The sequence below is a fragment of the Streptomyces sp. NPDC001381 genome (genome assembly GCF_042895685.1).
In the GTDB taxonomy this organism is placed as follows: Bacteria; Actinomycetota; Actinomycetes; order Streptomycetales; family Streptomycetaceae; genus Streptomyces.
The window spans coordinates 368022-425692 of the sequence record NZ_JBIAWO010000001.1 but is presented as its reverse complement, the minus strand read 5'-3'; the positions used below and the strand labels follow the sequence as shown (position 1 = coordinate 425692).

Below are 57671 nucleotides of genomic sequence, written 5' to 3'. Positions count from 1 at the left end.
AAGGGAGAGGCGTTCCTCCTCCAGGGCGGCGACTGCGCCGAGGCCTTCGACGCGGTGTCCGCCGACCACATCCGCAACAAGCTCAAGACGCTGCTCCAGATGGGCGCCGTGCTGACGTACGCCGCCTCGGTGCCGGTCGTGAAGGTCGGCCGGATCGCCGGCCAGTACTCCAAGCCGCGTTCCAAGCCGACCGAGACCCGCGACGGCGTCACCCTGCCGACCTACCGCGGCGACTCCGTCAACGGTTTCGACTTCACCGAGGCCGCCCGCGTCCCGGACCCCGAGCGCCTGAAGCGCATGTACCACGCCTCGGCGTCCACGCTGAACCTGGTGCGTGCCTTCACCACCGGCGGCTACGCCGACCTGCGCCAGGTCCACGCCTGGAACCAGGACTTCGTGAAGTCGTCCCCCTCCGGCCAGCGCTACGAGCAGCTCGCCCGGGAGATCGACAACGCGCTGAACTTCATGCGGGCCTGCGGGACCGACCCGGAGGAGTTCAAGACCGTCGAGTTCTACTCCTCGCACGAGGCGCTGCTGCTGGACTACGAGTCGGCGCTCACCCGCGTCGACTCCCGCACCGGGCAGCTGTACGACGTCTCCGCGCACATGGTGTGGATCGGCGAGCGCACCCGCCAGCTGGACCACGCGCACATCGAGTTCGCCTCGAAGATCCGCAACCCGATCGGGATCAAGCTCGGCCCGACCACCACGGCCGAGGACGCGCTGCAGTACATCGAGCGCCTCGACCCCGACCGCGAGCCCGGCCGGCTGACCTTCATCGTCCGCATGGGCGCCGACAAGGTCCGCGACAAGCTGCCCGAGCTGGTCGAGAAGGTCACCGCCTCCGGCGCGGTGGTGGCCTGGGTGACCGACCCGATGCACGGCAACACCTTCGAGGCGGCCTCGGGTCACAAGACCCGCCGCTTCGACGACGTGCTCGACGAGGTCAAGGGCTTCTTCGAGGTCCACAAGGCCCTCGGCACCCACCCGGGCGGCATCCACGTCGAGCTCACCGGTGACGACGTCACCGAGTGCGTCGGCGGCGGCGACGAGATCTTCGTCGACGATCTCCACCAGCGCTACGAGACGGCCTGCGACCCGCGTCTGAACCGCAGCCAGTCCCTCGACCTGGCGTTCCTCGTCGCGGAGATGTACAGGGACCAGTGACGGTCGCGTCCGTCACCGGGACATGAAGTGGGGCGCGGATCACATACGATCCGCGCCCCACTCCACTTTTGCACTTCCGGCAGCCCGGGTAAGGTTAGGTTTGCCTCACCGGTCAACGGGACGGCATGAGTCATCGATCCCGGCGGGAGGTGGATCCGCGTGTACGTCTGCAGCTGCTTCGGTGTGACCGAGGCGCAGGTCCAGCAGCACGCGGAGGACGGCGCCTGTACGCCCCGCCAGATCGCCTCCGCCTGCAAGGCCGGCACCGACTGCGGCTCGTGCGTACGCCGGATCCAGGCGATCCTCGGCCGGGGCGCGTGCCCCCGCCGCGAGCAGGCCGACCAGGGCCGGCCGCTCCTCTCCGGGCTCGAACGGCTCGACGAGGCGGCCTAGGGCCTGTTGCGCCCTAGCCCTCAGGCTGCTCGATCAGCTGTGCGATGTAGAGGGCCTCGCCGAGCTTCTCCAGCAGCTCCAGCTGGGTGTCGAGGTAGTCGATGTGGTGCTCCTCGTCCGCGAGGATCGACTCGAAGATGTTCGCCGACGTGATGTCGCCCTTCTCCCGCATCACCTTGATGCCCCGCCGCAGCCGGTCGATCGCCTCGACCTCGATCTGCCGGTCGGCCTCGAACATCTCCTTGACGGTCTGGCCCACGCGCACGTGGAACAGGCGCTGGTAGTTGGGCAGCCCCTCCAGGAACAGGATCCGGTCGGTGAGCACCTCCGCGTGCTTCATCTCGTCGAAGGACTCGTGCCGCGTGTACTTCGCGAGCTTCGTCCAGCCGAAGTTCTCCTGCATCTTGGCGTGGAGGAAGTACTGGTTGATCGCGGTGAGCTCGGCGGTGAGCTGCTCGTTGAGGAACTCGATGACCTCGGGGTCGCCCTGCATCGCAGAGGCTCCTTCCACGTGGGGGTCGGGAGGTTGCCGCCGCATGATTTCACCGGCGTAGAAGATCGTCCAGTAAGTGTGTACTTAGTAAGTTGGTGCATGCTTAGCCGGTGTTGCCCGATTCGGGACCTGGCCGGTCATGGGCACTGTGTCGGGTCTGTCAGGATGGAGACATGGGTCAGCCGGTGGAGCGCGAATCTGGGGAAGCAGCACCGTCCGAGCTTCCGCCGGGGCAGCGACTGCAGCGGGGCTGGCCGGTCACCCACTACGGTCCGGTCCCCAAGTTCCGCGCCGAGCGCTGGGAGTTCCGGGTCTTCGGCGCCACCGCCGACGGTGAGAAGCGCTGCTGGAACCACGAGGAGTTCACGGCCCTGCCGTACACCACCGTGGTGGCCGATCTGCACTGCGTCACGAAGTTCAGCATGCTCGGCGCCGAGTGGGGCGGCATCCCGGCCCGGACCGTCCTGGAGATCGCCCCGCCCGCCGCCGACGTCACCCATGTGATGGTGTGGGCGGAGTACGGCTTCAGCTCCAACCTGCGCCTCGCGGACTTCGCCTCCGAGCGCACGATCTTCGCCACCCACAAGGACGGCGAGCTCCTCACCGCCGAGCACGGCTTCCCGGTCCGCCTGGTCGTCCCCCACCTCTACGCCTGGAAGGGGCCCAAGTGGGTCCGCGGTGTGGAGTACATGACCGCCGACCGCCGGGGCTTCTGGGAGGAGCGCGGCTACCACAACATCGGCGACCCCTGGCAGGAGCAGCGGTACTCCTACCAGGAGGAGCCCGGGGACGGCCCCGAGCTCTGACTCCCGGTGCCCACGCCCGTCAGTGGTGGTACCGGTGCACCACCGCGTGCCCCTTGCCGCGCCCGATCATCCACTTGTTGACCGGCACGGTGACCACGAAGGCGATGACCAGCGAGATCGCGAGCGAGGCCCAGAACAGGACGTCGGCGAGCTCGGCGTCCATCGCGTCCGGCCACAGCGCGATCACGCCGTTGTCGATCAGCTCCATCACCGCGATCGACAGCGTGTCCGCGGCCAGCGCCACCCGGAGGGCGGCACGGAAGCCGAGGCCGGCCTTCAGGACCCCGCGCAGGGTGAGCGAGTAGCCGAAGAAGAAGGCCAGGACGATCGCCAGGACCGTGGTCGGCACATTCCCCCAGCCGAGCGCCGTGCCGATGACCATGCCCAGCACCTCGCCGATGGCGCAGCCGGTGAGGCAGTGGAGGGTGGCCTGCGCGGCCGTGGCCCAGGTGCTGCCGTCGGCCGGCGCGTGCCGGTGGTGAGCGTGTGCCGTGTGCGCCTCGTGCTGCATGATGCCCCCAATGTCGGACTACGGTTCCTGCACCGGTCGGAACCGTATACCCCCCAGGGGTATTCCCGAACGGGTCACATCTCGCGGAGTTTCTTCAGCCGCTCCACGTCCGCCGCATGCCCCTCCTTGCCGCCGGGGGTCTCGATGACCAGTGGGACGCCCTCCGTGGCCGGGTGGGTCATCAGGGCACGGAACGGGTCCTCGCCTATGTGACCGGCGCCGATGTTGGCATGCCGGTCCTTGTGAGCGCCCACCACGTCCTTGGAGTCGTTGGCGTGGATCAGCTTCAGCCGGCCCTCCCCGACGGTGTCCACCAGCAGGTCGAGGGTGCGGTGCATGCCGGACGGGCCGGTCAGGTCGTGCCCGGCGGCGAACACATGACAGGTGTCGAGGCAGACGCCGAGCTTCGGATGGGCGTCCAGCGCCTCGAAGTACGGCCCGAAGTCCCAGGTCCGGGAACACAGGGAAGCGCCCTGCCCGGCGGTCGACTCCAGGAGCAGGAACGGGTCGTCGTCATGGGTCAGCTCGTCCAGCAGCGGCAGCAGACGCTCCCGCACCTGCCGCAGCGCCACCGACCGCTCCCGGCCGCCCGTCGCGCTCCCCGTGTGCACGACCACTCCCAGGGCGCCGATCGCGCGCCCCCGGCGCAGCGAGTGCCGCAGCGACTCCACGGACCGCTCCACCGTCGCCTCGGTGTGCGAGCCGAAGTTGATCAGGTACGGCGCGTGGACGTACGCCGGGATCGACTCCGCCGCGCAGACCTCCCGGAACGCCTCGTCCTGCGCCGGGTTCCCGGCCGGGGTGGCCCAGCCGCGCGGGTTGGCGACGAACACCTGGACCGTCTCGGCCTTCAGGTCATGGGCGTACGACAACCCCACGGAGTGCAGTCCGCCGGCCACGGGGACATGGCCGCCGACGGGATTGCGGGAGGGGAAGGGGCGTTTCTGACTCACCCGTTCAGGGTGTCATGCCCCTGGACCCGCCCCGGCACCGCCCGATCACCGGATGGTGATCGTGATCGTCGACCCCTTGGGCGCGGTCCCGCCGCCCTCCACCGACTGGCTCTTCACCGTGTCGCCGAACAGCCCGAGCAGCCCGCGGTCCTCCTCCACCTCGAACCCGGCGGCCTCCAGCGCGTCCTTCGCGTCGCCGACGCTGTCGCCGACCACGTCCGGGACCTCGACCATCTCCGGCCCCTTGGACAGGGTCAGCGTCACCGTGTCGCCCTCGGCGACCTGCTTGTCCGCGTCCGGCGACTGGGCGGCGACCTGGCCCTTGTCGAACTCGGAGGTGATCTCCTCCGAGGAGACCTCCACCTTCAGGCCGGCCTCCTCCAGCTCGGCCCGGGCGTCCTCCAGGTCCTCGCCGGTGACGTCCGGGACGTCGACCGGGCTGCCCTTGCTGACGACGATCGCCACCGCCGAGCCCGCGCGCCGCTCTACGCCCGCCTCGGGGCTGGTGCTGACCACGAACCCCTTGATGACGTCACTGCTGAACTCCTCGGTGACCAGCCCCGGCTCCAGGCCGTCCGACTTCAGCAGCTCCTTGGCCTTGTCCAGCCGGGAGCCCGTCAGGTCCGGCACCTTCACGGTCTGCGGGCCGTTCGAGACGGTCAGCGTGACCGAGTCGTGCTTGCGGATCCTGGCGCCCGGCTCCGGGTCCGTGCTGATGACGCTGCCGCGCTTGATCGTGTCGCTGTAGGCGTGCTCGACCTTGCCCACTTCGAGGCCGGCCGCCTCCAGCCGCTTCTCCGCCTTCGCCTGGGACTGCGTCAGCACCGCGGGGACCTTGGTGAACTGACCGGAGTTGATGTACCAGACGCCCGCGCCCACCCCCAGCACCAGCAGCACGACGGCGAGGACCGCGAGCATTCCGCCCCGGGGCCGCCCGGTCCGGCGCCGGGGCGGCAGGGGCGGAGGGCTCTGCAACCGGGACGTGCGGTGGACGGAGCCGTCGTCGCCGGGGAGGTCGTCCTCGTTGACCGGCAGCGGTCTGGGCACGGTCAGCGAGCGGGGGATGACGCTGGTGCGGTCCTCGGCGTTGTCGTGCGCCGCGGACACGGCCTGCGGGGGCAGCGCGTCCAGCTGTTCCTCGCTCAGCGCGCCCCGCGCGTCCCGCACCTGTCCGAGGAACGCGGCGGCGTCGTACGGCCGGACGGCCGGGGTGCGGGCGGTGGCCGAGGCCACGAGCTCGTCCAGGACGAGGGGCAGCCCCGGCACGGCGGCGGAGGGCGGCGGGACATCCTCGTGGAGATGCTTGTAGAGCACGATCGCGGGGGAGTCGCCCTCGTGCGGCTTCTCACCGGTGAGCATCTCGTAGAGCACGACACCGCACGCGTACACGTCGACGCGGGCGTCGGCGGCACCGGACTGCTCGATCTGCTCGGGCGCGAGATACGAGACGGTCCCGAGCACGGCCCCGGTGGTACTGGTCACGGTGTCCACGGACCGCACCAGCCCGAAGTCCGCGACCTTGACCCGCCCGTCGTCCCCTATCAGCACGTTCTCGGGCTTCATGTCCCGGTGCACGAACCCGGCCCGGTGCGCGGCGCCGAGCGCGGCGAGCACGGGCTCCAGGATGTCGAGCGCGGCCCTCGGCTGGAGCGCCCCGCGCTCGCGCAGCACGTCACGCAGGGTGCACCCGGCGATGTACTCCATCGCCAGATACACGTACGACCCGTCCGCGCCCTGGTCGAACACCTGGACCACGTTGGGATGCGCGAGCCGAGCCACGGACTTGGCCTCACGGATGAACCGCTCGACGAACGACCCGTCGGCCGCGAGCGCCGGGTGCATCACCTTGAGCGCGAGCACACGGTCGAGGCGGGTGTCCACGGCGCGATAGACCGTGGCCATCCCGCCCACCGCGATGCGCGCGTCGACGCGATACCGACCGTCGAGCACCTGCCCGACCAGAGGGTCCTGAAGGGTCGTGTCCACGCAGCGAGTCTACGAGCCACCACCGACACCTCTACGGCTTCCACCCCTTCGGAGCAGGACTGCAGCCGACCTGTGACGCGAACCCCACCCCGGATCCGCGGACACCCCCGCGAAAGCCACCCCCACCCCCCCACCAAGGAAAGCCCCCCGCCCGCCCGCCCGAAAGCCGCCGACACACCGGGCGCGCCCGCGACGGGCCGGCGAACGGCGGTCGGGGGCACTGGGGGGCGGCGTCGGTGGTCGGGGGCCGGGCGGGCTCGCGGTATCCGGGAGACGGCCGTCGGTAACCGGGCGGGCCTGCGGCGGGCCGGGGGGCCGTCGAGGGTCCCGGCGGGCTGGTGCCGGTGGTGGGAGGGCCGGGTGGGCCCTGCGGTTTCCGGTGACGGTCGGCGGTGGGCCGGGCGGGCTCGCGGCGGGCCGGGCGACGGCCGTCGGCGCACCGGTCGCGCCTGCGACGGGGCAGCGAACGGCGGTCGGGGGCACTGGCGGGCCGGTGTCGGTGGTCGGGGGGCCGGGCGGGCCGCGCGGCCGGGGGACGGTGGGCCGGGCGGCCTGCGGCGGGCCGGGCGACGGCCGTCGGGGGTCCCGGCGGGCCGGTGCCGGCGGTCGGAGGGCCGGGCGGGGCCCCGCGGCGGGCCGGGGGACGACTGGCGGTGGGCCGGGCGGGCCCGCGGTGGGCCGGGGGACGGTCGGCGGGGGTACTGGCGGGCTGGGGTAGGGGGGGCGGAGGGGGCGTGGTGGGGTGGGCGCCGGTGGTGGGTGGCCCCCGCGGGCGAGGGGCACCTCTTGTCCGACTGGAAACGGGTGGTGGGTGGGAGAGGGACGACGGGAGCGGTCCGGCGGTCAGAACGCGGGACGCTCGGGATCCAGCACGGCCAGGCCCTCCGCAGGAGACGACGCCTCGGCGAAGTAGCGCCGGGGGATCCGGCCCGCCAGCCGGGCCAGCCGTCCCGCCTCGACACCGGCCCGCATGGCGCACGCCATCCGCTCGGGATCCGCCGCCCGCGTCACCGCCGACGCCAGCATCACCCCCGCACACCCCAGCTCCATCGCCAACGCCACGTCCGACGCCGTACCGGCCCCCGCGTCCAGGATCACCGGCACCCCCGCCTGCTCCACGATCAGCTGGAAGTTGTGCGGATTGCGGATCCCGAGCCCCGATCCGATCGGCGACCCCAGCGGCATCACCGCCGCGCACCCCACGTCCTCCAGCTTCCGCGCCAGCACGGGATCGTCGTTCGTGTACGGCAACACCGTGAACCCGTCGTCCACCAGCGTCTCCGCCGCCTCCAGCAGCTCCACCGGATCCGGCAGCAGGGTCCGCTCGTCGGCGATGACCTCCAGCTTGATCAGATCGGTCCCCAGCGCCTCCCGCGCGAGCCGCGCCGTCAGCACGGCCTCCCCGGCCGTGAAGCACCCCGCGGTGTTCGGCAGCACCCGGATGCCCAGCCGCTCCAGCACCGACAGCACCGAACCCCGGACAGCGGGGTTCACCCGCCGCATCGCGACCGTCGTCAGCTCGGTCCCGGACGCGACCAGCGCCCGCTCCAGCACCTCCAGGCTGGGCGCACCCCCCGTACCCATGATCAGCCGGGACGAGAAGGACGTACCACCGAGGAAGAAGGGATCGTCGGCCACGGCGCTCATCCTCCCTGCACGGCGGTGAGGACTTCCACGCGATCACCCTCGGCGAGTGCCGTGGCGGACCACCGCGCGCGCGGGACGACCGTTTCGTTCAGCGCGGCGGCCACCCCGGAGGGCGCCCGCGTCAGGGACCGTACGACGCTGTCGAGGGCCGTACCGGGAGCGACCACCTGCCGCTCGCCGTTCACCGAGATGTTCATGCGGGCAGCTCCGTGAGGACGGCGGCACCGAAGCGCCGGGGGGTGAAGGGAAGGGCCTCGTCGGGGAGTTCACCGGTGGTCAGGACGTGCGCCATCACGTCACCGGTCACCGGAGTCAGCAGCACCCCGTTGCGGTAGTGCCCGGTGGCCAGCAGCAGTCCGTCCAGCCCGGTCGGCCCGAGCAGCGGCGCGTTGTCGGGGGAGCCGGGGCGCAGTCCCGCGCGTGTCTCCACCAACGGCAGTTCCGTGATGCCGGGGACCAGTTCGTGCGCGTCGCGCAGCAGTTCGTAGACGCCCCCCGCCGTCACCGTCGTGTCCCAGCCCAGCTCCTCGCTCGTCGCCCCCACGACCAGCTCGCCGTTCTCCCGGGGCACCAGGTACACCTGACTCCCGCGCACCACGGCCCGCACGGTACGGCTCAGGAACGGCGCGTACCCGGCCGGCACGGTCAGCCGCAGCACCTGCCCCTTCACCGGCCGCACCGGCGGGAGCACGTCCTCCGGGACGCCCGCCAGCCGCCCGCTGAGGCTGCCCGCCGCGAGCACCACCTGCCCCGCCCCCAGGGCCGTACCGTCCCCCGTCACGACCCCCACGGCCCGCTCGCCCCCGACCGACAGCCGCTCCGCCCACGCCCGGTGGAAGACCACGCCCGCCCGCTCGCACGCGGCGACGAGCGCGTCGGCCAGCCGCCGCGGATCGATCTGGTGGTCGCCGTCCACCCGCAGCCCGCCGCGCACCCCCGGTGCGAGCATCGGCTCCAGGCGCCGGCACTCCCGCCCCGTGAGCCACTCCGAGTCCAGCCCCGACCCGGCCTGCAGCGCGTGCAGTTCCCGCAGATGGGCGCGGTCGTCGGCGTCCAGCGCGACCGCGAGCGTGCCGCACCGGCGGTAGCCGAGGTCCAGCCCGGTGACCTCCGTCAGCTCGGCGGCGAAGTCCGGGTAACGGCGGGCCGAGGCCAGGTTCAGGCCGAGCAGGGTCTGCTCGCCGTGGTGCAGTTCGGTGACGGCGGCCAGCATGCCGGCGGCCACCCGCGCGGCCCCGCCGCCCGGCTCCGGGTCCACCACGGCGGTGGCGAACCCGCGCTGCGCGGCCCGCCACGCCGTGACGAGCCCGATGATCCCGCCCCCCACGACCAGGACGTCGGATGTACGTGTACGCGACATGGGCGTCCAGCCCCTCCCTTCGCCGGCATGACCCGGATCAGGTTCGTACGGTCGGAGGCCGCCAGCCTCCCTCTCAGCCCGGTGCGTCCGGGCTCCCGCGAGTGCTCTACGTTGGCCACACCCTAGCCCGTGGTTCCGCGCACCTGTAAAGGGAGCCTTTCGTCATGCACCGCTCGCTCGACGGTCTCGTCCTCGCCCCCGTCGCCGACCAGGCCCCGGGCCAGGTCGGCACCCGCACCCGCTTCGCCTACCGCGAGCGGGACGGTGTGATCTGGGCGGACTACGCGGGCGGCGACGTCGTGCGCGGCCATCTCGTGGGTACCCGTCAGGGGGACCGTCTCGACTTCCGGTACGTCCAGCTCAAGCACGACGGCACGACGTCCTCGGGGCACTGCGTCTCGACGGTCGTGGAACTGCCCGACGGGCGCGTGCGCCTGGAGGAGACCTGGTCCTGGGAGTCGCAGCAGGGCAGCGGCACCAGCGTTGTGGAGCAGGTCACGGAGCAGGACGGCTGACTGACGGATCGTCACATGTCTAGGGTGATCGGGTGAGTGAGCAGAGGCGGGAAGAAGACAGGCCGGCGGGGCGGCACGTGGTCGTCGTCGGCGCGGGCATGGCCGGGGTGCAGACCGCGGTCGCCCTGCGGGAACAGGGCTTCGGCGGCACCGTGTCGCTGATCGGCGCGGAGCCCCACCAGCCCTACGACCGGCCCCCGCTGTCCAAGGCCGTGCTGCTCGGCAAGGCCGAGGGTTCCGCGTTCGAGGTCGACTTCGAGAGCCTCGGCATCGAGCTGCTGCTCGGCCGCGAGGTCCTCGGCCTGCGTTCCGCCGACCATGAGGTGGACACCGAGGCCGGGCCCGTCCCGTACGACGTCCTCGTCCTCGCCACCGGTGCCGAGCCGGTCCGGCTGCCGGGCGCCGAGGGCGTGCCCGGCGTCCATCTGCTGCGCACCCTCGACGACGCCGAACGGCTGCGGCCGGTGCTCGCCCGCCAGCACGACATCGTGGTCGTCGGCGCCGGCTGGATCGGCGCGGAGTTCGCCACCGCCGCACGCGAGGCCGGCTGCGCGGTCACCGTCGTGGAGGCCGCCGACCGGCCCCTCGCCGGCGCCCTGCCGGCCGAGGTCGCCGCCCCGATGACCTCCTGGTACGCCGACAGCGGCGTCACCCTGCGCACCCACGCGCGCGTGGAGCGCGTCGAACCCGGTGCGGTCGTCCTCGACGACGGCTCCCGGCTGCCCGCCGGCGCCGTGGTCGTCGGCATCGGCGCCCGCCCCGCCACCGCCTGGCTGACCGGCTCCGGCGTCGAACTGGGCGCGCACCACGAGGTCGTCGCCGACGACCGGCTGCGCACCTCGGTGCCGGACGTGTACGCGGTCGGCGACTGCGCCTCCTTCCCCTCGGGGCGGTACGGCGAACGCCTCCTCGTCCACCACTGGGACAACGCCCTCCAGGGCCCGCGCACGGTCGCCGCCAACATCCTCGGAACGGCCACGGACGAGCCCCCGGTGATCTACGACCCGGTGCCGTACTTCTGGTCCGAGCAGTTCGGCCGCTTCGTCCAGTACGCGGGGCACCACGCGGTGGCCGACCGCATGGTGTGGCGCGGCGATCCGGCCGGACCGGCCTGGAGCGTCTGCTGGCTGCGCGAGGACCGCCTGGTGGCTCTGCTGGCGGTGGGGCGCCCACGCGATCTCGCCCAGGGCAGGAAGCTGATCGAGGCAGCCCGCCGCATGGACCCGGAGGCCCTGTCGGACCCGGCCCGCCCCCTGAAGAACGCGACCGCGGTTCCCTAGGGGCGCGGGGCTGTGGCACAGGCGGCTCCGCCGCGTGGGCGCGACCGGTCCCCGCGGCGCCGCCCCCGGAGAACGGCCATCGCGGCCCGCCCGGACATGCGCCTACCCTTGACCCCGTGACCGAGATTGACGCAAAAACCGATGCTCTCGTCCCCGCCTGGCTCACCGTGCCCGACATCGCGGAGATGCTCGATGTCGACGTGATCCGCGTGCGGCAGCTGATCAAGGAAGGCCAGCTCATCGCCGTACGCCGTGGTGAGAACCGCGCGCTGCACGTCCCCGCCGCCTTCATCGACGGGGACAAGGTCGTCAAGGGCCTGTCCGGCACCCTGACGCTCCTGCGGGACGACGGCTTCACCGACGAAGAGATGCTGGAGTGGCTCTTCACGCCCGACGACAGCCTGCCCGGCACCCCCGCACAGGCCCTCAGCGAGAATCGCGGTACGGAGGTGAAGCGCCGCGCCCAGGCGCTCGCCGTCTGAGGCAACCGGTAACGACACGACGGAACAACGGGGGACACCGATGACCGACACCGCCCGCGCCCGCCTCGCGGACGCCCGTCTCTACCTCTGCACGGACGCCCGCACCCGCCAGGGCGACCTGCCGGAGTTCCTGGACGCGGTGCTCGCGGGCGGCGTCGACATCGTGCAGCTGCGGGACAAGGGCATGGAGGCCGCCGAGGAGCTGGAGCACCTCGCGGTGTTCGCCGAGGCCTGCGCCCGGCACGGGAAGCTGCTCGCGGTCAACGACCGCGCGGACGTCGCCCACGCCGCCGCGGCCGACGTCCTCCATCTCGGCCAGGGCGACCTGCCGGTCCCCGCAGCCCGCGCCGTCCTGGGCGACGGCGTCCTCATAGGCCGCTCCACGCACGCCGAGGCGGAGGCCGGGGCCGCCGCCGTCCAGGAGGGCGTGGACTACTTCTGCACCGGCCCCTGCTGGCCCACCCCCACCAAGCCGGGCCGGCACGCCCCCGGCCTCGGCCTGGTCCGCCACACGGCCGCCCTGGGCACGGACCGGCCCTGGTTCGCGATCGGCGGCATCGACCTCGGCAACCTCGACGAGGTGCTGGAGGCGGGCGCCCGCCGGGTCGTCGTCGTCCGGGCGATCACCGAGGCGGACGACCCGGGTGCCGCGGCGGCGGAGTTCGCGAAGCGACTGCGCGACGTCTGACGGCCCCCGGCCCGTCCGGTCGGGGTCCGTCCGCCCCGGGTCCGTCCGTCCCGGTCCGGCGGTCCCTGCGGCCGCTTCGGCCGGACGCCTGTCCGAAGGGTGGACAACAAGCCGACAATCCGGGCAAATATCCGTCATCCGGTTGGGTGACCGTCGGCCCCTGGTTAACCTGCGGGTATGGCCCTTGGAACCGCATCCACCAGGACGGACCGCGCACGCACCGTGCGCGACATCCTGGCCACCGGCAAGACGACGTACTCGTTCGAGTTCTACGCGCCGAAGACGCCCAAGGGCGAGCGGAGCCTGTGGGAGGCGCTCCGCAGGGTCGAGGCGGTCGCTCCGGACTTCGTCTCGGTGACGTACGGTGCCGGCGGCTCCACCCGGGCGACCACGGTCAGGGAGACCCAGCAGATCGTCGTCGACACCACCCTCACCCCGGTGGCGCATCTCACCGCCGTGGACCACTCCGTCGCCGAGCTGCGCAACATCATCGGCCAGTACGCCGACGCCGGGATCCGCAACATGCTGGCCGTGCGCGGCGACCCGCCCGGCGACCCGATGGGCGACTGGGTCCCGCACCCGCGGGGCCTCACCTACGCCGCCGAGCTCGTCCGGCTCATCAAGGAGTCCGGCGACTTCTGCGTGGGCGTCGCCGCCTTCCCCGAGATGCACCCGCGTTCCAGCGACTGGGACACGGACGTCTCGCACTTCGTCGACAAGTGCCGGGCGGGCGCCGACTACGCCATCACGCAGATGTTCTTCGAGCCCGAGTCGTACCTGCGCCTGCGTGACCGGGTGGCGGCGGCCGGCTGTGACACCCCGGTCATCCCGGAGGTCCTTCCGGTGACGAGCGTGAAGATGCTGGAGAGGCTGCCGAAGCTCAGCAACGCCTACTTCCCGGACGTCCTGAAAGAGCGGATGCTCACAGCCAAAGACGATCCGGCCGCTGTACGCTCGATGGGCATCGACTTCGCCACGGAGTTCTGCGCACGGCTGCTGGCCGAGGGAGTGCCCGGACTGCACTTCATCACGCTCAACAACTCCACGGCGACGCTGGAAATCTACGAGAACCTGGGTCTGCACCACCCGCCGCAGGCCTAGACCGGTCGCACCCACATACGACACACTGCGTAGCGGCCACTGGGAGAGGGGCGTACATGGGCTGGACGGTCCTCTACATCGCGTTCGGCATCGTCGCGCTGTGGCTGCTGGGCGAGGTGCTGCTGCAGTACAAGGCGCGCCTGCGCTGGCGGCTGCTGGCGTTCGTCGGCTTCCTCGGCGTGGTGCTCGGTGTCCTGATTCCATCGGTGATCGTCATCGGACTGGGCGCGGCCGCCTTCGCGGTCGGCCAGACCTATGTCACCCTCTCGTTCCGCCGCGGCTTCGCCGAGGGCTGGGCCGTGCGGCGCGGCGACGCCGAGGGGGCGCTCCCCAAGGGCCTGTCCCGAAGCCGCCGCGGCAAGGCCGAGCGCCAGGATCCGACCCTGGAGGTCACCGACCTGGACGGCGGCGAGGCCACCGCTCGTCTCGACGGCGCCGAGGGCTCCTTCACCGGCGACAGCCTCGGATACGGCCAGGACAAGGGCGCCTTCCGCGACGACGACTACGACCACGACGACGTGTTCACCCCGGCCGCACGCGCCGCGCAGGCCTCCGCGGCCGAGACCACCGTCTACTCTCCGCAGCCCCTGCCCGACGACACCAACGCCTACGGCATATACAGCGACTCCGCGTACGCGGCCGCCACCGGACAGCCCCAGGACCAGTACGCGACGGCCGCCCAGGGCGCCGACCAGACCTTCGGCTACGACGGCTACTCCGGGTACAACCAGCAGCAGTACGGCTACGACACCACCGGCCAGCAGCAGTACGCCGCCTACTCCGACCCGTACATCGGCACCCAGACCTACGGCGGCGGCACCTACGACGCCGGCTACGACCAGCAGCAGTACGGGCAACAGGGCTACGCCCAGGAGCAGTACGGCACCGGCGGCTACGGCGAGACGCCGGCCGGCGGCGTCTGGGTCCCGCAACAGCGCAGCACCGACGACCCGTTCGGCGGCGAGCTCCCGCCCGAGCAGCAGTACCCGTACCAGGGTGACGAGCAGCAGGGGCAGGGCAACGGGTACGACGACCAGTACCGGTTCTGACGCTCCGGCACGCCGTACCGATTCTCACCGGCCCTGCGCCGCTCCCGGGCCGGTCCCGGGGCCCCGCTGACCGATGAGTCGCCGGGGGACCCGCCGCCGGACGCTCACTGCGAGCCCCGGAACTCCGGCCCCTCCACCACCAGTCCGGCCACCAGCGCGCCCGACATGCCCGCGTGAGGGAGCCCGCCTCCCGGGTGCGACCAGCCTCCGGCGGTGAACAGCCCCGCCACGCCGGTCGAGTTCGCCGGGTGCAGCAGCCGGCCGCCGGCCGCCGCCAGCGCCGGCGCCGGGACGGCACCGCCCGCGGCGCCGCTCTCCTCCGCGATGTCGGCGGGGGTGCGCACCTCGCGCCACAGCACACGCTCGCGCAGATCCGGCACGGCCCGCTCGGCGGCCGTGAGCAGCGCCTCCACGTGCTCCTCGCCCGGCTGCGACCCGGCGGGGACGACGGCACTCAGCGTGACCGCCTCGTGGTCGCCGTCCGGCACCAGCGCCGGGTCGCCCGGCCGCAGCACGGTGACCGTCGGCCGAGCGGGCACCCCCGGCGCCGCACCGAAGAGGCTCTCCAGTTCGCCCGAGCGGTCCTCGGTGTGCACCACGGTCCGGTGCGCGGTGCCCTCCGGCCGGGCGCCGCGCAGCGCCAGCAGCACGGTCAGCCGGCTGGGCAGACCCTGCTGGGGCGCGACCTCGCCCTCGCCCCGGACGGGAAGCCCCGCGGCACCGCCGGGCGCGACCACGAAGTCGGCGTCCACCACCTCGCCTCCCCCGGAGCCGGCACCCCCGGCCAGCTCCACGCCCGTCGCCCGGCCGTCCTTCTCCAGAACCCGGGTGACCTCGGCGCCGAAGACGAACTCGACCCTGCGCGCCAGACACCGCTCGTACACCGCGCGGGCCAGCTCCCGCAGACCTCCGCGCACGTACCACGTGCCGAAGGCGTGCTCCATGTAGGGCAGGACGGCCGCGCTCGCCGGAGCGGTCCGCGGATCGAGGCCGTAGGCCAGCGCGTGCCCTTCCAGCAGCGCGGCCAGCCGGGGTTCGCGCAGTTCCCAGGCGCCGACCTCGGCCAGCGTGCCGGCCCGGCGGGTGCGCAGCAGACGCTTGTGCGGCACCGCGGGATAGGGCTCACGGTCGGCCAGCACCCGCCAGTTCGGCCACAGGGGCTCCTCCAGGAGCGGGCGGCGGGTGCGGTCCCAGGTCTCGCGGGCCCGCACCAGGAAGTCGCCCCAGCGCTGCCCGGCGCCCGAGCCGAGCGCCTCGTCCAGGGCCGAGACGACGCCCGCGCGCGAGGCGTTCGGCAGGGACACCTCGGTGCCGTCCGCGAACACGTGCCGCGCCGACGGGTCGACCTGGACCAGCTCGACGCGGTCCTCCAGCGGCTCCTTGCCGGTCTTGACGAACAGGTCCCGGTAGACCGCGGGGAGGGTGAGCAGCCCCGGTCCGGTGTCGAAGCCGAAGCCGTCCCGCTCGAAGCGGCGCACCGCTCCGCCGTACGTGTCCGTGCGCTCGTACACCGCCACCCGGTGGCCCGCGACGGCCAGCCTGGCGGCGGTCGCCAGCGCGCCCATCCCTGCGCCGATCACCGCAATCCGTGCCATGCCCGCGACTTTATCGGCCGCCGCCGGACGGTACGCCGCCAGCCCGGCCGCCGCTCCCCGCGCCCCGGCGGCCCGAGGGGAGTACGGGCACGGACGCGATCGTGACCAGAGGACCGCGCCGTGTTCTGAGCCTGAGCACGCGGTTCTGAGTACGCGTACCTAGAGGGTGAGTTGAGTACGCGCGCGGATGGGAGCCGGCCCGCGCGGACGGGAGAGTGGAGGCACGGAAAGGGGCGCGGCTCCGGCACCGGCGACACGGGGCGCCGGAACGGAGCGGCCCTCGATCCGCTCCTTCCGCCGGCCGGTTCGGCGGGAGCGAGGCACGGGGGGACCGCGGGGGAACGACCGCACGGGGGAACGACGGGGGAGGGGAACGGGGGAGCAGGAGGAAGCGCCGGTTCGTGGTGGCCCGCGGGGGACGCGGCCACCAGGGACCGGCGCTTCCGTGCGCCCGGCTCCACCCGTCCGGGGCCGGCCTCAGCGGCCGCCGCTCACCCGGCCCTGCAGCAGCCGTGACAGCGCCGCGTGGACGTCGTCCAGGGAGCGTTCCGGCTGGAAGGCCCGCCAGTCCAGGGCGGCCACCAGCACCATGCCGACCAGTGCCGCCGCGGTCAGCTGGACGTCGATCTCGTCACTGAACTCGCCTGCCTCGACGCCCTCGCGCAGCACGCCCTCCACGACGGCCACCGCCTCCTGCCGCACCACCATGAGCGTGGACTGCCAGGCCCGGTTGGTGCGCCACAGCTCCGCCACGTACAGCTGGGTGAAGGACGGGTAGCGCTCGATGAAGACGAGCCCCGCGCGGATCATCGCGTCCAGGGCGTCGACCTTGCTGCCGCCCTCCCGCGCGGTGCGCTCGGCGGCCTCGCGCAGGGAGGCCGTGAGGAGGCCCACGCCGTGCCTCAGCAGCTCCTCGAAGAGGACCGACTTGCTCGCGAAGTTGTAGTAGACGGTGCCCTTCGCGACGCCCGCCCGCTCGGCGATCTCGTCCACCGTGGTGGCGGAGAAGCCCTGTTCGGCGATGAGTGTGACGGCCGCCTCGTAGAGCTTCTGCCGGGTGGCCTCGCGGCGGGTGCGGCCGCCCGACGTGGTGCTGCTTTCCATGGTCCCGATTGTCACAGGAAGCCGACCTCCCGTATGCCGGATCTTCACAGGCTGAGTTCCGGGTGCAGCCGGTCCAGGGTCCACACCTGGCGGCGGCGCGCCGACAGCGCGGTCAGGGCGAGGGCTCCCGCGGTGAAGAGGACGAGCACCCCGCACGCGTGCCACACCGGTCCGAGACCGCCGCCCGTGATGAGCCTGCGCAGCGCCTCGACGACGTAACTCATCGGCAGGTAGGGGTGGATGGCGTTGAAGAAGCCGGGGCTGGTCTGCACCGGGTAGGTGCCGCCCGCCGACGTCAGCTGCAGCATCAGCAGGGCCAGCACGAGGATGCGGCCCGCCGCGCCGAAGCGGGCGTTGAGCCACTGCACGAGGGCCGCGAAACACGCCGTCACCAGGAACAGGAAGCCCACCGTCCCGGCCGCGTGGGCCATCTTCAGGCCGATCGCCCAGTGCAGCACCGCCATCAGCGCCGTCGTCTGCAGCACTCCGATCGCGACGACGGGCAGCCAGCCCGCCAGCGCGATCCGCCAGGCCGAGGCGCCCGCGGCGAGCGCGCGCCGGTTCATCGGCGGGATCAGCATGTACGCGACCATCGCGCCCACCCACAGCGACAGCGGGATGAAGTACGGCGCGAAGCCGGTGCCGTAGTTCGCCGCCTTGTGCAGGTCCTTGGAGGCCAGCTGCACGGGGTCGGCCATGACGGCGGTGCGCGCGTCGCGCTGCCGCTCGTCGTAGTCGGGGATCTGCGCGGCGCCGTCGTGCAGTCCGTCGGCGAGCCTTCCCGAGCCGTCGGAGAGCTTGAACATCCCGCCGTTGAGGTCCTCGGCGCCCGTCCTGAGCCTGCCGACGCCCTGGTTGAGGTCGCCGGCGCCGGTCTGGGCGGTGCCGAGGCCGGTGTGCAGCTCCGCGGCTCCCGCGGCGACCTTCTTCGCGCCCGTGTTCAGGGCGTTGATCCGGGTCACGGCGTCGTCGAGGTCCTCGGAGAGGTGCGGGGCGCGGTCGGCGAGGGCCTGCGCCTGCTGCTGGAGCGTGCCGAGGTGCGAGCGCATCGTCCTCAGGTCGCCGTCCTGGTCCGCGATCAGCGTGTTGAGGTCGTCCGCGATCGTGGCGACGTCGGCCGCCGTGTCCCTGGCCTTCTTCAGGTCCGCGCAGGCCGGGTCGGGCAGGACCGGGTTCTCGCAGCGCGCCCGGTAGACGGCGGACAGGGTGTCCGAGGCCGCGTGCGCGCCCTCGGCGGCGGTCGGCGCGGCCTTCACCAGGGTGTCGAGGTTGGCGCGGACCGCCGCGGCGGAGTCGGCGACCAGTTGCGCGGTGTCGCCGATGGTTTTCTCGTTGCCCTCCAGGAAGGGCCCCACCTGGCCCGCGACCCCGTTGACCCGGTCGGCGAGCGTCTGGGTGCCGTCCGCGACCTTCCGCGAGCCGTCCTGGAGGTCGCCGGCGCCCGAGGTGAGCTTCTGCAGGCCCGTGGCCAGCGTGCCGCTGCCCTTCTGGGCCTCCGTCAGACCGTCGGCGAGCTCCTTGGAGCCCTTCTCGGCCTTGCCGATGCCGCCCTTGAGGTCGTCGGCGCCGTCGGCGGCCTTCGCGGTCGCGCCGTGGATGTCGGAGAACGACACGAAGATCTTGTCCAGGAAGGACCGCGAGGCCTTCGTGGAGGCGGCCGTGCGCACCTCGCTGAAGACCGTCCGCGAGATCTGCCCGACGATGTAGTTGTTCGCGTCGTTCGTGCGCACCTGGAGGGCGCCGGTCTCCGGCGTGTCGCCCGCGCTGGAGGCGATCCGCGCGCTGAAGTCGGCCGGCACGGTCAGCGACAGGTAGTACGTCCCGTCCTCCACGCCCGCGCGTGCCTGCTCGGCGCTCACCTCGCGCCAGTCGAAGACCTCGCTGTCGAGCAGTCCCCCGGCGATGTCGTCGCCGGCGGTGATCCGCTTGCCGTCGGCCTTCGCCCCCCGGTCCTGGTTCACCAGGGCCACGGGAATGCGGTCGAGCCGGCCGTACGGGTCCCAGAACGACCACAGGTACAGCGCGCCGTACAGCAGGGGCAGCAGCAGAAGCGCGACCAGCGCGGCCCGCGGCAGCTTCCCCCTGCCGAAGCGGCGCAGCTCAAGCGCTGCCAGTTTCGGCGCGTGCATCGGTCTCCTCCTCCGTCTTCTCCTGCGTCTTCTCCTGCGTACGGGTGGACACCGTGGCGGCGCCCTCGGGCGCCTGCGCGCACACCGCCACGACGGTGGTGCCGGCCTCGGCGACGGACCGCAACTGGCTCCAGATCTCCGTGCGTTCGGTCTCGGAGAGCTTCAGGTCGGTGTCGTCCACGCCGAGCAGCCGCGGCCGCCCGACGAGCGCGAGGGCCACCGACAGCCGCAGCGCCTCCAGCCGCTCCAGATCGCGTACGGCGGTCCGCGCGCCCTTGGGCAGGGACGCGCGGTCGAGCCCGGCCGCGGTCAGCGCGGCGTCGATCCTCAGTTCCGTCTCCGCCGCCCGCTCCGCACGCGGGCGCAGCAGGTCCCGTACGGACCCGGCGAACCGCCGCTGCAGCAGCGCCCGTTCGCGCAGGTGCTCGCCGACGGTCAGTGCCGGGTCGAGGTCGGTGACACCGGTGACGTGCGCGAGCGCGCTGACATGGCGCACGGCCGCCAGCTGCTTCGGCAGCCGTGCCGTGCCGACCATCGCGGTCCCCTCGGTGGCCTTCATCCGCCCGGTGAGCGCGAGCAGCAGACTCGTCCGGCCGGTGCCGGACGGTCCCTCGATCGCGAGCAGCGAGCCGGGTTCGGCGTCGACGCCGATGTCCCGGAAGGCCCAACCGCGGGGACCCTTGAGGCCGAAGCCCTCGGCTGTGATGCGGACGCCGCTCACAGTCCCCCCTTGCGTTTCTGCTTGATTCTCTGCTGGACTTTTTGAACTGACTGGTCAGTGCAAAAACTATCCCGAACCTTCGATCGAAGCAAAAGCCCAGGTCAGAACGGATTGTCAGTGGCATACCTCACGATGGGCACATACGGCACCACCTGACAGGGCGTGCCGTCACACAGACGACAGGAGGTTCGTCATGGCCAGCTACCACGCAGCCGCCGCCCACCGGCGCCGCGCCACCGGCCCTGCCCCCTCACTGACCGGCCCGGCGAGCGACGTGCACCCCGTGCTGCGCCGGACGACGGCCCCGCCCGCCGCCCTCGACCTGCTCGCCCAGGCCCGCGCCGGGCTGGAGGAGGCGGCCGTCCTCGAAACGTCCAACGAGCGCTACGCCACGGCCCACCTCGCCGCCCTGCGCACCGCCGCCGCCGTGCTCGCCGCGCGCGGCCGCCCCGAACCCTCGCCCCGAAAGCGGGCCCGCATCCGGAGCGCCTGGGAAGTGCTCCCCGAGATCGCGCCCGAACTCACCGAGTGGAGCGCGCTGTTCGCCTCCGGGGCCCGGCGCCGCGCCCGGGCCGAGGCGGGCATCCAGGGCGCGGCCAGCCGCCGGGACGCCGACGATCTGATACGCGACGTGGCGATGTTCATCCGCCTCGTCGAGCGCATGCTCGTCCTCCAGCCGGTCCTGCCCCAGCCCCGGCGGGACGGGGACGACCCGGACGGCAGGGGAGCGGGGCGCACCATGCCGGACGCGGGCTGATCCACGGCCGCGCCGCCTGCCCGGACCCGAGAGGGGTGCGGCGTCGAGGGCGGGCGGACCTCGGCGGCCGCAGTGCCCGGGCGAGGTACCGGAGGCAATAGGGTGGAAGGCGCCTGAAGCCTTCTCTCCGCCCGCCCGAGCGTCGGGCGGGAGCCGGGGAGGCAGCCCGTTCGCCCCGCCGCGCAAGAGGCGGTGCCCCGCCGAGGAGTCAACTGCCGTGTCGGACCCGATGCGACCCCGCGCCTCCCTCCGTACCGCCGTGGTGTGGGAGGTCCTCCAGGACGCCCTCGAACGCCGGGTCAAGGCCACCGGCCGCGAGACGCTGGACGTGCTCGACACCGGCGGCGGCAGCGGCAAGTTCGCGGTGCCCGTGGCCCGCCTCGGCCACCGCGTCACCGTCGTCGACCCGAGCCCCAACGCGCTGTTCGCCCTGGAGCGCCGCGCCGCCGAGGCCGGCGTCGCCGACCGTGTGACGGGCGTCCAGGGCGACGCCCACGGCCTCTTCGACGTGGTCGAGCGCGGCCGCTACGACGCCGTCCTGTGCCACGGCGTCCTGGAGTACGTCGACGACCCCGCCGAAGGCGTCCGCAACGCCGTGGCCGCCCTGCGCTCCGAGGGCGTCCTCAGCCTTCTCGCCGCCGGCCTCGGCGGAGCCGTCCTCGCGCGCGCCCTCGCCGGGCACTTCAAGGAGGCCCGGCAGGCCCTCACCGACCCGGACGGCCGCTGGGGCAGCGGCGACCCCGTACCGCGCCGCTTCACCGCCGAGCAGCTCACCGGGCTCGTCGAGGGCGCGGGCCTGCGGGTCGGCGCGGTGCACGGCGTGCGGGTCTTCGCCGACCTCGTCCCGGGCGTCCTCGTGGACACCGAACCCGGCGCCCTGGACGCCCTGCTGAAACTGGAGGAGGCGGCCGCCGAACTCCCCGCCTTCCACTCCGTGGCCACCCAGCTCCATGTGCTCGGTGAGACGCGGGGGGCCGACGAGGCCTGAGCCCGCTCCCGGGGCGCGCCGCTGATCAGCGGCTGGGCCGCACATGGAGTACGCCACAGGCCCCCCGTTCGGGCGCTGTGCGCCGTATGATCGAGGGAGACCGCCCGGCATGACGGGTCGGCCGCCGGGGAATGGAAGCCTCAGCGGACCGGGACGCCCATGGCGGGCTCCGGTTGGCCAATTGGCGTAGAGGGGCGGGTTTCACGGGGGCGATTCCCTGCCTATCCTGAAGGGACCCCCGGGTCGCCCCGGCGACTGCACGATGAGGAGGACTCCGTGCCGCTCTCGGAGCACGAGCAGCGCATGCTCGAGCAGATGGAGCGAGCGCTGTACGCAGAAGATCCCAAGTTCGCGTCGGCGCTTGAGGGAAGCGGGCTGCGTACGTACACCCGGCGGCGGGTCTACCAGGCGGTCGCGGGCTTCCTCGTGGGTATCGCGCTCCTCATGGCCGGAATGGTCGCCAAGCAGGTCTGGCTCAGCGTGGTGGGCTTCCTCGTCATGCTGGGCTGCGCGGTTCTCGCCGTGACCGGCTGGCGCAAGGCCCCCAAGCCGGGCGAACAGCCCGCGGGTGCCCCGCACGCACGCGGTCAGGGACGGCCCAAGCGCTCGATGATGGACCGGATCGAGCAGCGCTGGCAGCGCCGCCGTGACGAGCAGGGCGGCCACTGACCCGGCGCCCCGCCCCGTACCGACGCTGAGGGGGTGACCACCCACCGGGTGGTCACCCCCTCACGCATGCTCCCACGGTCGCCCGCCACCGCCCCGTTGCTCCGCCCCCCGCATGGGCCGCAGGCGCGGCCCGCCCGTTCCGTCGCCCCGACCTCCCGCGCGGCAAGGCCCCTCCGCTGAGCCGGACGGGTGCCGCTCGGACGGGTGCCGCTCTGACGGGCGGCATCGGGGCGAGCCTCTTCAGGGCTGGCCGGGTCGCGGTGGCCGGGTCGGCTGTGGGGCGGGGGCCCGGAACGGCAGGCACCTTCTTCTGAGGCGGCAGCTGCCGATCGGGATCGGGCGGCGGTCGCTGCCGGCGAGCCGCCTGTCCCGGAGCCGCCGGTCGGCAGCCGCTCCCGCCGGTCACCGGCGGGAGCGGCCGTCGACAGGGCCGCCGGTCGCGCTCAGCCGCTCTGCTGGCCGGACGGGCGGCGTAGCAGGGCTGCCAGATGGGCCGCCCGGGATGTCCAGGACGCCTTGACGGCCGCCCAGCGGTCCGAGAGGTCCCAGAGCGCGCGGACGGCCGACCGAGGCGCGAGGACCGCCCGCACCCGTGTGGACCAGCTGACCCTCGCCCGCAGGGCCGCCCGTACCTGGCGGACGTCGTCCGACAGCCCGGCCTCGGCCCGCGGGCGCGGTGCGAACAGGACCTGCTCGACGGCACCCGCCACCCGGTGCACCGACCGGCCCACCGTCTCGTCCAGCTCCCCGATCCGGACGATCCGCGCCGCCGCCCGCCGGGGGGTCAGCGCCTCGTCCGGCTCGATGCCGTAGTCCCAGGCGGTGTCGATCAGCTCGCGCCAGACCGCCAGGACATGCGCCACGGCAGCCTCGGCCGCCTCCTGGGACGGCGTGTCCAGCCGGATCGCCGAACCGGCGTCCCGCGCCTCCGGCCCGTCCGTGTCACCGCTCCCGGGCCGGCCGGAGGCGTCCCCGGCCCCGGTGCCGGCCCCCGCGTGCTGGGCCGACGCCAGCCGCACCGACCGCCGTCTCAGCCGCCACAGCATCGGCAGCAGCGGCAACGTCAGTGCCGCGGCCCCCAGCAGGATCCAGCCGGCGATCTCGTACCACGGGGTGCCCTGGTCGCTCTGCTCCGCCTGGTCCAGCGGCAGCGCGGCCCCGCAGCCCTCCAGCTTCTTGTCCTGCGCCGAGCAGCTCGTGCTCGCCGACGGCGCGGCCGACGGCGCCGCGTCCGCCGACCGGGAGGACTGCGGCAGGTCGGGAGTGGTCTCGCCCGGCGTGTCCTGCACCGTGTACGTGGGCGTCGTACCGCGTGTCGGCGTCGGCTCGAAGCGGGTCCAGCCCACGCCCTCGAAGTACAGCTCGGGCCAGGCGTGCGCGTCCTTCAGGCTCACCGCCACCGAACCGTCCGCCTGCGGGGAACCGGGCGCGAAGCCCACCGCGACCCGCGCCGGTATGCCCAGCGTGCGGGCCATCGCCGCCATAGCGAAGGAGAAGTGGACGCAGAAGCCCTGCTTGTCCCGCAGGAAGCGGGCGATCGCGTCACGGCCGGTGCCGACCTCCACGTCGGTGTCGTACTCGAAGCCGCCCGTGACCGCGAAGTAGTCCTGGAGCGCGACCGCCTTGTCGTAGGCGCTCGTCGCGCCCGCCGTGATCTCGCGGGCCTGCCGCGCCACCACCTTCGGCAGCGAGTCCGGCACCTTGGTGTAGTCGTTCCTGATCGAGCCGGGCGCCTGGGGCGCCGCGGCCAGCTGCGCCGCCGTCGGCTGCAGGTCGAGGCTCTTCACCTGGTACGTCTTGCCGCTGGTGTTCTGCCCGTGGTCGCCGACGAGGGTCATCCCGACGGGTTCGTACCGCCAGTTGCCCTTGATCTCCACGCTGCTCGGCGGGTACGGCATCGGCAGCCAGTCCTGGGCGTAGCCGTCGGCGGCCGAGATCCGGGTGGTGATCTCCGCGCGCTTGATGTCCGGGCCCAGCCCCGTGGGCGTGGGGAACCGGTCCGGCACGGTCACGATGTGGCGCTTGGACGGCTTCCACGTGGTGCCGTCGAAGTCGTCCAGGGACACGATCCGCAGGTACATGTCCGAGAGGTCGGTGGCGTTGGTGCTCAGCGTCAGGACCTTACGGTCCTCGTCCACGTTCAGACTGTCCCGCAGCGACACCAGCGGGTTGACCGCGGAGATCGTGCCCCCGCCGCCGGTGCCCGCCCCCACGCCCGCCCCGGCGCCGGCCAGCAGCCCGCCCTGGATCGCCGGCAGAGGCAGCAGCGGCACCACGAGGGCCACGCCCAGGGCGGCCATGCCGATGCGCCGGCCGGTGCGCACCGGGGCCACCGGCCCCGGCTGCCCGCCCGGGGTGCGCGGCGCGCCCGCGAAGACCCGGCCCCACTGGGAGAGCCGCTCCCGGCCCTCGGCCAGCAGCAGCATCAGATAGCCGGCGGCGGCCACCAGGAACCACACCCAGTCGCTCGCCCCGTCGGACAGTCCCGCGGCCACCGAGTACAGCGCGAGCAGCGGCAGACCGGCCGGGGCGGCGTTGCGGAAGGTCACCGCGAGGGTGTCCACCGCCAGCCCGATCACCAGCACACCGCCGACCATCATCAGCCGGATGCCGTCGGACAGCGGGGCCGGGATCGCGTACCGCCCGACGTCGTCGGCGCCCGCCTGGAACAGGTCCCCGAAGTGCCGGAATGCCTCCGGGCCGGGGATCAGCCCCAGCAGGGCGTGCTCCCGGGCGAAGAGCAGGGTCAGCAGCATCAGTGTGACCAGCGCCTGGGCGGCCACCGTCAGCGGCCGGGCCAGTGGCACCCGGCGCGCGGCCGCGCCCACCCCGGACTGGACGGCCAGCAGGAACGCCGCCTGGAGGATCCAGGTCGCCGGGTCGACCAGGGGCAGCAGGGCGCACGACGCCGTCAGCGTGGCCGCCGCCGAGCACAGCGTCAGCCGAGCCCGTCCGCTCATGATCCCGCCTCCCCCGCACTCGTCCCGCCCGCCGTCACGACACCCGCCCGCTCCCGGTCGGCCTGCCGCCACAGCTCTTCCAGCGCGGCGCCCCGCGGCACGCTCACGGCGGTCCAGCCCGCCTCCCGCAGCATCCGCAGCCGCTCCTCCTGCCTGTTCATCGGACGGGCCATGCCGTTCGGTTCACGCCCCCACGTGTCGCTGTCCAGCAGGAAGGCCACCGCGCCCCCGCTGCGCTGGCGCATCTTCGCCGCGATCGCCGCCTGCTCCTCGTCGATGTCGCCGAAGAAGGCCACCAGCAGCCCCTCGTTGCCGCCGCGCAGCACGTCGTACGCCCGCGACAGGCCCGCGCCGTCGGAGTGGTCGACCACGGCGAGGGTGTCCATCATCAGCCCGGCCGCGTCCGCCGACTCCTGGCTGGCCCCGGCGAACCCGTCGGCGCCCTCGCCGGGCACCGAGTTGCCGGTGTCCGTCAGCAGCCGTACCGAGAAGCCCCGCTCCAGCATGTGCACCAGCGCGGACGCCGCGCCCGAGACCGCCCACTCGAAGGCCGAGTCGGGGCCGGCCCCCGCGTAGGCCACGCCCCGGGTGTCCAAGAGCACCGTGCAGCGCGCCCGCTGGGGCTGTTCCTCGCGGCGCACCATCAGCTCGCCGTAGCGCGCGGTCGAACGCCAGTGCACCCGGCGCAGATCGTCGCCGTAGCGGTAGCCGCGCGGGATCACGTCGTCCTCGCCCGCCAGCGCCAGCGAGCGCTGCCGTCCGTCGCCGTACCCCTTGGCCTCGCCGCTCAGCCGCACCGGCGGCAGCGCCTCCACCCGCGGGATCACCGTCAGCGTGTCGTACGTCGAGAAGGCCCGGGTCAGTTCGCACATGCCGAACGGATCGCTCAGCCGCAGCTGCAGCGGGCCCAGCGGGTAGCGGCCCCGCAGGTCGGAGCGGACCCGGTAGGACACCTCGCGCCGGCCGCCCGCCTCCACCCGGTCCAGGACGAAGCGGGGACGCGGGCCGAGGACGTAGGGCACCTTGTCCTGGAGCATCAGCAGGCCGGTCGGCAGCCGCGAGACGTTGTCCATCCGCAGATGGACGCGGGCCTCGCTGCCGGCCGGCACGCGCGCGGGGGTCAGCCGGCGGCTGCCGGCGACCCGGTAACGGGTGCGGTAGACGACGGCCGCGCAGATCAGCGGCAGCGCCGCCAGCAGCAGGCCGACCCGCAGCAGATCCGGCTGCCCGAGCACGTACGCGCAGACGGCGGCGGCCATGCCGGCGGCCAGGAAGGAGCGCCCCCGGGTGGTCAGCCCCGCCAGGGCGGTCCGGGCGCCGCCCTTCTCGGCGCGGCCGGCGCCCGGCTGCGCGGTCTGCCCGGTCCCCCCGGTGGCCATCAGAGCCTCCGCGGCGGCTGCTGGGGGTACGCGGGCGTGCTCTGGCCGAGCCCGCCGTAGGCGTGGTGCTGGGGGCCCGTGGGCACCGAGGTGCGCTGCAGGATCTCCTCGACGACCTGCTCCGCCGTGCGGCGGTTGAGCTGCGCCTGCGCGGTGGGCAGCAGCCGGTGGGCCAGGACGGCCACGGCGAGGTTCTGCACGTCGTCCGGCAGCGCGTAGTCCCGGCCGCCGAGGGCTGCGGACGCCTTCGCCGCGCGCAGCAGATGCAGCGTCGCGCGCGGCGAGGCGCCGAGTCTGAGGTCGGGGTGGGTGCGCGTGGCGGCCACCAGGTCGACCGCGTACCGGCGAACCGATTCGGCGACGTGGACCCCGCGGACGGCGTCGATCAGCTTCACGATCTCGTGCGCGTGGGCCACCGGCTGGAGGTCGTCCAGCGGGCTGACCCCGCCGTGCACGTCCAGCATCTGCAGCTCGGCCTCGGGGCTCGGGTAACCGATGGAGACCCGGGCCATGAAGCGGTCGCGCTGCGCCTCCGGCAGCGGATAGGTGCCCTCCATCTCCACCGGGTTCTGCGTGGCCACCACCATGAAGGGGCTGGGCAGTTCGTACGTCTGCCCGTCGATGGTGACCTGCCGCTCCTCCAGCGACTCCAGCAGCGCCGACTGGGTCTTGGGCGAGGCGCGGTTGATCTCGTCGCCGATCACGATCTGCGAGAAGATCGCGCCCGGCTTGAACTCGAAGTCACGCCGCTGCTGGTCCCAGATGGACACACCGGTGATGTCCGAGGGCAGCAGGTCCGGCGTGAACTGGATACGGCGCACCGAACAGTCGATGGACTTGGCCAGCGCCTTGGCCAGCATCGTCTTGCCGACGCCGGGAACATCCTCGATCAGAAGATGCCCCTCGGCGAGCAGCACGGTCAGCGAAAGCCGTACGACCTCGGGCTTGCCCTCGATCACTCCCTCCACCGAACTGCGGACACGCTCCGCAGTGGCGGTCAGATCCGTGAGGCTCGCTCGCTCGTCATAGGTCGTCACCCGGCCCTCCTCGGCCCGTACATTTTCCGGGCCGACGCTCTCTACCGCGGACCGGCCCACCCCGAATCACGTGCGCCACCCGCGAAATGTTCGGCGTGGCGTCACCACCGCATTCTTGCTGCCGTTACCGATTCGTGTCACTCGCCTGTGGACAACTGCCCGCGTTATGTCGGTTCTATGGCCTTTGGGGTGGCCGAGAGTGAGAAATCAACAGCGAAACGACAGCGAACGGCGGCGGGCGGCGACGGGGCGTCGCCGCCCGGCGGCAGGCCGCGTGCGCCGGTCAGGCGGGGTCGATCTCGCGCAGCAGACCCGTCTTCACGTCGAACACGAAGCCGCGCACGTCGTCGGTGTGCAGCAGGAAGGGCGAGGTGCGCACCCGCTGCATGGACTGACGGACGTCCTGGTCGACGTCCCGGAAGGCCTCCACCGCCCAGGCCGGACGCTGGCCGACCTCCATCTCCAGTTCGTTGCGGAAGTCCTCGGTGATCGCCTCCAGGCCGCAGCCCGTGTGGTGGATCAGCACGATGCTGCGCGTGCCCAGCTTGCGCTGGCTGATGGTGAGCGAACGGATCACGTCGTCGGTGACCACACCGCCCGCGTTGCGGATGGTGTGACAGTCGCCGAGCTCCAGACCCAGCGCCGCGTGCAGGTCGAGGCGGGCGTCCATGCAGGCCACGATCGCCACGTGCAGGACGGGGCGCGCGTCCATGCCCGGATCGGTGAACGCGTCGGCGTACCGCTCGTTCGCGTCGACGAGGCGGTCGGTCACCGTGCCGCGTATGGCGCCTTCGGACTCTGTGGTTACGGATGCGGAAGTCGTCATATCCATGACGGTACTGGTCACGGGGCCCGCGGTCCCGTTGTGAGAACGGAAAAAGAGCGTCATCACGCCGCGTTTGTGAGGTAAGCCACACGAGTGAGGCACCGCCGCCCGGCCGGGTGATTTCCCCCGGTACCCCGCTTCGCGGCGGAGGCCGCCCGCGACGCGCAGGCCGGTTGATTGACCGCGAGACACCGTGGACTAAAGTGACGCGAAGCGGGAGGCGGTGATCTCCCTGCTGGACTGAATTCCCCGCGTGCCGCGGCAGGCCTTCCCCATACGAGAGGGCGGGGACCCGGCGGTGCGTCTTCCCGCCGGATCTGAGAGGGCCCCTTGAGCCAGAGTCGACACGTCCCGGTGATGCTCCAGCGGTGCCTGGACCTGTTGGCCCCTGCCCTGCAGCGCCCCGGAGCGGTCGTCGTGGACTGCACGCTCGGCCTCGGCGGCCACAGCGAGGCCCTGCTGACGCGGTTCCCGGAGGCGCGGCTCGTCGCCCTCGACCGCGACAAGGAGGCGCTCAGACTCTCCGGCGAGCGGCTCGCCCCCTTCGGTGACCGCGCCACCCTCGTGCACGCCGTGTACGACGAGCTCCCGGACGTGCTCGACCGGCTCGGCATCGCGCGCGTGCAGGGCGTTCTGTTCGACCTCGGCGTGTCCTCCATGCAGCTCGACGAGGCCGACCGCGGCTTCGCCTACGCCCAGGACGCACCGCTCGACATGCGCATGGACCAGACGACCGGCATCAGCGCCGCCGAGGTCCTCAACACCTACCCGCCCGGCGAGCTCGTGCGGATCCTGCGCGCGTACGGCGAGGAGAAGCAGGCCAAGCGGATCGTCTCCGCGATCGTGCGCGAACGCGACAGGGAACCGTTCACCAACAGCGCGCGGCTCGTCGAGCTGATCCGGGCCGCCCTGCCGCAGGCCGCCAAGCGCACCGGCGGCAACCCGGCCAAGCGCACCTTCCAGGCGCTGCGCATCGAGGTCAACGGAGAGCTGTCCGTCCTGGAGCGGGCGATCCCGGCCGCCGTCGAGGCGATCGACGTGGGCGGCCGGATCGCCGTCCTGTCGTACCACTCGCTGGAGGACCGGCTGGTCAAGCAGGTGTTCGCGGCCGGGGCCGCCACCACCGCGCCGCCCGGGCTGCCCGTCGTCCCCGAGCGCTACCAGCCCCGGCTCAAGCTGCTGACCCGCGGTGCCGAACTTCCCACCGAGGAAGAGGTCGCCGAGAACCGGCGCGCCGCCCCGGCGCGGCTGCGCGGGGCCGAGCGCATCAGGGAGTCCATCGAATGACGGGCGTGCGGCGGGCGCAGGTCGGAAAACCGGACGCGGGGGAGGGCGAGTGAACAAGAAACCCGAACTCAAGGGGAGGGCCGCCCGGCTCGCCCGTCTGTTCCCCGAGAGGCCGCGCCAGGCGGCCCGCACCCCCTTCGTCCTGCTCGTCGTCCTCCTGCTCGGCGGCGGCCTCATCGGGCTGCTCGTCCTGAACTCCGCGCTCAGCGAGGGCTCGTTCCACAAGGACGACCTCCAGAAGGACACCAAGAACCTCACCGACGAGGAACAGGCGCTCCAGCGGGACATCGACTCCTACTCGGCCCCGGACGCCCTGCAACGCCGCGCCCGTGAGCTGGGCATGGTCCCCGGCGGCGACCCCGCCTTCCTGGACCCCGACGGCACCGTGAAGGGCGTGCCCTCGGCCGCGGCCCGCCGGTCCTCCCAGAGCGCCGCCGAGATCGTGCGGCCGCCCGAGGCGATCACCCTCTCCCAGACGATCGCGTCACCGTCGTCCTCGCGGTCGCCCGCCCTCCCGGGCGGTGCTCCCGTGGGGAGCGCGGCCCCCGCTCCGACCGCAGCCCTTCCCACGACCCCCGGCAGGTGACGGAAGTGTCCGACAGGGAACCGCCCCGCCGGCGCGTGCCCGGCCCCGCCCGGCCCTCCCGCCCGGCCTCCGCCCAGCGGCGGCCGGGCCCCGGCGCCCGCCCGGCCCGCCGTCCGGCCGCGCCGCGCCCCCCGGCCCCGCGGGTCATCCGGCTCGGCAGCCCCCGCCCCCGGCTGCGCATGGTCGGGCTGGCCCTGACCCTGGTGATGGCCGCCTTCGTCGTCCGCCTCCTCCAGGTGCAGGCGGTCGACGCCAGCACGTACGCCGCCAAGGCGGACAGGAACCGCTACGTCGGCCAGGTGCTGGCCGCCGAACGCGGCGGGATCACCGACCGCGGCGGGATCGCCCTCGCGAGCAGCGAGGACGCGTACGACATCACCGCCGACCCCACGATGTTCAACCGCGAGAACCTGAAGATCGACGACGGTCCCGAGCAGGCCGCCGCGCTGCTCGCGCCGATCCTCGGCCAGGAGCAGTCCACGCTCGTGGCGAAGCTGCGGCCCAAGGACCGGAAGGCGCGCTACGCCAAGCTCGCCGGCCGGCAGACCCCGCAGGTCTGGAAGCAGATCAAGGACCTGAAGTCCGCGCTCACCACGAAGGCGGAGTCGGACGGCACCACGGTCAACGTCCTCGCGGGTGTCTTCTCCGTGCCCAGCAGCAAGCGCGTGTACCCCAACGGCGACCTCGCCGCCTCCGTACTGGGCTGGGTCAACGCCGAGGGCAAGGGCGGCGGGGGTGTCGAGCAGGCGCTGAACAAGACCCTGACCGGCAAGGACGGCAAGATCCGCTACGCCCAGTCCGGGGGCCGTCAGGTGCCCACCGCCGGTTCCACCGAGACCCCCGCCGTACCCGGCTCCGACGTGGAGCTGACGATCGACCGGGACATCCAGTGGGCCGCCCAGAACGCCATCACCGAGCAGGTCAAGGCGTCCAAGGCGGACCGCGGCTACGTCATCGTCCAGGACACCCGTACCGGCGAGATCCTCGCCATGGCCAACTCGCCGGGTTTCGACCCCAACGACCTCACGACCGCGAACCCGGACGCCCTGGGCAACGCGGCTCTCCAGGACGCGTACGAGCCCGGCTCCACCGCCAAGATCATGTCGATGGCCGCCGTCCTCGAGGAGAACGCCGCCACCCCGCTCACGCACGTGGTCGTGCCCAACCGGCTGCACCGCGGCGACCGGCTCTTCAAGGACGACATCGACCACCCGACCTGGAACCTCACGCTCAACGGCGTGCTCGCCAAGTCCAGCAACATCGGCACGATCCTGGCCACCGGCCAGCTCGGCAAGACCCAGGCCGAGGCCAACCGGGTCCTCTACTCGTACCTGCGCAAGTTCGGCATCGGCAGCTACACCGGGATCGACTTCCCCGGGGAGACGAAGGGCATCCTCGCCCCGCCGGACAAGTGGTCGACCTCGCAGCAGTACACGATTCCTTTCGGCCAGGGCGTGTCCCTCAACGCCCTCCAGGCGGCGTCCGTCTACTCGACGATCGCCAACGGCGGCGTCCGCGTCGAACCGACCCTCGTACGCGGCACCCAGGGCCCGGACGGCCGCTTCACCCCGGCCCCCGCACCCGAGAAGAGCAGGGTCGTCAGCGAGAAGACGGCGAAGACCCTCGCCCGGATGCTGGAGTCGGTCGTGGACGACCAGGAGGGCACCGGCACCAAGGCGCGCATCCCCGGATACCGCGTCGCGGGTAAGACGGGTACCGCCAACCGAGTGGATCCGGCCACCGGCAAGTACAAGGGCTACACCTCGTCGTTCGCCGGGTTCGCCCCCGCCGACAAACCGCGCGTCACCGTCTACTGCGCCATCCAGAACGCCACCCAGGGCAGCTACTTCGGCGGCCAGATCTGCGGACCCATCTTCAAGCAGGTCATGGAGTTCGCCCTGAAGACCCTGCAGGTCCCGCCGACCGGCGCCAAGCCCGCCAGCCTTCCGGTGACCTTCACCCCCTGAGCCCCGACCGCCCGTCAGCCCCCGTCCGTACCGTTCGTCCGCCCCGTCCGCCCCGTCCGTCCCGTCCGCTCGTCCCGTCCAGTGCCGCCCGCCCGTGTTCAGCGCCGAACCAGCCAGGAACCAGCCCGTGACCATGATCACTCCCGACCCCGGGAACCAGGCCTCGCCCGCCTCCTCGCTTCGCCCGCAGGCGGGTGAGCCCGGTACGCTCACCGCCGTGCCACACGCTGATCAGTCCCAAACCACCCAGAAGGGCGCTTCCGTGACATATCCGGGACCGCCCAGGCCGGCTCAGGTCTCCGCCACACCCCTCGCGGAGCTCGCCGGCCGGCTGGGTGCCGCCGCCGTGGAGAGCGCCGCAGCCGTCACGGGCATCACCCACGACTCGCGCGCCGTCCGGCCCGGCGACCTGTACGCCGCGCTGCCCGGCGCCCGGCTGCACGGCGCCGACTTCGTCACCCAGGCCGCCGGCCTCGGCGCGGTCGCCGTGCTGACCGACCCGACCGGCGCCGAGCGCGCCGCCGCGACCGGCCTGCCGGTCCTGGTCGTCGACGACCCGCGCGGACGGATGGGCGAGCTGGCGGCCATGATCTACGGCCGTCCGGGCCGGGACCTGCTCCAGATCGGCATCACCGGCACCTCCGGCAAGACCACCACCGCCTACCTGGTCGAGGGCGGTCTGAAGACCACCCGCGCCACCGGCCTCATCGGAACCGTCGAGATGCGCATCGGCGAGGAGCGCATCAAGTCCGAGCGCACCACACCCGAGGCCACCGACCTGCAGGCGCTGTTCGCCGTGATGCGCGAGCGCGGCGTCGAGGCGGTCGCCATGGAGGTCTCCAGCCACGCGCTGGTCCTCGGCCGGGTCGACGGCTGCGTCTTCGACATCGCCGTCTTCAACAACCTCAGCCCGGAGCACATGGAGTTCCACTCCGGCATGGAGGACTACTTCCAGGCCAAGGCACAGCTGTTCACCCGGAAACGCAGCAAACTCGGCGTGGTCAACCTCGACGACGAGTACGGCCGCCGGCTGGCCCGGGAGGCCGAGGTCCCGGTCGTCACCTTCTCCGCCGAGGGCCACCCCGACGCCGACTGGCGCGCGGCCGACGTCCACATCGGCCCGCTGGACTCGACGTTCACCGTCCTCGGCCCCGACGGCCTGCGGATCGCCGCCAGGTCGCCGCTGCCCGGCCCGTTCAACGTGGCCAACACCCTCGCCGCGATCGTCGCCCTCGCCGTCGCCGGACTCGACCCGCAGACCGCCGCCGACGGTGTGGCCGCCGTGCCCGGCGTGCCGGGCCGCCTGGAGCGCGTGGACGCCGGCCAGCCCTATCTCGCGGTCGTCGACTACGCCCACAAGACGGACGCCGTCGAGTCGGTCCTCAGGGCGCTGCGCAAGGTCACCAAGGGCCGGCTGCACGTGGTCCTCGGCTGCGGCGGCGACCGGGACCGCACCAAGCGCGCGCCGATGGGCGCCGCCGTCGCCCGGCTCGCCGACACCGCCGTACTGACCTCCGACAACCCCCGCTCCGAGGACCCCCTCGCGATCCTCGCGACGATGCTCGAAGGCGCCGCGTCCGTGCCCTCGCACGAGCGCGGCGAGGTGGTCCTGTTCGAGGACCGGGCCGCCGCCATCGCCGCGGCCGTCGCCCGCGCGCACGCCGGTGACACCGTGCTGGTCGCGGGCAAGGGCCATGAGCAGGGCCAGGACATCGCCGGAGTGGTCCGTCCGTTCGACGACCGCCAGGTGCTTCGCGAAGCTATCCAGCAGACCCAGGGATGAACTTGTGATCGCCCTCTCCCTCGCCGAGATCGCAGCAGTCGTCGGCGGGCAGACGTACGACATACCGGATCCGTCCGCGCAGGTGACCGGACCGGTCGTCCGGGACTCCCGCGAGGTGGAGCCCGGCAGCCTCTTCGTCGCCTTCGCCGGCGAACGCGTGGACGGCCACGACTTCGCGGCCGCGGTCGTCGAGGCGGGCGCGGTGGCCGTACTGGCCTCGCGCCCCGTCGGCGTGCCCGCGATCGTCGTGGACGACGTCCAGGCCGCCCTCGGCGCCCTCGCCCGGCACGTCGTGCGCAAGCTCGGCACGACGCTCGTCGCGCTCACCGGCTCGGCGGGCAAGACCAGCACCAAGGACCTCATCGCCCAGGTGCTCCGGCGCAAGGCGCCGACCGTCTTCACGCCCGGCTCCCTCAACAACGAGATCGGGCTGCCGCTGACCGCCCTGTCCGCCACCGAGGAAACCCGCTTCCTGGTACTGGAGATGGGCGCCCGCGGCATCGGACACATCCGCTACCTCGCCGGTCTGACGCCCCCGAGGATCGGCCTGGTGCTGAACGTCGGCTCCGCCCACATCGGCGAGTTCGGCGGCCGTGAACAGATCGCACAGGCAAAGGGCGAGTTGGTGGAGGCCCTCCCCGCGGCGAGCGAGGGCGGCATCGCGATCCTCAACGCCGACGACCCGCTGGTCCGGGCCATGGCCTCCCGTACGAAGGCGAAGGTGGTCCTTTTCGGAGAGTCCGGCGAAGCGGACGTACGGGCCGAGAACGTACGACTCACGGACAGCGGACAGCCCTCCTTCAGTCTTCACACACCCTCCGGGTGCAGTGATGTGACCATGCGCCTGTACGGTGAGCACCACGTGTCGAACGCGCTCGCCGCGGCCGCCGTCGCCCATGAGCTGGGCATGTCCGTCACTGAGATCGCCACCGCGCTCTCCGAGGCGGGCTCCCTCTCCCGCTGGCGGATGGAGGTCACCGAGCGCCCGGACGGCGTGACGATCGTCAACGACGCCTACAACGCGAACCCCGAGTCCATGCGGGCGGCGCTGCGCGCGCTGGCCGCCATGGGTGGAGCCTCACAGGCGAAGGGGGGCCGGACCTGGGCGGTGCTCGGCAAGATGGCCGAGCTCGGGGACGAGGCGCTCGCCGAGCACGACGCGGTCGGACGGCTCGCCGTCCGGCTCAACGTCAGCAAGCTCGTCGCGGTCGGGGGCAGGGAAGCCGCCTGGCTGCAACTGGGCGCATATAACGAGGGTTCGTGGGGTGAGGAGTCGGTGCACGTGTCCGACGCACAGGCGGCGGTCGACCTGTTGCGCAGCGAGCTGCGCCCGGGGGACGTCGTACTCGTGAAGGCGTCCCGTTCGGTCGGCCTCGAGAGCGTCGCCCAGGCGCTGCTCGCGACCGGTGCCGAGGGTGAGGTTTCCGCCCGATGATGAAGCAGATCCTGTTCGCGGGTGTCATTGGCCTCTTTCTGACGCTGATCGGCACGCCGTTGCTGATCAAGCTGCTGGCGCGCAAGGGCTACGGCCAGTACATCCGCGACGACGGCCCGCGCGAGCACGCCAGCAAGCGCGGTACGCCGACCATGGGCGGTATCGCGTTCATCCTGGCGACGATCGCGGCGTACTTCCTGTCGAAGGTCATCACGGGCAAGCCGCCGACCTACTCGGGCCTGCTGGTGCTCGGCCTGATGTTCGGCATGGGCCTGGTCGGCTTCCTGGACGACTACATCAAGATCGTCAAGCGGCGGTCGCTGGGTCTGCGGGCCAAGGCGAAGATGGCCGGCCAGCTGCTCGGCGGTATCGCCTTCGCGGTGCTCTCGCTGCAGTTCGCGGACGCCCGCGGCAACACGCCGGCCTCCACGAAGCTGTCGTTCATCACGGACTTCGGCTGGACGATCGGCCCCGTGCTGTTCGTCGTCTGGGCGCTGTTCATGATCCTCGCGATGTCGAACGGCGTGAACCTGACCGACGGTCTGGACGGCCTCGCCACCGGTGCCTCGGTTCTCGTCTTCGGCGCCTACACTTTCATCGGCGTCTGGCAGTACCAGGAGTCCTGCGCCAACGGCGAGACCCTGACCAACCCCGGCGCCTGCTACGAGGTGCGCGACCCGCTGGACCTCGCGGTCGTCTCCGCCGCGCTGATGGGTTCCTGCCTCGGCTTCCTGTGGTGGAACACGTCGCCGGCCAAGATCTTCATGGGCGACACCGGTTCGCTGGCGCTCGGCGGTGTGCTCGCCGGTCTCGCGATCTGCTCCCGCACCGAGCTGCTGCTCGCCATCCTGGGCGGTCTGTTCGTCCTCATCACCATGTCGGTGGTCATCCAGGTCGGCTCGTTCCGGCTGACCGGGAAGCGCGTCTTCCGCATGGCGCCACTCCAGCACCACTTCGAACTCAAGGGCTGGTCGGAAGTCCTTGTCGTGGTCCGATTCTGGATCATTCAGGGCATCTGTGTGATCGTCGGACTGGGTCTCTTCTACGCGGGATGGGCAGCAGACAAGTGACCGATGGGCAGGGGCTCTCCTGGGAGGGCAAGCACGTCACCGTCGCCGGGCTCGGCGTCTCCGGCATCCCGGCGGCCAAGGTGCTGCACGGGCTCGGCGCGCGGGTCACCGTCGTCAACGACGGCGACGACGCCCGCGCGCGTGAGCAGGCCGCCGAGCTGGAGGCACTGGGCGTCACCGTGCGCCTGGGTGACGGGGCCACCCTGCCCGAAGGCACCGGACTCGTCGTCACCGCACCGGGCTGGAAGCCGGACAAGCCGCTCTTCGCGGCGGCCGCCGAAGCCGGCGTGCCGGTCTGGGGCGACGTCGAACTCGCCTGGCGGCTGCGCGGCCCCGACGCGGCCCCCTGGCTGTGCGTCACCGGCACCAACGGCAAGACGACCACCACACAGATGCTGGCGTCCATCCTGAAGGCGGCCGGCCTGCGCACGGCGGCCGTCGGCAACATCGGCGTCTCGCTGCTGGACGCCGTCCTCGGGGACGAGGAGTACGACGTCCTGGCCGTGGAACTGTCGAGCTACCAGCTGCACTGGGCGCCCTCGCTGCGCGCCCACTCGGCCGTCGTCCTCAACCTCGCCCCCGACCACCTCGACTGGCACGGCTCCATGGAGGCGTACGCCAAGGACAAGGGCCGTGTCTACGAGGGCAATCGGGTCGCGTGCGTCTACAACGTCGCCGACAAGGCCACCGAGGACCTGGTGCGCGAGGCGGACGTCGAGGAGGGCTGCCGGGCCGTCGGCTTCACCCTCGGCACCCCGGGACCGTCCCAACTGGGCGTCGTGGACGGCATCCTGGTCGACCGCGCCTTCGTCGAGAACCGGCAGAAGAACGCCCAGGAGCTCGCCGAGGTCTCCGACGTCGACCCGCCGGCCCCGCACAACATCGCCAACGCCCTTGCCGCGGCGGGCCTCGCCCGCGCCTTCGGCGTGCCTCCCCAGGCCGTACGGGACGGCCTGCGGGCCTTCACCCCGGACGCCCACCGCATCGCCCACGTGGCCGAGGTGGACGGCGTCACGTACATCGACGATTCCAAGGCCACCAACACCCACGCGGCGGAAGCCTCGTTGGCGGCGTACGAGTCCATCGTGTGGATCGCGGGCGGGCTCGCCAAGGGCGCGACCTTCGACGAGCTGGTCGCCAAGTCGGCGGAGCGACTGCGCGGAGTGGTCCTCGTCGGCGCCGACCGCGCCCTGATCCGGGAAGCCCTCGCGCGACACGCCCCCGAGGTACCCGTGGTCGACCTCGACCGGACCGACACTGGGGCGATGCTCGCGGCTGTCCAGGAGGCCCGGCGCCTCGCGCGCGCGGGAGACACGGTGCTGCTCGCCCCGGCCTGCGCCTCCATGGACATGTTCGTCAACTACAACCAGCGCGGGGACGCGTTCGCTGAGGCGGTGCGTGAACTCGCCTGACGGCGGGTCTTGGTCGCGGCTGTTGCTCCAGGAGCTTTGGAGGTGCCGGTGCCTGACGTTGTGACCTTCGGCTGCGGGTCGTGGGGGCTGGTCGCGCAGTTCCCCGCGCCCCTGGGCGGGCTGCAGTTGCGTGTCCTGCATGGGAGCCGTCGTGCCCAGTAGTCGTACCGGGCGGCCACCTGTTCAGCGGGCTGTCCGAAGGCCCCCCACCCCGCGCCCCCCGCGTGACAACCCCGTCCTGCGGCTCTACACACGCGCGCGCAAGGCCTGGGACCGGCCGCTGACCGCGTACTACGTGATCCTCGGCGGCAGCCTGCTGATCACCGTGCTCGGTCTGGTGATGGTGTACTCCGCCTCGCAGATCACCGCGCTGCAGATGTCGCTGCCGGGCTCGTTCTTCTTCCGCAAGCAGTTCCTGGCCGCCTCCATCGGCGCCGTGCTGCTGTTCGTCGCCTCCCGGATGCCGGTCAAGCTGCACCGGGCGCTGGCCTATCCGATCCTCGCCGGAGCCGTCTTCATGATGGCCCTGGTGCAGGTGCCCGGGATAGGGATGGCGGTCAACGGCAACCAGAACTGGATCTCGCTCGGCGGCTCCTTCCAGATTCAGCCCAGCGAGTTCGGCAAGCTCGCCCTGGTGCTGTGGGGCGCCGACCTGCTGGCCCGCAAGCAGGACAAGAAGCTGCTCACGCAGTGGAAGCACATGCTGGTGCCCCTCGTGCCGGTGGCCTTCATGCTGCTCGGGCTGATCATGCTCGGCGGCGACATGGGCACCGCGATCATCCTCACGGCGATCCTGTTCGGGCTGCTGTGGCTCGCGGGGGCGCCCACCCGGCTGTTCGTCGGGGTGCTCTCGGTCGCCGCCGCGATCGGCGTCGTCCTGATCAAGACCAGCCCGAACCGGATGGCCCGGCTGGCCTGCATCGGCGCCACCGAACCCAAGTCGGGGGCCGCGGACTGCTGGCAGGCCGTGCACGGGATCTACGCTCTCGCGTCCGGCGGGATCTTCGGCTCCGGACTGGGGGCGAGTGTGGAGAAATGGGGACAACTCCCTGAAGCCCACACCGACTTCATCTTCGCCGTCACCGGTGAGGAACTGGGCCTCGCGGGGACGCTGTCGGTGCTCGCCCTGTTCGCGGCTCTAGGCTATGCGGGTATCCGCGTGGCCGGACGCACGGAGGACCCCTTCGTGAGGTATGCCGCGGGAGGTGTGACCACCTGGATCACCGCTCAGGCGGTGATCAACATCGGTGCGGTGCTCGGCCTGCTGCCGATCGCCGGCGTCCCCCTCCCGCTGTTCTCCTACGGGGGATCCGCCCTGCTGCCGACCATGTTCGCGATCGGGCTGCTGATCGCCTTCGCACGCGACGACCCCGCTGCGCGGACGGCGCTTGCGATGCGGCACCCCCGCTTTGGTAGAAAGCGGGGGGCTGGGGGTCCCCAGCCCGACCGGGGACCTCGGAGATGGAACACGATGCGACGGCGTGCCTCGGCGGCGCGTTCGTCCGGAGAGCGGTGAATTTCGGTGCATGTCGTACTCGCTGGTGGGGGGACCGCCGGCCACATCGAGCCCGCGCTCGCCCTCGCGGACGCCCTGCGCAGGCAGGACCCCACCGTGGGGATCACGGCCCTGGGCACCGAGCGCGGACTGGAGACCACGCTCGTTCCGCAGCGGGGCTACGAGCTCGCGCTGATCCCGGCCGTGCCGCTGCCGCGCAAGCCCACCCCCGAGCTGATCACCGTCCCGGGCCGGCTGCGCGGCACGATCAAGGCCGCCGAGCAGATCCTGGAGCGCACCAAGGCCGACGCCGTCGTCGGGTTCGGCGGCTACGTCGCCCTGCCCGGCTACCTGGCCGCCAAGCGCCTGGGCGTGCCGATCGTGGTCCACGAGGCCAACGCCCGCCCGGGCCTGGCCAACAAGATCGGCTCCCGGTACGCCGCCCGGGTCGCGGTCTCCACGCCCGACAGCAAGCTGCGGGACGCCCGCTACATCGGCATCCCGCTGCGCCGCTCCATCGCCACCCTGGACCGCGCCGCGGCGCGCCCCGAGGCCCGGCACATGTTCGGCCTCGACCCCAACCTGCCGACGCTGCTCGTCTCCGGCGGCTCGCAGGGCGCCCGCCGGCTCAACGAGGTGGTCCAGCAGGTCGCGCCCTGGCTGCAGCAGGCCGGCATCCAGATCCTGCACGCGGTCGGCCCGAAGAACGAACTGCCGCACGTCCAGCAGATGCCGGGAATGCCCCCGTACATCCCGGTACCGTATCTGGACCGGATGGACCTCGCGTACGCCGCGGCCGACATGATGCTCTGCCGCGCGGGCGCGATGACCGTCGCCGAACTCTCCGCCGTCGGACTGCCGGCCGCGTACGTGCCGCTGCCCATCGGCAACGGCGAACAGCGGCTGAACGCCCAGCCGGTGGTCAAGGCCGGCGGCGGACTCCTCGTCGACGACGCGGAACTGACCCCCGAATGGGTCCGGGAGAACGTTCTGCCGGTGCTCGCCGACCCGCACCGGCTGTACGAGATGTCCCGCGCCGCCGGTGAGTTCGGCCGCCGGGACGCCGACGACCTGCTCGTGGGCATGGTGTACGAGGCGATCGCCGCCCACCGCGCCCACCGCTAGGGCCTGGCGTCCGGATCGGGCCGGCCGTGCGGCGCGGTGCGTGCCGGGCCCCCGCGACGCCGGGACGTCCCGGACGGCGGGGCCTGAGCACGGCAGGCAGAGCTATGTGAGCGAAGGGCAGGGAGCGTGGCCGGATCCGCCACCGCCGAGCGCGGTGCACGCCAGGAGGAGTCGTCCGGCCCGCCCCTCGTCCGCAGGCTGGGACCCCGCCGGCTTCGTGTGATCATCATCCTCGCGCTCGCGGTGGCCCTCCTCGGCGGGGGCGCGGTGTGGGTGCTGTACGGCTCTCCGTGGACGCGCGTCGAGCGCGTCCCGGTGTCCGGCACGGACGTGCTGACGCCCGCCCAGGTGCGCGAGGCGGCCGCGGTGCCGGTCGGCTCGCCGCTGATCTCCGTCGACACGAGGGCGATCGAGGCGCGCGTGCGGGTGAAACTGCCCCGTGTCGACGAGGTGGACGTGGTGCGTTCCTGGCCCCATGGAATCGGCCTGAAAGTGACCGAGCGCAAGCCCGTTCTGCTCATCCGAAAAGGGTCGAACTTCGTGGAAGTGGACGACGAAGGCGTCCGTTTCGCCACGATTCCCGAAGCGCTGAAGAACGTACCGCTCCTCGAAATGGCCGTCTCCGCGTCGGGTTCGGGAGGGTCGGGTGCCGCGAGCCTGCGCCGCTTCGGAGAGCACCGGCTGGTGCGCGAGGCGGTGAAGGTCGCCGGGCACATCCCGGACGCCGTCGCCGGGCGGACCCGCGCGCTCAAGGTCCGTTCCTACGACGACATCTCGCTGGAGTTGACCGACGGCCGCACGGTCGCCTGGGGGAGCGCCGAGAAGGGCGCCCTGAAGGCCAGTACCCTGAGTGCTCTCATGAAAGCCTCCCCGGCCGCGCGGCACTTCGACGTCAGTGCGCCCACGGCCCCTGCGTCATCGGGCAGTTGACGCACATCCGCGCAGGCCAGCACCCTGGTTGGGCAGCGACACGGCTGATCACATAGGGTGAAAAGAAAAACGGGAGGTTCGGCGTGTTCGTTGAACGGGCGCCACTTGTCGACTTAGTGTCCTGTTCAGAAGACTCCAAGGAACAGACACACTGGTAACCCTAAACTTCAGCGTTAGGGTTCGGGTCGGCGAAACGGACCGTCCCATTCGGCATCAGTCGTCGGATTCGCACCACCTGCGAGGCGGCGACACGTAACTCGAGGCGAGAGGCCTTCGACGTGGCAGCACCGCAGAACTACCTCGCAGTCATCAAAGTCATCGGTGTCGGCGGCGGTGGTGTCAATGCCATCAACCGGATGATCGAGGTCGGTCTCAAGGGCGTCGAGTTCATCGCCATCAACACCGACGCGCAGGCGCTGTTGATGAGCGACGCCGACGTCAAACTCGACGTCGGCCGCGAACTCACCCGCGGACTCGGCGCCGGCGCCAACCCGGCCGTCGGCCGCAAGGCGGCCGAGGACCACCGCGAGGAGATCGAGGAGGTCCTCAAGGGGGCCGACATGGTCTTCGTGACGGCCGGTGAAGGCGGCGGCACCGGCACCGGCGGGGCGCCCGTCGTGGCCAACATCGCCCGGTCCCTGGGCGCCCTCACCATCGGCGTGGTCACCCGCCCGTTCACCTTCGAGGGACGGCGCCGGGCCAACCAGGCCGAGGACGGCATCGCGGAACTCCGCGAAGAGGTCGACACCCTCATCGTCATCCCCAACGACCGCCTGCTGTCCATCTCGGACCGCCAGGTCTCGGTCCTGGACGCCTTCAAGTCGGCCGACCAGGTCCTGCTCTCCGGTGTCCAGGGCATCACCGACCTGATCACCACCCCCGGCCTGATCAACCTCGACTTCGCCGACGTCAAGTCGGTCATGTCCGAGGCCGGTTCGGCCCTCATGGGCATCGGCTCGGCCCGCGGCGACGACCGCGCGGTGGCCGCCGCCGAGATGGCGATCTCCTCGCCGCTCCTGGAGGCCTCCATCGACGGCGCCCGCGGCGTCCTGCTCTCCATCTCCGGCGGCTCCGACCTCGGCCTGTTCGAGATCAACGAGGCCGCCCAGCTGGTCAGCGAGGCGGCCCACCCCGAGGCCAACATCATCTTCGGCGCGGTCATCGACGACGCGCTCGGCGACGAGGTCCGGGTCACGGTCATCGCGGCCGGCTTCGACGGCGGCCAGCCGCCGGCCCGCCGGGACAACGTCCTCGGCTCGTCCACGGCCTCCCCCCGCCGCGACGAGCCCACTCCGGTACGGCAGCCGGAGAGCCGCCCGTCCTTCGGCTCGCTCGGCAGCGTCACGCCGAAGGAGGAGCCGGAGCCGGCGCCCGAGCCGGTGGCCGACCTCCCGGTCGCCCCGCCGGTGCCGCCGTCGCGGACCTACTCGGACAGCGCGGCCGAGGAGCTGGACGTGCCGGACTTCCTGAAGTGATAGGACAGCGCGAGAGCGCGAGCGGCGCGCACTTCGCCTTCACCGACCGGTGGGGCGGGGTGAGCGCCGCTCCGTATGAGGAGCTCAACCTCGGCGGCGCGGTCGGCGACGACCCCGGCGCCGTACGCACCAACCGGGAACTGGCCGCCAAGGCTCTGGGGCTGGACCCTGGAGACGTGGTCTGGATGAACCAGGTGCACGGCGCCGACGTGACGGTCGTCGACGGGCCCTGGGGGGACGAGCCGGTGCCCGCGGTCGACGCGGTCGTCACCGTGCGGCGCGGGCTCGCGCTCGCCGTCCTCACCGCCGACTGCACACCCGTCCTGCTCGCCGACCCGGTCGCCGGGGTCGCCGCCGCGGCCCACGCGGGCCGGCCCGGCATGGTCGCCGGGGTCGTCCCCGCCGCCGTGCGGGCCATGGTGGAGCTCGGCGCCGAACCGTCCCGGATCCTCGCCCGCACCGGACCCGCCGTCTGCGGCCGGTGCTACGAGGTGCCCGAGGCGATGCGCGCCGAGGTGGCCGCCGTCGAGCCGGGGGCGCACGCCGAGACGAGCTGGGGCACGCCGGCGGTCGACGTGACCGCCGGGGTGCACGCGCAGCTCACGCGGCTCGGGGTGCGCGACCGGGAGCAGTCGCCGGTGTGCACGCGGGAGTCGCAGGACCACTTCTCGTACCGCCGCGACCGCGCCACGGGGCGACTCGCGGGATATGTCTGGCTGGACTGATGGACATGACGGACCGTAGGGACGAACTCGCCGGAAATCTGGCGAAGGTGGAGGAGCGCATCGCCCGCGCGTGCGCGGCCGCCGGGCGCAAGCGGGAGGAAGTGACCCTGATCGTGGTCACCAAGACCTACCCGGCGAGCGATGTGCGGATCCTGTCGCAGCTCGGCGTGCGCCATGTCGCCGAGAACAAGGACCAGGACGCCGCGCCCAAGGCCGCGACTTGCTCGGACCTGTCGCTTTCATGGCACTTTGTCGGCCAGTTGCAGACCAACAAGGTGCGATCCGTGGTCGGTTACGCGGACTTCGTGCAGTCCGTCGACCGGGCCCGGCTGGTGACCGCGCTGTCGAAGGAGGCGGTGCGCGCCGGGCGGGAGGTCGGGTGCCTCGTCCAGGTGGCGCTCGACGCGGGTGACTCGGCGCGCGGGGACCGGGGCGGCGTGGCGCCCGGCGGGATCCAGGAGTTGGCCGATCTGGTGGCCGGCTCGCCGGGGCTGCGGCTGGACGGACTGATGACCGTCGCACCTCTGACCGGGGAGTACGCGGGGCGTCAACGGGCGGCGTTCGAGCGGTTGATGGATTTGTCGACTGACCTGCGCCGAGCCCATCCGGCTGCGAACATGGTCTCCGCAGGGATGAGTGCGGACCTCGAGGAGGCCGTGGCGGCCGGGGCGACACATGTGCGCGTCGGCACTGCGGTACTCGGAGTCCGCCCCAGGCTCGGGTAACGTCGCCAGGAAGTCGGACCACAGCAGAAAATATGGTCATTACCGCCGGTAGGCGGGCACAAGGGCCACGTGGATCGCGGGACTTGGCAGTCGAAAGCCGATCCACCACAGAGCGGAGGACTCAGAGCATGGCCGGCGCGATGCGCAAGATGGCGGTCTACCTCGGCCTCGTGGAGGACGATGGGTACGACGGCCGGGGTTTCGACCCCGATGACGACTTCGAACCCGAGCTCGACCCGGAACCCGAACGGGATCACCGGCGTCACGAACAGTCCCACCAGTCGCACGGATCACACCAGTCCCCGAGGGACGAAGAGGTGCGAATCGTGCAGCCGCCCGCGCCGCGCGAGCCGGTGGCCAGATCCACTTCGCTCGCCGCGGAATCCGGGCGCCCGGCGCGTATCGCGCCCGTGGCATCCATCACACAAGAACGTCAGTCCCTGGAGAAGAACGCACCGGTGATCATGCCCAAGGTCGTGTCGGAACGAGAGCCGTACCGGATCACCACGCTTCACCCCCGGACCTACAACGAGGCCCGTACCATCGGGGAACACTTCCGTGAGGGCACCCCGGTGATCATGAATCTGACTGAGATGGATGACACAGACGCGAAGCGACTTGTCGACTTTGCGGCCGGTTTGGTGTTTGGTCTTCACGGCAGCATCGAGCGGGTGACGCAGAAGGTGTTCCTGTTGTCGCCTGCTAACGTCGATGTCACGGCGGAGGACAAGGCCCGCATCGCAGAGGGCGGGTTCTTCAACCAGAGCTGAGACGCAAGACCGGAAAAAGCAGTACAAAGAAGTACAACGCAGTACAGAGCGGCACGGAAACAGGGGAGAGGGAAGCACCGAACATGGGCGTGGTCCTGGATGTCGTCTACATCGCGCTGATGGTGTTCCTCATCGTGCTGATCTTCCGGTTGGTCATGGACTACGTCTTCCAGTTCGCCCGCTCATGGCAACCCGGCAAGGCGATGGTGGTCGTTCTGGAGGCCACCTACACTGTCACCGATCCACCGCTCAAGCTTCTGCGGCGGGTAATCCCGCCGTTGCGTCTCGGGGGCGTGGCGCTCGACCTGTCCTTCTTCGTACTGATGATCATCGTCTACATCCTGATCTCGATCGTGAGCCGGCTGTGAGCGATGTGAACTACCGTCTTGCCGATGCCGACGACTACGTTGAGGTGAAGAGATGCCGTTGACCCCCGAGGACGTGCGGAACAAGCAGTTCACGACCGTCCGCCTCCGAGAAGGCTATGACGAGGACGAGGTCGATGCCTTCCTCGACGAGGTCGAAGCCGAACTGACGCGCCTGCTCCGCGAGAACGAGGACCTGCGCGCCAAACTGGCCGCGGCCACGCGCGCTGCTGCCCAGAACCAGCAGAACATGCGCAAGCCCCCGGAGCCGCAGGACCAGCAGGGCGGCATGCCCCAGCAGGGCGGTATGCAGCAGGGCGGCATGCCTCAGCAGGGCGGTATGCAGCAGGGCGGTATGCCTCAGCAGGGGATGCCGCAGCAGGGCATGCGAGGTCCCGGCGCTCCGGTGCCCGCCGGCATATCGGGCCCGCCGCAGCAGCAGATGGGTGGCCCCATGGGTGGCCCGCCCCAGCTGCCGAGCGGTGCCCCGCAGCTGCCCGCCGGTCCCGGCGGTCAGGGTGGTCCGCAGGGTCCCGGCCCGATGGGTCAGGGTCCGATGGGCCAGGGCCCCATGGGTGGCCCGATGGGCGGTCAGCCCCCGATGCAGCAGCAGATGGGTGGCCCGATGGGCGGCCCCATGGGCGGTCCGATGGGCGGCCCCGGTCAGGGCCCCGGTGGCGACAGCGCCGCCCGTGTCCTCTCGCTGGCCCAGCAGACCGCCGACCAGGCGATCGCCGAGGCCCGCTCCGAGGCGAACAAGATCGTCGGTGAGGCCCGCAGCCGCGCCGAGGGTCTGGAGCGTGACGCCCGTGCCAAGGCCGACGCCCTGGAGCGGGACGCGCAGGAGAAGCACCGCGTCGCGATGGGCTCCCTGGAGTCCGCCCGCGCCACGCTGGAGCGCAAGGTCGAGGACCTGCGCGGCTTCGAGCGCGAGTACCGTACGCGCCTGAAGTCGTACCTCGAGTCCCAGCTGCGTCAGCTGGAGACCCAGGCCGACGACTCGCTCGCCCCGCCGCGTACCCCGGCCACGGCTTCCCTGCCGCCGTCCCCGGCGCCCTCCATGGCACCGGCCGGCGCCAGCGCTCCGTCCTACGGTGGTAACCAGGGCATGGGCGGCCCGAGCCCGGCCGCGCCGTCCTACGGCGGGCAGCAGCAGATGTCCCCGGCCATGACTCAGCCGATGGCGCCGGTTCGTCCGCAGGGTCCCTCCCCGATGGGCCAGGCTCCCTCGCCGATGCGTGGCTTCCTCATCGACGAGGACGACAACTGACGGCCAGTAGTACGCCTTAGGCGTCGGCAGCGTTCAAAGGGCGGGCCCCGGATTCCGATCCGGGGTCCCGCCCTTTTTACGCGTGTTGACGAGGGTGGCGGTGCGGCCGCCGGACCGCCGAAGGGCCCGGTCCCCCGCGGGGGACCGGGCCCTTCGTACGTCCTTACGCCTTGCGCAGGCGGAACGTCAGGGTCAGGCCCTCGTCGGTGAACGGCGTGCCGTAGGTGTCGTCCGCCTCGCCCTGGGCGAAGTCCGTGGCGAGGACCTCGTCGGCGATCAGGCCGGCATGGCCGGTCAGGGCGTCGACGGTGGCCGGGTCGGTCGCGGTCCAGCGCAGCGCGATGCGGTCGGCGACGTCGAGGCCGCTGTTCTTGCGGGCCTCCTGGATCAGGCGGATCGCGTCACGGGCCAGGCCCGCGCGGCGCAGCTCCTCGGTGATCTCCAGGTCGAGAGCGACCGTGGCGCCGGAGTCGGAGGCGACCGACCAGCCCTCGCGCGGGGTCTCCGTGATGATGACCTCGTCGGGGGCGAGGGTGATCGTCTCGCCGTCGACCTCCACCGACGCCGTGCCCTCGCGCAGGGCGAGGGAGAGCGCGGCCGCGTCGGCGTTCGCGACGGCCTTCGCCACGTCCTGGACGCGCTTGCCGAACCGCTTGCCCAGGGCGCGGAAGTTGGCCTTGGCGGTGGTGTCGACCAGGCTGCCGCCCACCTCCGACAGGGACGCGAGCGACTCGACGTTGAGCTCCTCCGTGATCTGCGTGTGCAGCTCGGGGGAGAGGGTGTCGAAGCCGGTGGCCGCCACGAGGGCGCGGCTCAGCGGCTGGCGGGTCTTCACGCCCGACTCCGCGCGTGTGGCGCGGCCCAGCTCCACCAGGCGGCGGACCAGGACCATCTGCTTCGACAGCTCCGGGTCGATCGCGGACAGGTCCGCCTCCGGCCAGGGCGACAGGTGCACGGACTCCGGGGCGCCCGGGGTGACCGGCACGACGAGGTCCTGCCAGACCCGCTCGGTGATGAACGGGGTCAGCGGGGCCATCAGCTTGGTGACGGTCTCCACGACCTCGTGGAGGGTGCGCAGCGCGGCCTTGTCGCCCTGCCAGAAGCGGCGGCGGGAGCGGCGCACGTACCAGTTGGACAGGTCGTCGACGAACGCCGAGAGCAGCTTGCCGGCGCGCTGGGTGTCGTACGCCTCCAGGGCCTGCGTCACCTGGTCGGTGAGCGCGTGCAGCTCGGAGAGCAGCCAGCGGTCCAGGAGCGGGCGGTCGGCGGGGGCCGGGTCGGCCTCGCTGGGCGCCCACCCGGACGTACGGGCGTACAGCGCCTGGAAGGCGACCGTGTTCCAGTACGTGAGGAGCGTCTTGCGGACGACCTCCTGGATCGTGCCGTGGCCCACCCGGCGGGCCGCCCACGGGGAGCCGCCGGCCGCCATGAACCAGCGGACCGCGTCGGCGCCGTGCTGGTCCATCAGCGGGATGGGCTGCAGGATGTTGCCCAGGTGCTTGGACATCTTGCGGCCGTCCTCGGCGAGGATGTGGCCCAGGCAGACGACGTTCTCGTACGACGACTTGTCGAAGACGAGCGTGCCCACCGCCATCAGCGTGTAGAACCAGCCGCGGGTCTGGTCGATGGCCTCGGAGATGAACTGCGCCGGGTAGCGGGACTCGAACAGGTCCTTGTTCTTGTACGGGTAGCCCCACTGCGCGAACGGCATCGAACCCGAGTCGTACCAGGCGTCGATGACCTCGGGCACGCGCGTGGCCGTCCTGCCGCAGCCGTCGTGGCGGCAGGCGAAGGTGACCTCGTCGATGTACGGGCGGTGCGGGTCCAGCTCCGACTGGTCGGTGCCGGTCAGGTCGGTCAGCTCCGCGCGGGAGCCGACCACGGTGAGGTGGTCCTCCTCACAGCGCCAGATCGGCAGCGGGGTGCCCCAGTAGCGGCTGCGGGACAGTGCCCAGTCGATGTTGTTGTTCAGCCAGTCGCCGAAGCGGCCGTGCTTGACCGTGTCCGGGAACCAGTTGGTGTTCTCGTTCTCCTGGAGGAGGCGGTCCTTGATCGCCGTGGTGCGGATGTACCAGGACGGCTGCGCGTAGTAGAGGAGCGCGGTGTGGCAGCGCCAGCAGTGCGGGTAGCTGTGCTCGTACGGGATGTGCCGGAAGAGGAGGCCGCGCTGCTGGAGGTCCGCGGTGAGCTGTTCGTCGGCCTTCTTGAAGAAGACGCCGCCCACCAGCGGGACGGACTCCTCGAAGGTGCCGTCGGGGCGGACCGGGTTGACCACGGGCAGGCCGTAGGCGCGGCAGACCTTGAGGTCGTCCTCACCGAAGGCGGGGGACTGGTGGACCAGACCCGTACCGTCCTCGGTGGTGACGTACTCGGCGTTGACGACGTAGTGCGTCGCGACGTCGGCCGGGAACTCGACCAGCTCGAAAGGACGTTGATAGGACCAGCGCTCCATTTCGGCACCGGTGAAGGTCTGGCCGGTGGTCTCCCAGCCCTCCCCGAGCGCCTTGGCCACCAGGGGCTCGGCGACGACCAGCTTCTCCTCGCCGTCGGTCGCGACGACGTAGGTGACGTCGGGGTGCGCGGCCACGGCCGTGTTGGAGACCAGGGTCCACGGGGTCGTCGTCCAGACGAGCAGCGCGGCTTCGCCGGCGAGCGGACCGGAGGTGAGCGGGAAACGCACGTACACGGACGGGTCGACGACCGTCTCGTAGCCCTGCGCCAGCTCGTGGTCGGAGAGGCCGGTGCCGCAGCGGGGGCACCAGGGGGCGACACGGTGGTCCTGGACCAGCAGACCCTTGTTGAAGATCTCCTTGAGCGACCACCAGACCGACTCGACGTACTCCGGGTCCATGGTCCGGTAGGCGTCGTCGAGGTCGACCCAGTAGCCCATGCGGGTCGTCAGCTCGGCGAAGGCGTCGGTGTGCCGGGTCACGGACTCGCGGCACCTGGCGTTGAACTCGGCGATGCCGTACGCCTCGATGTCCTGCTTGCCGGAGAAGCCGAGCTCCTTCTCCACCGCCAGCTCCACGGGGAGGCCGTGGCAGTCCCAGCCCGCCTTGCGGGCCACGTGGTAGCCGCGCATGGTGCGGAAGCGGGGGAAGACGTCCTTGAAGACGCGCGCCTCGATGTGGTGGGCGCCCGGCATGCCGTTGGCGGTGGGCGGGCCCTCGTAGAACACCCACTCGGGGCGGCCCTCGGACTGCTCCAGGCTCTTGGCAAAGATCTTCTGCTCGCGCCAGAAGTCGAGCACGGCGTGCTCGAGGGCGGGCAGGTCGACCTGGGCGGGCACCTGGCGGTACTGCGTCATCGATCTTCCTCCGGCGGACGTACTGCCTTCCGTCGGAGGGACGAGAGCCTTCTTGCCTGTCTACGCCGTGTGCGGCGCGCTCCCGCGGTACCACCCTCCTTGGCCCTCCGGCGCACCCTGCGCTCCGGTGAGCCCCCTCATTGGGGTCGCGATGCCGGTTCTACTCGCCTGTGCCGTACGGCCCGGGCTTTCTTCCGGCGGCTCCGGGGTGATCTTCACGTCGCGCTCGCCCCCGGGCTTCCACCGTCCCCGGGTCGCTCTGGGCTGCGTACGCCGCTACTCGTCCCCATCCACGCTTTTCGCTCCGCCCAGTGTACGGCGCCGCACCGACCGCGGCCGACCGGTTTACGCCGCCCCCGGACGGGCGGCGGGACCCGGGGTGGGGCGACCCGAATGGAGGCCTGTTCACGGGGTACGCGTGTTCGGATTCCAGGGTGGTCGGCTCGGCGGATTACCCGCCGGGGAGCTGGGCACAACGCAGGCAGGCCGGCCACGCGGCGTGCGCGAGGCGGGCGATCCGGGCGGTGTGCCCCGTTGCCGCGGCCTTCAAGTCGATTTATCGTCCCAGCACGATTCGCGTGCAAGATCACAATATGTGAAGGGGCCGCGGCCATGGTGGCGAAGAAGACCGCCGTACAGCCGTCCGGCAGGTCCACGAAGGCCTCCGACGGCGCGGCCAAGGACGTCGGCGGCAAGAAGAGCACGCTGGCGGAGGACGCCGGCCGTGCCGCCAGGACGGTGAAGACCGCGCGGGCGGCGGAGGCGGGCGGGGCTGCGGCCCGCGGGGCCGCGGCCGGCAGGAAGACGGCCGCGAGGAGGACGAGCGCCGGGACGGGCGCCGCAACGGGCGGCGAGACGCGCGCCAAGACGCGTGCCCCCAGGAAGACCGCTGCCAAGAAGGCGGCGGCGAAGGAGAGGGCCGCACTGGACACAGACCTCGCGAGGGCCGCCGCCGAGGCGGCCGTCGCCCCGGAACCGGCGGCCAGGAAGACGGCGGCCAGGAAGACGGCGGCCGAGCGGGCGGGTGCCCGGAAGCCCGCCGCGAAGAAGACCGCCCGCAAGGAGGCCGTGGGCAAGCCCGCCACGGGGAAGGGGACGGCGGGCGAGCCGACGGCGGGCAAAGGGACCGCGGGCAAGCCGACCGCCGCTGAGAAGTCCTCCGGGACACGGGCCGCCGCTGAGAAGTCCTCCGGACAACGGGCCACCGGTGAGAAGGCCGCCGAGGCGCGGGCCACTGATGGGAAGGCCGCCGGTGAGAAGGCCGCCGGTGCGCGGGCCGCCCGCGAAGAGGGCGCCGGCGGGAAGCCCGCCCGGAAGAGCGCGGTGCGTAAGGAGACCGCCGGGAGGAAGACCGCGGGGAAGAAGGCTCTCGGGAAGCAGGCCGCGGCCGTGAAGGGGGCTGTGGAGGAGATGGCCGTCGAGGAGGCGGTCGCTCCGACGGCGGCGGCGAAGAAGGCGGCTGCCGGGAGGACGGCCGCTCCCAGGACGGCCGCCAGGAAGGCGGCCGGCGGGAGGACAGCCGGCAGGAAGGCGGCAGTCGCCGGCAAGGCCGCGGACGCCGGGGGCGTGGGAGCGGCGGGTGCGGGAAGGAAGAGCACGGCCAAGAAGGTGGGCGCGGCCTCGGCCGCGGAGCAGACGGGAGCCACGACAGTGGTTGCGAAGAAGACTCCTGGCACGGCCACGGCGGCTGCGAAGAGCGCCGTTCCCAAGGCACGCCTCGCCGCGGTGGAACCGGGCGAACTCGCGGTGCGCCCCGGTGAGGAACCCTGGACCCCGGAGGAGGTCGAGGAGGCCCGCGACGAACTGCAGTCCGAGATGGAACGGCTGCGTGCGGAGCTCGCCTCGTCGGAGACCTCCCTGGCGGGGCTGATGCGGGACTCGGGCGACGGCGCCGGCGACGACCAGGCGGACACCGGGACCAAGAACATCACGCGCGAGCACGAACTGGCGCTGGCCGCCAACGCGCGCGAGATGCTGATCCAGACCGAGCACGCCCTGGAGCGGCTGGACGCCGGCACGTACGGCCTGTGCGAGAACTGCGGCAAACCCATCGGAAAGGCCCGGATGCAGGCCTTCCCCCGGGCCACCCTCTGTGTCGAGTGCAAGCAGAAGCAGGAGCGCCGGTACTGATCGCGTGCGGGTGCGGGGGCGTGTCGTACCCTCGTCCTCAGTCAGGTACCTAGGTCGAGGGACTCACGTGGCAGAGGCGGAGCGCATCATCGGTACGCCGGATACCCCAGAGGCGGCAGGGGCCGAGCCGGAGCAGTCGCCCGGCCCGGACCTCCCGGACGGGCAGGAGAGCACCGAGGCGCGGCCCAGGGGCAGGCGCCGCATCGCCGTGCTCTTCGCCGTCGCCGCGTTCGCCTACGCCCTCGACCTGATCAGCAAGATGATCGTGGTCGCCAAGCTGGAGCACCACGCGCCGATCGAGATCATCGGGGACTGGCTGAAGTTCGAGGCCATCCGCAACGCCGGCGCGGCCTTCGGCTTCGGCGAGGCCTTCACGGTCATCTTCACGGTGATCGCGGCGGCGGTGATCGTGGTGATCGCGCGGCTCGCCCGCAAGCTCTACAGCCTGCCCTGGGCGATCGCCCTGGGGCTGCTGCTGGGCGGTGCGCTGGGCAACCTCACCGACCGGATCTTCCGCTCGCCGGGTGTCTTCGAGGGCGCGGTCGTCGACTTCATCGCGCCGAAGCACTTCGCGGTCTTCAACCTCGCCGACTCGGCGATCGTGTGCGGCGGCATCCTGATCGTGCTGCTGTCCTTCAAGGGACTCGACCCGGACGGGACCGTCCACAGGGACTGAGCCCGCCCCGGGGCCGCCCTCGGTTCGTCCACAGGCCCGTACGGGTGGGTCGGAGGCTTCCGGCATACTCGTCGGGTGAGCACGATTCCCGAGATCCGTACCCTGCCCGTGCCGGACGGCCTGGAGGGCGAGCGCGTCGACGCCGCCATCTCCCGCATGTTCGGCTTCTCCCGCACGAAGGCCGCGGAGCTCGCCGCTGCGGGGAAGGTCTCGGTCGACGGCTCGGTGGTCGGCAAGTCGGAGCGGGTGCACGGCGGGGCCTGGCTCGAGGTCGAGATGCCGCAGGCGCCCGCGCCGGTGCAGATCGTCGCCGAGCCGGTCGAGGGCATGGAGATCGTGCATGACGACGACGACGTGGTCGTGATCGTCAAGCCGGTGGGCGTGGCCGCGCACCCGTCGCCCGGCTGGAGCGGTCCGACCGTCATCGGCGGGCTGGCCGCCGCCGGCTACCGGATCTCCACCTCCGGTGCCGCCGAGCGCCAGGGCATCGTGCACCGCCTCGACGTGGGCACCTCGGGCCTGATGGTGGTCGCCAAGTCGGAGCGCGCGTACACCTCGCTCAAGCGCCAGTTCAAGGAGCGCACGGTCGACAAGCGCTACCACACGCTCGTCCAGGGCCACCCCGACCCGACCAGCGGCACCATCGACGCGCCCATCGGCCGGCATCCGCACCACGACTACAAGTGGGCGGTCACCGCCGACGGCAAGCCGTCCGTGACGCACTACGACCTGATCGAGGCCTTCCGCGCGGCCTCCCTGCTGGACGTGAAGCTGGAGACCGGCCGCACGCACCAGATCCGCGTCCACATGGCCGCCCACCGCCACCCCTGCGTCGGCGACCTCACCTACGGCGCCGACCCCACCCTCGCCAAGCGGCTGCGTCTGACCCGCCAGTGGCTGCACGCGGTACGGCTGGGCTTCGAGCACCCCGGCGACGGGCAGTGGGCGGAGTTCGCCAGCGACTACCCGGCCGACCTGCAGAAGGCCCTGGACCAGGTCCGCGAGGAGACCTACGGATGACCGGCACGCGCGGGTACGCGGTGCGCGTCGCCGAGGACCCCGCAGACCTGGAGGCGTGCTTCGCGGTGCGCAAGGAGGTCTTCGTCCGAGAGCAGGGCGTGCCTGAGGACCTGGAGTACGACGAGCACGACGCCGGAGCGGTCCATGTGCTGGCGGTCCGGGAGGACGGCGTACCGCTCGGGACCGGGCGGCTGCTGTACGGCGAGGCGGCCGCGGCGCGGACCGGCGGCGACCCGGCGGTCGGATCGCTGGGACGGCTGGCCGTCGCGCGTGAGGCGCGCGGGCTCGGCGTCGGGGTCGCGCTGGTGCGGGCCATCGAGGAGGCGGCACACGCGCGTGGCCTCGCGGCCGTCGATCTGCACGCGCAGACGCAGGCACTGGGGTTCTACGAGCGGCTGGGCTACGAGGCGTACGGGCCGGAGGACATGGAGGCGGGGATCGCGCACCGGTCGATGCGCCGCTCCCTCTGACCGGCGGTGATGCCGCGACGTGCCCGGCAGGGGCGCGTGCGACGCTGGAGATCTGGATGTACTTGATCGTCTAGACCTTCGGAGCGCTGACCGTGGATCAGCTGGCCCTTCTGTTCGTCCTGTTGCTCGGGGCCGTGGTGAGCGTCCCGGTCGGGGACCGGTTCGGACTGCCGGCGCCGGTGCTCATGACGCTGCTCGGCATCGTCCTGGCCGTGGCCGACTTCGTCCCCAACGTGAACGTCCCGCCCGACCTGATCCTGCCCCTGCTGCTGCCGCCCCTGCTGTACGCCGCCGTACGGCGGACCTCGTGGCGGCAGTTCACGGCCAACAAACGGCCCATCTTCCTGCTCGCCGTCGCGCTGGTGTTCGTCACGACCGTGTGCGTGGCCGTCGTCGCCCACGCGGTCGTGCCGGGCCTGCCGATCGCCGCGGCCGTGGCGCTGGGCGCTCTGGTCGCGCCGCCGGACCCGGTGGCGGCGACCGCCGTCGCCGGGCAGCTGGGGCTGCCCCGCCGGCTCGTCTCCATCCTGGAGGGCGAGGGGCTGTTCAACGACGTGACGGCCATCGTGCTGTACCACGTCGCGATCGCCGCGGCCGTGAGCGGCTCGTTCTCGCCGTGGCAGGCCGGCCTCGACCTCGTGCTGTCCGCCGTGGTGGCGGTGGCGGTGGGCGTGGCGCTCGGGTGGGGCGCGAACAGACTGCTGGACATGCTCGGGGACACGACGCTGCAGATCGGGCTGACGCTCCTGGTGCCCTACGCCTCGTACGTGCTGGCGGAGGAGTTCCACGGGTCCGGGGTGCTGGCGGTCCTGACCACCGCGCTGTTCCTCGCCGAGTACGCCACCGACCCCGACGACGTGCTGACCCGGCTGGCCGGCCACACCTTCTGGGACATCATCGACACGCTCGTCACGGGCGTCGCGTTCGGGCTGATCGGCCTGGAACTGCACATCGCGATCCGGACGGCGTCCGGGCGGTGGGGGGAGATGCTCGGCTGGGCGGCGGTGATCGTGGCCGTGGTCGTCGTCGTACGGCTGCTGTGGCTGATGCCGGCGACCTGGCTGACGAAACGGCTGCACGCCCGGCGGGACCACGACGAGGACATCCCGATGACCTGGCGGGAGACCGTCGTCATGTGGTGGTCGGGGATGCGCGGGGTCGCGTCGGTCGCGCTGGCGCTGGCCGTGCCGCTCAGGACCGACGAGGGAGCGCCGTTCCCCGACCGGGACGAGATCATCTTCATCGCGTTCGGTGTGATCATGGCGACGCTGATCCTGCAGGGACTGACCCTGCCCTGGCTGGTGAAACGGCTCGACGTGCAGTCCGACACCGACCGCGAGAAGGAGTTCGAGAAGGAACTGGCGGTGCGGGCGGCCAAGGCGGCCAAGCGCAGGCTGCGGGAGATCGAGGCGGAGGAGGACCTGCCGGAGGAGCTGTCCGAGCAGATGCTGCGGCGGGCCCTCGACATCGGCGTGCGGATCAGTCCGGACGTGGGGGAGGACGAGCGGCGGGAGGCGCACGAGCAGCGGGTGCGGCGGCTGAAGCGGGTGCGGCGGATCCAGGGCGAGATGCTGAGCGCGGCGCGGCACGAGGTGGTGGCGGCGCGCAGTGAGCCGGGTGCGGATCCGGAGATCGTGGACCGGGTGCTGCGTCATCTGGACGTCCGCAGCCTGCGGTGATCGCCGGTTGGCCGGAAAGCGTCGTCGCCCGCCGTGGTGTCCGCCCTCGGCGGCCTCCCGTCCCTAGGATCGGTTCCCATGGCACGCAACGTGGTCATCAGTGGTGGTGGTACGGGGATCGGGCTCGCCGCGGCGCACGCCTTCGCCGCGGACGGGGACCGGGTCCTGCTGCTCGGCCGGCGGGCGGAGGTGCTGGAGAAGGCCGGGGTCGACGGATCCCTGACGTATGCCGCCGACCTCGGTGAGCCCGAGGACGTCAGGGGTGTCGCCCGGTTCGTCGCGGCGGAGTTCGGGACCGTCGACGTGCTCGTCCACAGCGCCGGCGGGACCGGGCAGCTCGAACCCGCCGCCGGGAGCGAGGATCCGCTCGACCGGGTCGCGCACCTGTGGACCGTGAACTTCCGGATCAACACCCTCTCCGCCGCGCTGCTCACCGAGGCCCTCAAGGACCGGCTCGCCTCCCCGGGCGGACGGGTGCTGTTCGTCAGCTCGATCGCCGCCTACCGGGGGTCCGGCAGCGGGGCGTACGGCGGGGCCAAGGCCGCGCTGCATCCGTACGCCCGTGATCTCGCGCGGGAGCTGGGGCCGCGCGGGATCACGGCGAACGTCGTCGCCCCCGGCTACGTCGAGGACACCGGGTTCTTCGGGGAGGCCATCGACCCCGCCCGGCGTGAGCGGCTCATCGGCGAGACCTTCACCGGACGGGCCGGCACGCCGGGCGACGTCGCGGCCACCCTGCACTGGCTCGCCTCGCCCGCCGCCGGACACATCACCTCACAGGTGATCCAGGTGAACGGCGGCGCCGAGCGCGGCAACTGAGCCGGCCGCGGGTCACATGCGGTGCACGGCCCCGTCCCGGTCCCGGGAGGAGGCCTGGCCGGGGAGCCGGCCCGGCGGCGGGGTGGCGTCCGCCGTGTTGACGCGCGGGAGCGCGTACGGGTGCTCCCTGGCCAGCCAGCGGACCATCTGCTCGCGGACCGCGACCCGGACCGTCCAGATGTCGTCGGCGTCCTTCGCCGTGACCAGGGCCCGCACCTGCATGGTGTTCGGGGTGGTGTCCGTGACGTCCAGGCCGCAGGCGCGGCCGTCCCAGGCCGGGCACTCGCGCAGGATGTCGCGCAGCTTCTCGCGCATCGCGTCCACCGGCGCGGTGTGGTCGACGTGCCAGTAGACGATGCCGGTCATCTGCGGTGTGCCGCGCGACCAGTTCTCGAACGGCTTCGAGGTGAAGTACGACACCGGCATGGTGATCCGGCGCTCGTCCCACGTCCGCACCGTCAGGAAGGTCAGCGTGATCTCCTCGACGGTGCCCCATTCGCCGTCCACCACGACCGTGTCGCCGATGCGCACCATGTCGCCGAAGGCGATCTGCA

General features: G+C 72.2%; 51 protein-coding genes and 1 riboswitch (2 of these 52 cut by a window edge). Of the genes, 34 read left to right on the top strand and 17 right to left on the bottom strand.

Annotated features, from left to right (window positions below):
• Window positions 1-1167, top strand: the 3' portion of a protein-coding gene (locus tag ACFY2L_RS01945; RefSeq protein ID WP_390655813.1) for a class II 3-deoxy-7-phosphoheptulonate synthase. Its footprint begins 186 nt before the window's first position; 1167 of the gene's 1353 nt are visible here — the last part of the coding sequence; its start codon lies beyond the left edge, outside the window; its stop codon occupies window positions 1165-1167.
• Window positions 1168-1326: 159 nt separating this feature from the next.
• Window positions 1327-1560, top strand: a complete 234-nt coding sequence (locus ACFY2L_RS01940; RefSeq protein WP_390655814.1) for a bacterioferritin-associated ferredoxin — start codon at window positions 1327-1329, stop codon at window positions 1558-1560.
• A 13-nt stretch (window positions 1561-1573) separates the two neighbouring features.
• On the opposite strand, the gene bfr is transcribed toward ACFY2L_RS01940, so the two are convergent.
• Window positions 1574-2053 (bottom strand): bacterioferritin, encoded by a 480-nt coding sequence (gene bfr / locus ACFY2L_RS01935; RefSeq protein ID WP_390655815.1) that lies wholly within the window; start codon window positions 2051-2053, stop codon window positions 1574-1576.
• Window positions 2054-2226: 173 nt separating this feature from the next.
• Between bfr and ACFY2L_RS01930 the strand changes: the two genes are divergently transcribed.
• Window positions 2227-2859, top strand: coding sequence for a sulfite oxidase-like oxidoreductase (locus ACFY2L_RS01930; RefSeq protein WP_390655816.1), 633 nt, complete (start codon window positions 2227-2229; stop codon window positions 2857-2859).
• 19 nt (window positions 2860-2878) lie between these two features.
• Here the strand turns inward: ACFY2L_RS01930 and ACFY2L_RS01925 are convergent, their stop codons facing one another.
• The 6 genes from ACFY2L_RS01925 to thiO form a co-directional block, all read right to left on the bottom strand.
• Complete coding sequence (locus tag ACFY2L_RS01925; RefSeq protein WP_390655817.1) at window positions 2879-3370, bottom strand: DUF4396 domain-containing protein; 492 nt, start codon at window positions 3368-3370, stop codon at window positions 2879-2881.
• A gap of 74 nt (window positions 3371-3444) precedes the next feature.
• Window positions 3445-4323 carry a deoxyribonuclease IV gene (locus ACFY2L_RS01920; protein ID WP_390655818.1) on the bottom strand — a complete coding sequence of 293 codons (879 nt, stop codon included), beginning with the start codon at window positions 4321-4323 and terminating at the stop codon, window positions 3445-3447.
• Between the two features lie 45 nt (window positions 4324-4368).
• A complete protein-coding gene (pknB, locus tag ACFY2L_RS01915; protein WP_390821254.1) occupies window positions 4369-6309 on the bottom strand; it encodes a Stk1 family PASTA domain-containing Ser/Thr kinase in 1941 nt (646 codons plus the stop codon).
• An 843-nt stretch (window positions 6310-7152) separates the two neighbouring features.
• Window positions 7153-7947 (bottom strand): thiazole synthase, encoded by a 795-nt coding sequence (locus ACFY2L_RS01910; protein WP_390655820.1) that lies wholly within the window; start codon window positions 7945-7947, stop codon window positions 7153-7155.
• Between the two features lie 5 nt (window positions 7948-7952).
• Window positions 7953-8153 (bottom strand): sulfur carrier protein ThiS, encoded by a 201-nt coding sequence (gene thiS, locus ACFY2L_RS01905; RefSeq protein ID WP_390655821.1) that lies wholly within the window; start codon window positions 8151-8153, stop codon window positions 7953-7955.
• A complete protein-coding gene (gene thiO / locus ACFY2L_RS01900) occupies window positions 8150-9316 on the bottom strand; it encodes a glycine oxidase ThiO (RefSeq protein WP_390655822.1) in 1167 nt (388 codons plus the stop codon). The genes thiS and thiO overlap by 4 nt, the downstream gene beginning before the upstream one ends.
• Window positions 9314-9425, bottom strand: a riboswitch (TPP riboswitch). (Overlaps the previous gene by 3 nt.)
• A gap of 55 nt (window positions 9426-9480) precedes the next feature.
• Here thiO and ACFY2L_RS01895 point away from each other — a divergent pair.
• The 6 genes from ACFY2L_RS01895 to ACFY2L_RS01870 all read left to right on the top strand — a co-directional run bounded on the left by ACFY2L_RS01895 (window position 9481) and on the right by ACFY2L_RS01870 (window position 14431).
• Window positions 9481-9831, top strand: a complete 351-nt coding sequence (locus ACFY2L_RS01895) for a hypothetical protein (protein WP_390655823.1) — start codon at window positions 9481-9483, stop codon at window positions 9829-9831.
• 32 nt (window positions 9832-9863) lie between these two features.
• Window positions 9864-11111, top strand: coding sequence for an NAD(P)/FAD-dependent oxidoreductase (locus ACFY2L_RS01890; RefSeq protein WP_390655824.1), 1248 nt, complete (start codon window positions 9864-9866; stop codon window positions 11109-11111).
• A 116-nt stretch (window positions 11112-11227) separates the two neighbouring features.
• Window positions 11228-11593, top strand: a complete 366-nt coding sequence (locus ACFY2L_RS01885; protein WP_133910060.1) for an Rv2175c family DNA-binding protein — start codon at window positions 11228-11230, stop codon at window positions 11591-11593.
• Window positions 11594-11633: 40 nt separating this feature from the next.
• Complete coding sequence (gene thiE, locus ACFY2L_RS01880) at window positions 11634-12281, top strand: thiamine phosphate synthase (RefSeq protein ID WP_390655825.1); 648 nt, start codon at window positions 11634-11636, stop codon at window positions 12279-12281.
• A 177-nt stretch (window positions 12282-12458) separates the two neighbouring features.
• A complete protein-coding gene (gene metF / locus ACFY2L_RS01875; protein WP_390655826.1) occupies window positions 12459-13382 on the top strand; it encodes a methylenetetrahydrofolate reductase [NAD(P)H] in 924 nt (307 codons plus the stop codon).
• Window positions 13383-13438: 56 nt separating this feature from the next.
• Window positions 13439-14431, top strand: coding sequence for a hypothetical protein (locus ACFY2L_RS01870; RefSeq protein ID WP_390655827.1), 993 nt, complete (start codon window positions 13439-13441; stop codon window positions 14429-14431).
• Between the two features lie 104 nt (window positions 14432-14535).
• Here the strand turns inward: ACFY2L_RS01870 and ACFY2L_RS01865 are convergent, their stop codons facing one another.
• From ACFY2L_RS01865 to ACFY2L_RS01850, 4 genes are all read right to left on the bottom strand, one after another.
• The gene (locus tag ACFY2L_RS01865; protein WP_390821253.1) at window positions 14536-16026 is read right to left on the bottom strand and encodes a phytoene desaturase family protein; all 1491 of its coding nucleotides are present in this window, start codon (window positions 16024-16026) and stop codon (window positions 14536-14538) included.
• A 477-nt stretch (window positions 16027-16503) separates the two neighbouring features.
• A complete protein-coding gene (locus ACFY2L_RS01860; RefSeq protein WP_390655829.1) occupies window positions 16504-17130 on the bottom strand; it encodes a TetR/AcrR family transcriptional regulator in 627 nt (208 codons plus the stop codon).
• Window positions 17131-17174: 44 nt separating this feature from the next.
• Window positions 17175-19259: a YhgE/Pip family protein gene (locus ACFY2L_RS01855; RefSeq protein WP_390821252.1), complete on the bottom strand. Its 2085-nt coding sequence runs from the start codon at window positions 19257-19259 to the stop codon at window positions 17175-17177.
• Window positions 19231-19980: an ATP-binding cassette domain-containing protein gene (locus tag ACFY2L_RS01850; protein WP_390655831.1), complete on the bottom strand. Its 750-nt coding sequence runs from the start codon at window positions 19978-19980 to the stop codon at window positions 19231-19233. Before ACFY2L_RS01850 ends, ACFY2L_RS01855 begins: the two co-directional genes overlap by 29 nt.
• 193 nt (window positions 19981-20173) lie before the next feature.
• On the opposite strand from ACFY2L_RS01850, the gene ACFY2L_RS01845 reads away from it, so the two are divergent.
• From ACFY2L_RS01845 to ACFY2L_RS01835, 3 genes are all read left to right on the top strand, one after another.
• Window positions 20174-20737 carry an SAV_6107 family HEPN domain-containing protein gene (locus ACFY2L_RS01845; RefSeq protein ID WP_390655832.1) on the top strand — a complete coding sequence of 188 codons (564 nt, stop codon included), beginning with the start codon at window positions 20174-20176 and terminating at the stop codon, window positions 20735-20737.
• A 217-nt stretch (window positions 20738-20954) separates the two neighbouring features.
• Entirely contained in the window at window positions 20955-21725 is a 771-nt protein-coding gene (locus ACFY2L_RS01840; RefSeq protein ID WP_390655833.1) for a methyltransferase, read from the top strand.
• A gap of 276 nt (window positions 21726-22001) precedes the next feature.
• Entirely contained in the window at window positions 22002-22394 is a 393-nt protein-coding gene (locus tag ACFY2L_RS01835; protein ID WP_390655834.1) for a DUF3040 domain-containing protein, read from the top strand.
• Between the two features lie 443 nt (window positions 22395-22837).
• Here ACFY2L_RS01835 and ACFY2L_RS01830 read toward each other — a convergent pair whose 3' ends face one another.
• The 4 genes from ACFY2L_RS01830 to ACFY2L_RS01815 form a co-directional block, all read right to left on the bottom strand.
• Entirely contained in the window at window positions 22838-25354 is a 2517-nt protein-coding gene (locus tag ACFY2L_RS01830; RefSeq protein WP_390821251.1) for a DUF3488 and DUF4129 domain-containing transglutaminase family protein, read from the bottom strand.
• Window positions 25351-26733, bottom strand: coding sequence for a DUF58 domain-containing protein (locus tag ACFY2L_RS01825; protein WP_390821250.1), 1383 nt, complete (start codon window positions 26731-26733; stop codon window positions 25351-25353). The genes ACFY2L_RS01830 and ACFY2L_RS01825 overlap by 4 nt, the downstream gene beginning before the upstream one ends.
• Entirely contained in the window at window positions 26733-27770 is a 1038-nt protein-coding gene (locus ACFY2L_RS01820; protein WP_390655837.1) for an AAA family ATPase, read from the bottom strand. Before ACFY2L_RS01820 ends, ACFY2L_RS01825 begins: the two co-directional genes overlap by 1 nt.
• A 283-nt stretch (window positions 27771-28053) precedes the next feature.
• Complete coding sequence (locus tag ACFY2L_RS01815) at window positions 28054-28659, bottom strand: beta-class carbonic anhydrase (protein ID WP_390656195.1); 606 nt, start codon at window positions 28657-28659, stop codon at window positions 28054-28056.
• A 267-nt stretch (window positions 28660-28926) separates the two neighbouring features.
• Here ACFY2L_RS01815 and rsmH point away from each other — a divergent pair, with 267 nt between their 5' ends.
• From rsmH to ACFY2L_RS01735, 16 genes are all read left to right on the top strand, one after another.
• Complete coding sequence (gene rsmH / locus ACFY2L_RS01810; RefSeq protein WP_390655838.1) at window positions 28927-29883, top strand: 16S rRNA (cytosine(1402)-N(4))-methyltransferase RsmH; 957 nt, start codon at window positions 28927-28929, stop codon at window positions 29881-29883.
• A gap of 49 nt (window positions 29884-29932) precedes the next feature.
• Complete coding sequence (locus ACFY2L_RS01805) at window positions 29933-30469, top strand: septum formation initiator family protein (RefSeq protein WP_390655839.1); 537 nt, start codon at window positions 29933-29935, stop codon at window positions 30467-30469.
• Between the two features lie 5 nt (window positions 30470-30474).
• Window positions 30475-32436 (top strand): peptidoglycan D,D-transpeptidase FtsI family protein, encoded by a 1962-nt coding sequence (locus tag ACFY2L_RS01800; RefSeq protein WP_390821249.1) that lies wholly within the window; start codon window positions 30475-30477, stop codon window positions 32434-32436.
• A 127-nt stretch (window positions 32437-32563) separates the two neighbouring features.
• On the top strand, window positions 32564-34219 hold the full coding sequence (locus ACFY2L_RS01795) for a UDP-N-acetylmuramoyl-L-alanyl-D-glutamate--2,6-diaminopimelate ligase (protein ID WP_390655841.1): 1656 nt from the start codon (window positions 32564-32566) through the stop codon (window positions 34217-34219).
• 4 nt (window positions 34220-34223) lie between these two features.
• The gene (gene murF, locus ACFY2L_RS01790) at window positions 34224-35654 is read left to right on the top strand and encodes a UDP-N-acetylmuramoyl-tripeptide--D-alanyl-D-alanine ligase (RefSeq protein ID WP_390821248.1); all 1431 of its coding nucleotides are present in this window, start codon (window positions 34224-34226) and stop codon (window positions 35652-35654) included.
• A complete protein-coding gene (gene mraY, locus ACFY2L_RS01785; protein WP_390655843.1) occupies window positions 35651-36724 on the top strand; it encodes a phospho-N-acetylmuramoyl-pentapeptide-transferase in 1074 nt (357 codons plus the stop codon). Before murF ends, mraY begins: the two co-directional genes overlap by 4 nt.
• Window positions 36706-38136, top strand: coding sequence for a UDP-N-acetylmuramoyl-L-alanine--D-glutamate ligase (gene murD / locus ACFY2L_RS01780; protein WP_390821247.1), 1431 nt, complete (start codon window positions 36706-36708; stop codon window positions 38134-38136). Before mraY ends, murD begins: the two co-directional genes overlap by 19 nt.
• 151 nt (window positions 38137-38287) lie before the next feature.
• On the top strand, window positions 38288-39652 hold the full coding sequence (ftsW, locus tag ACFY2L_RS01775; RefSeq protein ID WP_390821246.1) for a putative lipid II flippase FtsW: 1365 nt from the start codon (window positions 38288-38290) through the stop codon (window positions 39650-39652).
• Between the two features lie 6 nt (window positions 39653-39658).
• Window positions 39659-40756 (top strand): undecaprenyldiphospho-muramoylpentapeptide beta-N-acetylglucosaminyltransferase, encoded by a 1098-nt coding sequence (gene murG / locus ACFY2L_RS01770; protein ID WP_390655846.1) that lies wholly within the window; start codon window positions 39659-39661, stop codon window positions 40754-40756.
• 126 nt (window positions 40757-40882) lie between these two features.
• Window positions 40883-41686: a cell division protein FtsQ/DivIB gene (locus ACFY2L_RS01765; protein ID WP_390655847.1), complete on the top strand. Its 804-nt coding sequence runs from the start codon at window positions 40883-40885 to the stop codon at window positions 41684-41686.
• 278 nt (window positions 41687-41964) lie between these two features.
• Window positions 41965-43161: a cell division protein FtsZ gene (gene ftsZ / locus ACFY2L_RS01760; RefSeq protein WP_390655848.1), complete on the top strand. Its 1197-nt coding sequence runs from the start codon at window positions 41965-41967 to the stop codon at window positions 43159-43161.
• Window positions 43158-43886 (top strand): peptidoglycan editing factor PgeF, encoded by a 729-nt coding sequence (gene pgeF, locus ACFY2L_RS01755; protein ID WP_390821245.1) that lies wholly within the window; start codon window positions 43158-43160, stop codon window positions 43884-43886. Before ftsZ ends, pgeF begins: the two co-directional genes overlap by 4 nt.
• Window positions 43887-43891: 5 nt before the next feature.
• Window positions 43892-44611, top strand: coding sequence for a YggS family pyridoxal phosphate-dependent enzyme (locus tag ACFY2L_RS01750; protein WP_390656196.1), 720 nt, complete (start codon window positions 43892-43894; stop codon window positions 44609-44611).
• 128 nt (window positions 44612-44739) lie between these two features.
• Window positions 44740-45381 carry a cell division protein SepF gene (locus ACFY2L_RS01745; protein WP_390655850.1) on the top strand — a complete coding sequence of 214 codons (642 nt, stop codon included), beginning with the start codon at window positions 44740-44742 and terminating at the stop codon, window positions 45379-45381.
• A gap of 83 nt (window positions 45382-45464) precedes the next feature.
• A complete protein-coding gene (locus tag ACFY2L_RS01740) occupies window positions 45465-45749 on the top strand; it encodes a YggT family protein (RefSeq protein ID WP_055633825.1) in 285 nt (94 codons plus the stop codon).
• Between the two features lie 52 nt (window positions 45750-45801).
• Window positions 45802-47016: a DivIVA domain-containing protein gene (locus tag ACFY2L_RS01735; RefSeq protein ID WP_390655851.1), complete on the top strand. Its 1215-nt coding sequence runs from the start codon at window positions 45802-45804 to the stop codon at window positions 47014-47016.
• A 163-nt stretch (window positions 47017-47179) separates the two neighbouring features.
• Here the strand turns inward: ACFY2L_RS01735 and ileS are convergent, their stop codons facing one another.
• A complete protein-coding gene (gene ileS, locus ACFY2L_RS01730; RefSeq protein WP_390821244.1) occupies window positions 47180-50323 on the bottom strand; it encodes an isoleucine--tRNA ligase in 3144 nt (1047 codons plus the stop codon).
• Window positions 50324-50935: 612 nt separating this feature from the next.
• Here ileS and ACFY2L_RS01725 point away from each other — a divergent pair.
• The 6 genes from ACFY2L_RS01725 (at window position 50936) to ACFY2L_RS01700 (ending at window position 57117) form a co-directional block, all read left to right on the top strand.
• Window positions 50936-52453 (top strand): TraR/DksA C4-type zinc finger protein, encoded by a 1518-nt coding sequence (locus tag ACFY2L_RS01725; RefSeq protein ID WP_390821243.1) that lies wholly within the window; start codon window positions 50936-50938, stop codon window positions 52451-52453.
• Between the two features lie 67 nt (window positions 52454-52520).
• Window positions 52521-53129 (top strand): signal peptidase II, encoded by a 609-nt coding sequence (gene lspA, locus ACFY2L_RS01720; RefSeq protein WP_390655854.1) that lies wholly within the window; start codon window positions 52521-52523, stop codon window positions 53127-53129.
• A gap of 75 nt (window positions 53130-53204) precedes the next feature.
• On the top strand, window positions 53205-54149 hold the full coding sequence (locus ACFY2L_RS01715; RefSeq protein WP_390655855.1) for an RluA family pseudouridine synthase: 945 nt from the start codon (window positions 53205-53207) through the stop codon (window positions 54147-54149).
• Window positions 54146-54619, top strand: coding sequence for a GNAT family N-acetyltransferase (locus ACFY2L_RS01710; protein WP_390655856.1), 474 nt, complete (start codon window positions 54146-54148; stop codon window positions 54617-54619). The genes ACFY2L_RS01715 and ACFY2L_RS01710 overlap by 4 nt, the downstream gene beginning before the upstream one ends.
• Before the next feature lie 92 nt (window positions 54620-54711).
• Window positions 54712-56298: a Na+/H+ antiporter gene (locus tag ACFY2L_RS01705; protein WP_390655857.1), complete on the top strand. Its 1587-nt coding sequence runs from the start codon at window positions 54712-54714 to the stop codon at window positions 56296-56298.
• A gap of 78 nt (window positions 56299-56376) precedes the next feature.
• Window positions 56377-57117, top strand: a complete 741-nt coding sequence (locus tag ACFY2L_RS01700; RefSeq protein WP_390821242.1) for an SDR family NAD(P)-dependent oxidoreductase — start codon at window positions 56377-56379, stop codon at window positions 57115-57117.
• A gap of 12 nt (window positions 57118-57129) precedes the next feature.
• Here ACFY2L_RS01700 and ACFY2L_RS01695 read toward each other — a convergent pair whose 3' ends face one another.
• Window positions 57130-57671, bottom strand: the final stretch of a protein-coding gene (locus ACFY2L_RS01695; protein WP_390655859.1) for a mechanosensitive ion channel family protein. The gene runs 553 nt beyond the window's last position; the window shows 542 of its 1095 coding nt (coding positions 554-1095); the start codon falls outside the window, past its right edge — the gene reads right to left on this strand; it ends in the stop codon at window positions 57130-57132.

Coding starts and splice junctions, on each gene's coding strand:
- bfr (WP_390655815.1), bottom strand. CDS start 2,053: ATGCAGGGCGACCCCGAGGTCATCGAGTTCCTCAACGAGCAGCTCACC.
- ACFY2L_RS01930 (WP_390655816.1), top strand. CDS start 2,227: ATGGGTCAGCCGGTGGAGCGCGAATCTGGGGAAGCAGCACCGTCCGAG.
- ACFY2L_RS01925 (WP_390655817.1), bottom strand. CDS start 3,370: ATGCAGCACGAGGCGCACACGGCACACGCTCACCACCGGCACGCGCCG.
- thiS (WP_390655821.1), bottom strand. CDS start 8,153: ATGAACATCTCGGTGAACGGCGAGCGGCAGGTGGTCGCTCCCGGTACG.
- thiO (WP_390655822.1), bottom strand. CDS start 9,316: ATGTCGCGTACACGTACATCCGACGTCCTGGTCGTGGGGGGCGGGATC.
- ACFY2L_RS01895 (WP_390655823.1), top strand. CDS start 9,481: ATGCACCGCTCGCTCGACGGTCTCGTCCTCGCCCCCGTCGCCGACCAG.
- thiE (WP_390655825.1), top strand. CDS start 11,634: ATGACCGACACCGCCCGCGCCCGCCTCGCGGACGCCCGTCTCTACCTC.
- metF (WP_390655826.1), top strand. CDS start 12,459: ATGGCCCTTGGAACCGCATCCACCAGGACGGACCGCGCACGCACCGTG.
- ACFY2L_RS01870 (WP_390655827.1), top strand. CDS start 13,439: ATGGGCTGGACGGTCCTCTACATCGCGTTCGGCATCGTCGCGCTGTGG.
- ACFY2L_RS01865 (WP_390821253.1), bottom strand. CDS start 16,026: ATGGCACGGATTGCGGTGATCGGCGCAGGGATGGGCGCGCTGGCGACC.
- ACFY2L_RS01860 (WP_390655829.1), bottom strand. CDS start 17,130: ATGGAAAGCAGCACCACGTCGGGCGGCCGCACCCGCCGCGAGGCCACC.
- ACFY2L_RS01855 (WP_390821252.1), bottom strand. CDS start 19,259: ATGCACGCGCCGAAACTGGCAGCGCTTGAGCTGCGCCGCTTCGGCAGG.
- ACFY2L_RS01845 (WP_390655832.1), top strand. CDS start 20,174: ATGGCCAGCTACCACGCAGCCGCCGCCCACCGGCGCCGCGCCACCGGC.
- ACFY2L_RS01830 (WP_390821251.1), bottom strand. CDS start 25,354: ATGAGCGGACGGGCTCGGCTGACGCTGTGCTCGGCGGCGGCCACGCTG.
- ACFY2L_RS01825 (WP_390821250.1), bottom strand. CDS start 26,733: ATGGCCACCGGGGGGACCGGGCAGACCGCGCAGCCGGGCGCCGGCCGC.
- ACFY2L_RS01815 (WP_390656195.1), bottom strand. CDS start 28,659: ATGACGCTCTTTTTCCGTTCTCACAACGGGACCGCGGGCCCCGTGACC.
- mraY (WP_390655843.1), top strand. CDS start 35,651: ATGATGAAGCAGATCCTGTTCGCGGGTGTCATTGGCCTCTTTCTGACG.
- murD (WP_390821247.1), top strand. CDS start 36,706: ATGGGCAGCAGACAAGTGACCGATGGGCAGGGGCTCTCCTGGGAGGGC.
- ACFY2L_RS01750 (WP_390656196.1), top strand. CDS start 43,892: ATGACGGACCGTAGGGACGAACTCGCCGGAAATCTGGCGAAGGTGGAG.
- ACFY2L_RS01745 (WP_390655850.1), top strand. CDS start 44,740: ATGGCCGGCGCGATGCGCAAGATGGCGGTCTACCTCGGCCTCGTGGAG.
- ACFY2L_RS01740 (WP_055633825.1), top strand. CDS start 45,465: ATGGGCGTGGTCCTGGATGTCGTCTACATCGCGCTGATGGTGTTCCTC.
- ACFY2L_RS01735 (WP_390655851.1), top strand. CDS start 45,802: ATGCCGTTGACCCCCGAGGACGTGCGGAACAAGCAGTTCACGACCGTC.
- ileS (WP_390821244.1), bottom strand. CDS start 50,323: ATGACGCAGTACCGCCAGGTGCCCGCCCAGGTCGACCTGCCCGCCCTC.
- ACFY2L_RS01725 (WP_390821243.1), top strand. CDS start 50,936: ATGGTGGCGAAGAAGACCGCCGTACAGCCGTCCGGCAGGTCCACGAAG.
- ACFY2L_RS01710 (WP_390655856.1), top strand. CDS start 54,146: ATGACCGGCACGCGCGGGTACGCGGTGCGCGTCGCCGAGGACCCCGCA.
- ACFY2L_RS01700 (WP_390821242.1), top strand. CDS start 56,377: ATGGCACGCAACGTGGTCATCAGTGGTGGTGGTACGGGGATCGGGCTC.